The sequence below is a fragment of the Tsuneonella litorea genome, assembly GCF_025154015.1.
GTDB lineage: Bacteria > Pseudomonadota > Alphaproteobacteria > Sphingomonadales > Sphingomonadaceae > Tsuneonella > Tsuneonella litorea.
Genome location: NZ_JAOAMV010000004.1, coordinates 1 through 55,561, shown reverse-complemented (window position 1 = coordinate 55,561; position 55,561 = coordinate 1). Strand labels below are relative to the sequence as shown.

Genomic DNA, 55,561 nt, shown 5'->3' with positions numbered 1-55,561 from the left:
GCCGTAACCCACCCGCAGCAACCGGCTCACCTGAAGGCCGAGGTGTTCGAGCACCCGGCGGACCTCGCGGTTCTTGCCCTCGGTAAGCGTGAGCAGGATCCACTGGTTGCGGCCCTTACCGCCGTCGAGGTCGGCCTCTATCCGGCCATAGCGGATGCCGTCGATCTCCACCCCCTCGATCAGCTCGTCGAGCCGTGCCTGGCTGACCTCGCCGAACGCGCGGGCACGGTACGTGCGCGGGACATTGGAGGACGGCAGTTCGAGCGCGCGCTTCAGTTCGCCGTCGTTGGTCAGCAGCAGCAGCCCTTCGGTGTTCATGTCGAGCCGGCCGACCGGCATCACCCGCGGGGCATTCTTCGGCAGCGCGTTGCGCAGCGCGGTGTAGATCGTCGGGCGGCCCTTCGGGTCGCGCTCGGCGGTGATCAGGCCGGACGGCTTGTGGAACGCGAACACGCGCGCCTGGTCGGCCTGGCCGACCGGCTTTCCGTCGACCGTCACGCCCTTGAGGTTCGGGATGATCGTGGCCGGAGTGTCGAGTACCTTGCCCGCGATCGCCACCCGGCCGTCCGCGATCATCCGCTCGACCTCGCGGCGCGACGCGACGCCCGCGCGCGCGAGCAGCTTGGCGATCCGTTCGCCCTGCGGTCTGTCAGTCGGTGGCATGGCGCGCAACTAGGCGCTCAGTTCGCCGCGCGCAACGCCTCGCTCACGGTCTCGTGGAAACGGCGGATCCCGCCTTCGAGGGTGCCGAGAGTCAGTTCGGGGACCGCCCCGGTCGAGAGGCCCTGCTGCCCGAGCTCGGCCGCGCGGAAGTCCTCGCTGGCGAACACGCCCCCGTCGAGCAAGGCCCACGAACGCTCCCAGTGATCGCGCGCCTTGTCGGTGGCGGGCGGTTCCGGGATCAGCATGAAGTCCTCGACCAGCGTGTGATCCACCGACTGGGGCCACAGCGCCATGACGTTGATGTAGTCCGGGCTTGGAATGATGATCGTTGCCGGCAGCAGCTGGTAGGCGAACGTCACCCGCCGCCGCAGCGCCGCCATATCGGTGAGGTCGATCCCGTCGAGCTCGTCCACCCGCCCCACTGCGCTGCGCGCGTGAGGCCCGATCATGTCGCCGCTGGTCACCCCGTCCTTGAAGAACGGCCCGATCGTCTTCGCATGGAGCCTGGTGACGTGGTAACTTTCGAGGAAGGCATCCATGATCAGCTTCCAGTTGCCCCGGACGCTGTGGGTCTTGCGGCGGAACAGGTGGTGATCGGGCGCACCGAAAGCCGCCATGTCCTCCCCGATCGCGTCCGCGAATGGGAATTCGCCCTCTTGGCGCGGGCTGTACCAGATCAGCCCGCCCGCCTCGTGGCTGGGCAGCTCGCGCAGGTGATAGTCGTCCTTGTCGAGGCCGGGAAAGCTGTCGGGCCGCGGCAGCGCGAGGAGCGCGCCGTCAAGCCGGTAGGTCCACGCATGGTAGGGGCACACCAGCCGCGCGGTGCACGCCGCATCGCTGCCTTCGACGAGGCGGGTGCCGCGGTGCCGGCAGACGTTGAGGAACACGTGTACCCGGCCCCCCTTGTCGCGGGTGACGAGAAGCGGCCTGCCGGTGAGGTCGTGCGGCACCGCCATTCCGGGGTCAGGAATAAGCGCGCTGGGCATGAGAACCTGCGGCAGCCGGTCGAACAGCGCGGCCTTCTCGCGCGCGAAATGGCCGGGATCGGTATAGACTTCGGCCGGGACGCTTCCGACCCCGCTGTCGGGCCGCGTTTCGCCCCGCGCCAGTGCCTTCGCCAGCGCAAGCTGGCCTCCGGTGGGCCGTTTTCCCCCGAGCGTTGCGGTCTCGTTCATGGCGACGCTTTCCTAATCCTCTCGCTGCGGTAAGTGTCGCACGGATTGGGTTGCACGGAAAGGACGCTAGGGCATGGCTGAAGCTGTTGTCGAGGAACGCCGGTCGCTCTGGGAATCGATCCGGCCCTACCTCGAGAAGGAATCGCTGGCGGCGTTCTTCCTCGGCGTCTCGTCGGGTTTTCCCTTCGCCCTGCTGGCCGCAACGCTGACCACGCGGCTGGCGCAGGACGGCATCGAGAAATCGACCATCACCGCGTTCACCCTGGCGTTCTTCGTCTACAACCTGAAGCCCCTGTGGGCATGGATCATCGACGGGGTGCGGCTGCCCCTGATCGGCCGGCTTGGCCAGCGCGTGTCGTGGATGCTCGTCATAGGCGTGCTGGTGATGCTTGCGGTGGTCAATCTCGCGCTCGCCGAGCCCAAGGTCGACATCTACTGGACCGCGACCAGCGCGGTGCTGCTGGGGATCGCGGGCGCAAGCTTCGACATCGTGATCGACGCCTATCGCATCGAGCTGCTCAAGCCGTACCAGCTTGGCACCGGCTCGGGGATGAGCCAGTATGGCTGGCGGATCGGCGCCGCCGCGGCGGGCGCGCTGGCGCTGGTGATCGCCGCGCGCGGCGGGTGGTCGGTCGCCTACATGGCCTGCGCGGTGTTCGCGCTGCCCGCGATGCTGACCGCGCTGATCATCGGCGAGCCCCCGCGGCGCAAGGTCGTCATCGAGCGGCGCGGTGTGGCAGAGATCTGGCAATCGATCGCCGGGCCGTTCGTCGAGTTCTTCCAGCGCACGGGCGCGTGGCTCGTGCTGCTGTTCATCCTCGTCCACAAGATCGGCGACACGCTGGCGAACCTGACGTTCCGCCTGCTGTTCGACGACCTCGGCTTCACCAACGACGAGATCGCGATCTACGACATCGGGGTGGGCTTCTGGGCGCTCATCATCGGGGTGTTCGTGGGCGGAATCCTTTACGCCAGGCTCGGCCTCAAGCGTTCGGTGCTGATCGCGCTGGTACTGATGGCGATCAGCAATCTCAGCTTCGCCGCCCTCGCGGCCGCCGGGCATAGCAACATCGGCATGGCTGCCGCGATCGGTTTCGAGAACTTCGCCAGCGGCTATGGCGGGGTCGTGGTGGTCGCCTACTTCTCGGCGCTGTGCGACTTGCGGTTTACCGCGGCGCAATACGCGCTGATCAGCGCCGGCGCGTCGATCGTCGGCCGTTTCCTGACCGGCACGACCGCGGGCGGGCTGATCGAGACGTACGGTTACGTCGATTTCTACCTTCTCACCACGGTGATCGCGCTGCCGGGAATCGTGCTGTTCTGGTGGATGATGCGCACGGGCCTGGTGGACGCCGCGATGGGCACCGCGGGAGAGGTCGGCGAGGGCGACGCGCGCAGCGATCCACCCGTCTGACCGGGCGCTTTCAGGTCTTGTTAGGGTTACCGCTTAATCGGACCGGCACCGCGTGTATGCCATGGTCTGCCCATGTCCGATGAACCGGAGGATCAGTCCGGCGACGAGAGCAGTCGCCAGTTTGCCCGCCTCGAGGTGGGTATCAGCGCGCGGCTGGACACCCTTTCAGGGCGGCAATCGGTGCGCCTGGTCAACCTGTCGCAGGGCGGAGCGCAGCTTATCCTGAGCGTGCCCGACGAGGCGGGTGAGGGGATGCTGACCTGGCTCGACTTCGAGATGTTCGGCGAGCTGGCGTGGCAGAAGGGCGACCGGGTGGGGCTGACCTTCGATGAGCCGCTGGCGCCGCTGTGCCTGGCCGAAACGCGCCGCCGGGCGCCGTCCGTGGTGCTGGACGAGGCCATGGGCGCCTCGTTCACCAAGGCGTGGGTTTCCGGCGAAATCGGCGACGACTGACGTCAGTCGGGGATCTGCCCGTTGGCGCGCAGGACTTCGCCAGCGAGATAAAGGGATCCTGCCACCAGGATCGGGAGATCGTCTGCCGGCACCGCGGCCAGTGCCTCGGCGACGCCATCGAACGGCCGGGCGCGATGTCCGAAGGCCTGTGGGCCGTGGCTTTCGCTGCCCGGCACCGGAACGACCGAAAGCGATGCGAGCCTTGTTTCGAGCGGGCCGACGATCGCTTCGGGATTCTTGTTCGCCAGCATCCCGACGACGAGGTGAAGCCGGCCGCCGAAGTGGCGGGCGATCGCCGCGCCGGCATCCGGGTTGTGTCCTCCGTCAAGCCAGACCTCCCGGCCAGGCACGTGCGCGGTGAGCGGTCCCGCCGCAAGCCGCTGGAGCCGCGCGGGCCAGATCGCACCGCGCACGCCCTCCGCCATGGCCTCGGCGCTCACGGAGACGAAGTCCTGGTGCCGCAGCATCGCGACGGCGAGCGCGGCGTTGTCCGCCTGATGCGCACCGGGGAGCGCCGGCATCGGCAGGGTCAGCCTGCCATGGCGATCGGCGTACTCGATCGCCTCGCCCGCGCTGGCGGACCAGTCTTGCCCGCGGACGTGCAGCGGCGCGCCGGCTGCCATCGCCACGCGCTCGATCTCCAACGCGGCCCCTTCGGGATAGGCTTGCGTCACCAGCGGGCGGCCGGGGCGGACGATGCCCGCTTTCTCGAACGCGATGCGGGCGATTGGTTCGTCGGGCGTGCCCTCTTCGGGGACCAGCAGGAACGCCTCGTGATCGATCCCGAGGCTGGCGATGCCGCACGCGGCGGGCCGTTCGATCACGTTGGTCGCATCGAATCGCCCGCCGAGGCCGACCTCGATCACGCAGGCGTCGGCGGGGCTTTCCGCGAAGGCGAGCAAGGTAGCGGCGGTCGTGACCTCGAAGAAACTGGGGCCGAGGTCCTCGCCCGCGTCGAGCACCGTCCGCAGCCGTTCGGCCAGCTCGGCGTCCGAGATCAGCGCGCCGGCGATGCGGATGCGTTCGTTGTAGCGCACGAGGTGCGGCTTGGTCGCGGTGTGGACGCGCTTGCCGTCCGTCTCGAGGATCGCGCGCAGGTAGGCGCAGGTCGATCCCTTGCCGTTGGTCCCGGCGACGTGGAACACCGGCGGCAGGCGTTTCTGCGGATCGCCGAGCCGGGCGAGCAGCGCGCGGATCGTGTCGAGGCCGAAGCGCCCCTGCGGCAGCGACAGGCGCGCGAGCCGGTCGAGCTGCGCCTGGACCGCCGGATCGTCCGACCGCGCGAAGTCCTTCAAGGCGCCGCCTCTAGGCCGCCTTCTTCGGCGCGAGGTAGTCGATCAGCGTCGCCAGCGTGGCCTTCAGGTCCTTCCGTTCGACAACCATGTCGACCATGCCGTGCCTGTGCAGGTACTCGGCGCGCTGGAAGCCGTCGGGCAGCTGTTCGCGGATCGTGTCCTGGATCACGCGCTGGCCGGCAAAGCCGATCAGTGCGCCCGGTTCGGCGATGTGGACGTCACCCAGCATGGCATAGCTCGCCGTGACGCCGCCGGTCGTGGGGTCGGTGAGGACGACGATGTAGGGCAGGCCCGCGGCCTTGAGGCGGCGGGTCATGACGGTTGCCTTGGGCATCTGCATGAGGGAGAGTATGCCCTCCTGCATCCGCGCCCCGCCCGCGGCGGTGACCACGACGTATGGGCACTTCCGGCTGAGCGCCCGTTCGGCCCCGGCGCAGAACGCGGTGCCCACCGCCATGCCCATAGACCCACCCATGAAGGTGAAATCCTGGACGCCAACGACCGCCGGGTGCCCGTCGATCGTGCCAGAGCCGACGCTGAAGGCGTCGGTATGCGCATTGGCCGCGCGCGCCTTTTTCAAGCGGTCGGTGTACTTCGCGGTGTCGCGGAACTTGAGCGGGTCTTCCTTGACGGTCGGCTGGGGGAGCAGCTCGAAGCCGGGATCGAGAATCAGCGAAAGACGCTTGTCGCCGTTGATGCGGCCGTGGTGGTTGCAGCGCGGGCAGACGTGGAGGTTTTCGCCGTACTCCTTGACGAAAAGCATCTCCTGGCAGCTCGGACACTTGACCCACAGGTTGTCGGGCGTGTCGCGCTTGGCGACGAATGGAAGGCGGTTGCGGACGCGGCTCAGCCAGCTCATGCGGGTTCTCTCTTTGCGGCGTGGACGGCTTCGCTGATCGAAGCGGCCAACGCGCGGATGTGTTCCGGGGCGTGCGCGCCATGCCTGTCGCACAGTTCGACCAGCGCCGAGCCGACGACGACCCCGTCGGCGACCCGGGCGATGGCGGCGGCCTGGTCGGGCGTGCGGACGCCAAAGCCGACCGCGATTGGCAGGTCGGTCGCAGCCTTCAGCCGGGCGACGGCGCTGGCGATCGAATCGGTCGCCGCCTGTTGCAGCCCGGTGATGCCAGCGACCGAGACGTAGTATACGAAGCCGCTCGATCCCTCCAGCACGGCGGGTAGCCGCGCGGCATCGGTCGTCGGCGTGGCGAGGCGGATGAGGTCGATCCCCTCGGCGCGCAAGGCAGGGCCGAGCGCGTCGTCTTCCTCGGGCGGAATGTCGACGCAGATCACCCCGTCGATGCCGCAACCCTTGGCCTCGGCGGCGAACCACTCGGGCCCGCGGCGGATCATCGGATTGGCGTAGCCCATCAGCACCAGCGGCACGTCGGGGTGACGCTCGCGGAATTCGTTCGCAATCATGAGCACGTCGCGCGTGGTCGTGCCCGCGCCAAGGCTGCGCAGGTTCGCCGCCTGGATCGCCGGGCCGTCGGCCATCGGGTCGGTGAACGGCATCCCCAGCTCGATCACGTCCGCGCCGCCATCGACCAGCGCGTCGAGATTGGCCGCGGTGTCGCCGTCGCCCGCGGTGATGAACGCGACGAAAGCCGGGCGACCCTTGGCGAATGCGGCCGAAAGCCGGTTCACATCTCCACTCCCAGCGCGTCGGCCACAGTGAAAATGTCCTTGTCGCCGCGGCCACACAAGTTTGCGAGGATGACGGCGTCGCGGTCCATCTCCTTCGCGCGCTTGGCGACGGCGGCGATGGCGTGGCTCGGCTCGAGCGCGGGGATGATGCCTTCCGTGCGGCAGAGGAGCTGGAAGGCGTCCAATGCCTCGTCGTCTGTCACCGCGGTATATTCGACCCGGCCGATATCCTTGAGCCACGCGTGTTCGGGGCCGATGCCGGGATAGTCGAGGCCCGCGCTGATCGAGTGCGCTTCGGTGATCTGGCCGTCCTCGTCCTGCAGCAGGTAGGTCTTGTTGCCGTGGAGCACGCCCGGCGCGCCGCCGGCGAGGCTGGCGGCGTGCTCCCTGTCGAGGCCGCGGCCCGCCGCCTCGACGCCGAGCATTTTCACGTCAGCGTCGTCGAGGAACGGATGGAACAGCCCGATCGCGTTGCTGCCGCCCCCCATCGCGGCGACGAGCAGGTCGGGAAGGCGGCCCGTTCGGCTGAGCATCTGTTCGCGCGCCTCGCGTCCGATCACGCTCTGGAAGTCGCGCACGAGCTCGGGGTAGGGGTGCGGGCCGGCGGCGGTGCCGATGATGTAGAATGTGTCCTCGACGTTGGCGACCCAGTGGCGCAGCGCCTCGTTCATCGCGTCCTTCAGCGTCGCCGCGCCGCTGGTGACCGGGATCACCTCCGCTCCGAGAAGCTTCATCCGGAACACGTTGGGCTGCTGGCGGGAAACGTCGGTCGCACCCATGAAGATCGTGCAGGGCAAGCCGAAGCGCGCGCAGACGGTGGCCGTGGCGACCCCGTGCTGGCCCGCACCGGTTTCGGCGATGATTTTCGTCTTGCCCATGCGGATCGCGAGCAGGATCTGGCCGATGCAGTTGTTGATCTTGTGGGCGCCGGTGTGATTGAGCTCGTCACGCTTGAACCAGACCTGCGCGCCGCCCAGTGCCTCGGTCAGCCGCTCCGCGAAATAGAGCGGGCTGGGGCGGCCGACGTAATGTTCGAGCAGGTCGTCAAACTGCGCCTGGAACGCCGGATCGGCCTTGGCCGCGCGGTAGGCGGTTTCCAGCTCGAGGATCAGGGGCATCAGCGTCTCGGCGACGTAGCGGCCGCCATAGTCGCCGAAATGCCCGCGTTCGTCCGGCTGGTTGCGGAATGAGTTGGGTGTCGATTCCATCGCCGGTCCCTTGCCGGTCAAGTTTCGGGAAGTCGAGACAGGAATAGTTGCTGGCGGCCTTTCTCAGGCGTTGCGGGCGGCCTCGACGAACGCGCGTATCCTTCCCGGGTCCTTGACCCCCGGCGAGGATTCCAGCCCGCTCGATGCGTCGACCAGTTCGGTGCCGGACACCCTGATCGCCTCGGCCACGTTTTCCGGCGTCAGCCCCCCGGCGAGTCCCCAGGGGAGCTGGTGGCGAAAATCGCGCAGCAGGGTCCAGTCGATCGCCACGCCGTTGCCGCCGGGCAGCACGCCCGGCGCGGCGTCGTAGAGCAGCCGGTCGACCGCGCCCTTGAAGCGCAGCGCGCTGTCGAGCGAATCCGCGCTGCGCACCCCGATCGCCTTCCACAGCGCTTGCGTGACGTTCTGCTTGAGCAGCCCGAGCCATTCTGCGGTCTCGCCGCCGTGAAACTGGACGACGTCCGGCCTGATCGCGTCGACCGCCATCGCGGTCGGGACGGGCTGCTGATTGACCAGCAGAAGGACCACTTTCGTCTCGGGCGGGATGCGGGCTCGCAGGCGCTTCGCGTCGTCGAGCGTGACATGGCGCGGCGAGGGTTCGAAATGCACGAGCCCGATGTAGTCGGCGCCCGCGTCGACCGCCGCGTCGACCGCCTCGGGGGTGTTGCACCCGCAAACTTTCACCAGCGTTCGCGTCATGGCGCTAGAGCGTCGCCTCGATCGCACGGGCGGCAAGGACCGGGTCTTCCGCGCGGGTGACCGGTCGGCCGACGACAAGCACGCTCGCCCCGTCGTCGCGCGCCGCGCGCGGGGTCACCACGCGCTTCTGGTCGCCCACTGAATTGTCCTTCATGCGGATTCCGGGAACCACGAAGAAGCCGGACTTCCACTGCTTGCGGACCGCGGCGACTTCGTGCCCCGAGCAGACGATCCCGTCGAGGCCGGCGGTCTCGGCCAGTTCGGCGAGCCGCATGACCTGATCGTGCGCCGATCCGGCGACACCGGTGCGCGCGAGATCCCGCTCGTCGAGGCTGGTGAGCATCGTCACCCCGACCACCTTGCAATGCTCGCTCGCAGCGGCCTTGGCATCTTCCATCATGGCGCGTCCGCCGGACGCGTGCACGGTGACGATCGCCGGTTCGAGGACGTGGATCGACTGCATGGCCCCGGCCACGGTGTTGGGAATGTCGTGGAACTTGAGGTCGAGAAAGATCGGCAGGCCCACGTGTGCGATCTCGTGCACCCCGTGGTGGCCGTGCGCGCAGAAGAACTCGAGGCCGAGCTTGAAGCCGCCGACGTGGCTCTTGACCCGCGTGGCCAGGCCCTTGGCGTCCTCGAGCCTGGGGAGGTCGAGCGCGACGAAAACCGGGTTGGTCACGGCAGGCGCGGGCCGCGCGCGGACGTGCCTTCGTCGCGACCCAGCGCGTCGTCGCCCGGCTCGGGATCGGGGCGCGGTGCCTGCACCGTGGCGTTGGGGGCGGACGCCGAAGACGAGGGGGTCATTGCCACGTTGCGCGCGGCGGTTTCCAGTCCCGCGATGCGGCGCTGGAGCCGCCATTTGACGCCGCGGTGGATCAGCCACATCGGTACCAGGCCGAGCAGGAACGAGACGACGACCAGCGCGGGGACCTTGGTCTCGAGCACGAGATTGTCCCAGATCTGCACCTCGACCGGCTTCCAGTTGAAGAAGCTGAAGGTGAGCAACACCACCAGCAACGCAAACCAGGCGATGGTGCGGACGATCTGCATCTTGCTCTTGGCTCCCCTGTCTGGTCGTTGCCGCGGGCTTAACCGCGATGGGTGGCGTTGGAAAGGGCGGGCCTACTCACCGAACACCCGCGCGAAGATCGTGTCGACGTGCTTGAAATGGTAATCAAGGTCGAACTTCTCTTCGAGCTGGTCTGGCGTGAGCGCGGAGGTAACCTCCGGGTCGTCCTTGAGCAGGTCGAGCAGGCTCAGCGCGCCGTCCGATTCCCACACCTTCATCGCGTTGCGCTGGACCAGCCGGTAGGCGTCTTCGCGGCTGACTCCGGCCTGGGTCAGCGCCAGCAGCACGCGCTGCGAGTGGACGAGGCCGCCCATCCGGTCGAGGTTCTTCTGCATCCGCTCGGGATAGACCAGCAGCTTGTCGACCACCCCGGTCAGCCGCGCGAGCGCGAAGTCGAGCGTGATCGTCGCGTCCGGCCCGATGAACCGCTCGACCGAGGAATGGCTGATGTCACGTTCGTGCCACAGCGCCACGTTCTCGAGCGCGGGAAGGGCATAGGCGCGGATCATGCGCGCCTGGCCGGTCAGGTTCTCGGTCAGGATCGGGTTGCGCTTGTGCGGCATCGCCGACGAGCCCTTCTGGCCGGGGGAGAAGTATTCCTCGGCCTCGAGCACCTCGGTGCGCTGGAGGTGGCGGATCTCGACCGCGAGCCGCTCGATGCTGCCAGCGATCACCGCGAGCGTGGCGAAGTACATCGCGTGCCGGTCGCGCGGGATGACCTGGGTCGATACCGGTTCGATCGCGAGGCCGAGGCGTTCGGCGACGTGTTCTTCCACCTCCGGCGAAACGTTGGCAAACGTCCCCACCGCGCCGCTGATCGCGCAGGTCGCGATCTCGCGGCGGGCGTTGACCAGCCGCTCGCGGCAGCGGGCGAACTCGGCGTGGGCCTGCGCCAGCTTGAGGCCGAAGGTGACCGGCTCGGCGTGGATGCCGTGGCTGCGGCCGATGGTGGGCGTGTACTTGTGCTCGCGTGCCCGCCGCTCGATCGCGGCAAGCAGCAGGTCGAGATCCTCGAGAAGGATGTCGCTCGCCTTGGCGAGCTGCACGCTGAGCGTCGTGTCGAGCACGTCGGAGCTGGTCATGCCCTGGTGCATGAAGCGCGCCTCGTCACCCACCTGCTCGGCGACCCAGGTGAGGAACGCGATCACGTCGTGCTTGGTCACCGCTTCGATCGCGTCGATCGCCTCGACGTCGATCCTGGGGTCGGTTTTCCACCAGTCCCACAGCGCCCTTGCCGCGCTTTCGGGAACGACGCCGAGCTCGCCGAGCTTTTCGGTCGCGTGCGCCTCGATCTCGAACCAGATGCGGTAGCGCGCCTCCGGCTCCCAGATCGCGGACATGGCAGGGCGGGCGTAGCGGGGGACCATCATCGACTCCGGTTGAAACGTGCCGAGCGGCTAGGGACGGACGAAGGTCAGATCAACCCTTTCGCCTTCAGGCTGGCATGGCCCTGGCGGCCGACGATCACGTGATCGTGGACGACGATGCCGAGCAGCCGCCCGGCCTCGGCGATGCGGCGGGTGATCTCGATGTCGGCGCGGCTGGGCTCGGGATTGCCGCTCGGGTGGTTGTGGACGAGGATCATCGCGGTCGCGCCCACGTCCAGCGCCTTGCGGACGACCTCGCGCGGGTGGATCGCCGCCTCGTCGATCGACCCGTCGCCGACGTGGTGATCCATGATCAGCCGGTTGCGGGTATCGAGGTAGAGTACCCGCACGCGCTCCACCGTCAGGTGCGCCATGTCGATCGTCAGGTAGTCGAGCAGCGCCTGCCAGCTGCCCAGCACCGGTTTGTCCTGCACTGGCCCGCGCGCCATCCGCCGGGCCGCGAGCGCGACCGCCTTCAGCGCGGCCACGCCGCCTTCGCCCATGCCCTTGACCTGCTGCAGCGCGCCCGGCTCGGCGTTGAGCACCGCGCTGAGCGTGCCGAACCGGGTGAGCAGCGCCTTTGCCAGCGGCTTGGTGTCGCCGCGAGGGTTCGCGGCGAAAAGAAGGAACTCGAGCACCTCGTAATCCGCCAGCGCCTCCGCCCCGCCGGTGAGCAGCCGCCGGCGCAGGCGCGCGCGATGCCCCGCGTGGCCCTCAGCAGCCGGTCTGCCTTCAGCTTGCGGCAACCTTTCCCCCGTCATCGCGTTACCTGCCAGCGCATTGCCTTCGGGCGCGCGGACACGCAAGTAGGGGTCGATGGCCGAGGCCGACAGCGAGCTTGAATCAGAAGCCTCGGTCGGGCGCTCCCGCCGCTGGCCGCGCGTGCTGGGGGGCCTCGCGCTCGTGTTTCTCGGGGCGCTGGCGGCGCTGTGGTTTTCCCGCGAGCGGATCGCCGGCAACGTCATCGAGGGCGAACTTCGGCGTTACGACATCCCGGCAACATACGAGATCGAGCGAATCGGGCCCGACAGGCAGGTCCTGAGCAATATCGTGATCGGCGATCCTGGCGCACCGGACATGACGATCGAGCGCGCCGAGGTCGCGATCCGGTACCGCCTCGGAACCCCGGCGCTGGGGCGCGTGACGCTCGTGAAGCCGCGGCTCTACGGGACCTTGCGTGGGGGGACCCTGAGTTTCGGGACGCTCGACAAGATCTTGTTCCGCGATACCGGAGAGCCGCCCGGGCTGCCGAAAATGGACTTGCGGCTGGTCGACGGGCGCGCGCTGGTCGAAAGCGATTACGGCCCGATCGGCGTCAAGGCACAAGGCAGCGGCCGGCTCGACGACGGTTTCTCCGGCATTCTCGCTGCGGTGGCGCCCACCCTGGACGGGGCGGGTTGCGCGGCGCGGAGCGTCTCCCTCTACGGCGCCTTGTCGACTTCTGCGGGCAAGCCGACGCTCGAAGGGCCGTTGCGGCTGGCCTCGCTCGAATGCGCGAACGGTGTTCGGCTCGCCGATGCCGCGATCGCGCTCGACGTGACACTCGACGACGATCTCGCCGGGGTGGAGGGGGACGGGCGCATCGCGACTGGCGCGCTGGCGGTCGGGGGGACAAGCGCGAACGGCCTCAATGGCGCCGTGCGCGCAACATGGCGCAACGACGCGCTGGTGGCGCGCTATTCGCTCGCCGCCCGCGGGCTCGCCCACCCGCAGGCCCGCGCCGCGCTCCTGACCGCTAAGGGGAGCCTGCGCGGAACGGCCGGCCTTTCCTCGTTCGAAGCGCAGGGCGACGTCGAGGGCAACGGCGTGCGCATGGGCGATGGGCTCGATCGCCTGCTCGCCGGCGCCGTGCGCTCGGTCGACGGCACGCTGCTTGCGCCCCTGCTCTCCCAGGTGCGCGCCGCGCTCGCGCGCGAAGGCCGCGCCAGCAGCCTGCAGGCGGCGCTGTCCGCGCGCGGGTCGGATGCGGGTTACAGCCTGCAGGTGCCCCGGGCGTCGCTGCGCGGCGGCAGCGGGGCCACGTTGCTGGCGCTGAGCCGGGTGGAGGTGAACGCCACCGGCGGGCGCCTGCCGCGCATCGCGGGCAATCTCGCGACCGGCGGCCGCGGGCTCCCGCGCATCGTCGGCCGCATGGAGCGCGCAGCCGGCGGCGAGGCCGTGCTGCGCCTGCGGATGGCCGAATATTCGGCCGGCGGCAGCTCGCTCGCGATTCCCGCGCTCGTGCTGGCCCAGGCGCCCTCTGGCGCGCTGGGTTTCTCAGGGCGTGCGGTGGCCAGCGGACCGCTTCCCGGTGGCAGCGCACGCGGGCTTGCGCTGCCGCTTCAGGGGAACTGGACCGCTGACCGCCTCGCGCTCTGGAATCGCTGCATTGACGTTCGCTTCGATCGGCTGGCGGTGGCTTCGCTGGCGCTGGACCGACGCGGTCTGACGCTGTGCCCCAGCCGGGGGCAGCCGATCGTGCGGTACGGGCCGGAGGGGCTGCGCATCGCCGCGGGCGCGCCCTCGCTCGACCTGTCGGGCCGGCTTGCCGACACTCCGATCCGCCTGCGCAGCGGACCTGTCGGCATCGCCTATCCGGGCACGATGAGCGCGCGCGCGGTCGATGTCGCCCTCGGCCCCGCCGATACCGCAAGCAGCTTCCGCGTCTCCAATCTCACCGCGACTTTCGGAAAGGAGATCGGCGGGCGCTTCGAGGATGCCGACGTCAGGCTGTTCGCCGTGCCGATGAACCTCGAGAACACTGGGGGCGACTGGCGTTACGCGGACGGGACGCTGCGGATCGACAACGCGGCTTTCCGGTTGGTCGACCGGCAGGCTCCGCCGCGGTTCCGCCCGCTGGAGGCCGAAGGCGGCACCCTGACCTTGCGGGATAACGTCATCCGCGCCGAGGCCACCTTGCGCGAGCCCGCGTCGCGGCGGGCTGTGACCGATGTCGCCATCGTCCACGATCTCGCGAGCGGCACCGGCCACGCAGACCTGGCGGTCAACGACCTGCTGTTCGACCGGCAACTGCAACCCGACACATTGAGCTGCCTTGCGCTGGGCGTGATCGCCAACGCGCGCGGCACGGTCAGCGGCCGCGGGCGGATCGACTGGACCGACCGCGGGGTCACGAGCAGCGGACGCTTCAGTACCGATGACCTCGATTTCGCCGCCGCGTTCGGCCCGGTGACGGGCGCGAGCGGGACGGTCGAGTTCACCGACCTGCTCAATCTCACCACCGCACCGAACCAGCGCCTGCGCATTGGTTCGGTCAATCCCGGTATCCTCGTCGAGGACGGCGAACTCGTATTCTCGATGCGCGGGGGAGAGATCCTCGCGCTCGAGGGGGCGACCTGGCCCTTCATGGGAGGCACGCTGACGCTGCGGTCGACCAGCCTGAAGTTCGGTGCGAGCGAGGAACGCCGCTACGTCTTCGAGATCGAGGGTCTGGAGGCGGCGCAGTTCGTCCAGCGCATGGAGCTGTCGAACATCGCCGCGACCGGCACTTTCGACGGAACCGTCCCGATCGTGTTCGACAGCAACGGCAACGGCCGCATCGAGGGCGGCCTGCTGGTCGCCCGCCCGCCGGGAGGCAACATCTCCTATGTCGGGGCGCTCAGCCGCGAGAACCTCGGCACGATGGCGAACTTCGCATTCGACGCGCTGAAATCGCTCGACTATCGGCAGATGTCGATCGCGATGGACGGCAACCTGACCGGCGAGATCGTGACCCGGGTGCGGTTCGACGGGGTCAAGCAGGGCGCCGGGGCAAAGCGCAATTTCATCACCCGGCGTCTGCAGAACCTCCCCATCCGGTTCAATGTGAACGTCAGGGCTCCGTTCTATCAGCTGATCACCTCGATCAAGGCGATGTACGACCCGGCATCGGTGCGCGACCCGCGCGAGCTCGGCCTGCTCACGGATGACGGCCGGGTGTTGCAGCGCGCCGTAGCGCCGCCCGAGCCCGAGGTGGCGCCGCAGGACCTTATTCCCGACCAACCCCCCATTCAGACCCCCGAAAGCGAGAACAGGCTATGATCGGATCCGAATTGACCCCGCCCGCGGGGCTTGCGACAACCCACGCAATGACGTGGGCGAGGCGAGGGCTGCGATGGGCGGGGACGCTGCCGGGGGCCGCGATGGGCCTGCTCGCGCTCGGCGGGTGCGTTCAGGTGACCGCGCCCGACAAGCCGATCGTGATCGAGCTCAACGTGAACATCCGGCAGGAAGTCATCTATCGGTTGGCCGCTGACGCGGAGAACACGATCGATCAAAACGAGGATATCTTCTGATGTACAGTATCCGCACGACCATTGCCGCCTCGATGGCCGCCGCCGGCCTGCTGGTATCGGTACCGGCCCAGGCCCAGCGCGATCCCGCCTACGACGCCGCGCGTTCCGCCGGTCTCGTGGGCGAGAAGATGGACGGCTATCTCGGCATCGTCGGGGCCAGCACTTCAGAGCTTCAGCGGATCGTCAATGACATCAACATAAGGCGGCGCGCGGTCTATGCCGAAAAGGCGCGCGCGGCCAACGCCACGCTCGAGGAATATGCACTCACTGCCGGCTGCCTTGCGATCGCCCGGACGGTCCCGGGCGAAAAGTACCAGGCGCCCGACGGAAGCTGGCAGACCCGCACCAGTGCGCCGCCCATGCGCGACAGCCGCTGCCCGGCCTGATCGTTGCCCGTGGGGGACGTCCATCGGAAGAGGGGACGCTTCCGGGGCAGCAGAGTGCGCGATAGCGGCGCCCTCAAGTCGGGGAAGGCGAAGATTCTGTAACGACGAAGGGTATCGACTGCGTTGCAGTAGATGTCGGTGCAATAATAGTAGGTATCGACTGGTTTGTCAGTTGCATCCGTTCTTTTGAATTGTTAACGGCCCCGCAAGGCAATTCGGGGGTCGCACTTGCCGGTAACATTCGGGACGCCGGGCGAATGGCTCGTGCTTGTCGAGCACGAACTGCTGCTCTTCGCTGGCGTTTTCTTTCTGATCGGAGCCCTCGACGAGTTCGCGGTGGACCTGATCTGGCTGGCGCAGCGGGCCTCGGGCCGGGCGCGCACCATGCGCCTGTCAGACGCCGATACCGCGCCATCGCCTCTCGCGGGCGAAGCGGCGGTTTTCATTGCCGCCTGGCGCGAAGCCAGCGTGATCGGAGCGACCGTCCGCCATGCGCTCGCCGCCTGGCCCCACGCGGACGTGCGGCTGTATGTCGGGACCTATCGCAACGACCCGCTGACCGCAGAGGCGGTGATTGCCGCGGCCGACCATGATCCTCGCCTGCGGCTGGTCATCCACGACTGCGACGGGCCCAGCACCAAGGCCGATTGCCTCAATCGCCTCTACCGGGCGCTCGAGGCGGACGAGAAACGCACCGGCCGTCGTGCGCGCATGGTCGTGATGCACGATGCCGAAGACATGGTCGATCCCGCGGCTCTCGGCCTGCTCGACCAGGCGATCGGCTCGGTCGACCTCGCCCAGATTCCGGTCCTGCCCGAGCCGCTGCCCCAGTCCCGCTGGGTCGCCTCGCATTATTGCGAGGAGTTCGCGGAGGCGCACGGCAAGGCGATGGTGGTGCGAGACGCGCTGGGGGCGGGGATCCCGACCGCCGGGGTCGGTTGCGCGATTGCCCGCGGTATCCTGTTGGAACTGGCTGCGCGCCGCGGGCGCGACGGGCCGTTCGCGGCGGAGTGCCTGACCGAGGACTACGAACTGGGCCTCGGCGTGGCGGCGCTGGGCGGGCGTTCGAAGTTCCTGCGGTTCCGCCATCCCGACGGCCGGCTGGTCGCGACCCGGGCGTGCTTTCCCGCCGACATCGGCAGCGCGGTACGGCAGAAGACCCGCTGGATCCACGGCATCGCCCTGCAGTCCTGGGACCGCCTTGGTTGGAGCAGCCAGCCAGCCGACCTTTGGATGCGCCTGCGCGATCGCCGCGGACCCCTGACTGCTTTGGTTCTCGCGGTAGCCTACTTCCTGATACTCATCGCTTCGGTCGGCTGGCTCGCGCATTACGCCGGGTACGCGCCGTCGTTGCCGGTCACGCCGGCCATCACCGCCCTGATCGCCGCGAACACGCTGAGCTTCGTCTGGCGCGGTGCGTGGCGGTTTGCCTTTACCGCGCGCGAGTATGGCTGGGTCGAAGGGGTGCGGGCCGTGATCCGCATCCCGCTGGCGAACGCCATCACTATTCTTGCGGGGCGTCGGGCATTCGTCGACTACCTCAGGACGCTGCGCGGCGACGCACCGCGATGGGACAAGACCCGTCACATGGTCCATCCTGCCCTGGGGGAAAGGCATGGCGCGCGCACATGACCGCTGCCGCCGCCCTCTCTCGCCGCCGGGGGCAGCCCCTGGTCGTCCTGGCGGCGATCGCGGCGGGCTGGATCGGGCTGCGGGCGGCAACCTGGCAGCAGCCTTTCGCCGCCCCGCCTTCTGAGCCGGCCTCTCCGGTCGCACTGCCGGCCGAGAGCCCGGCGGCGCGTCTGGTTCCTCCGCGCCACGACGCGGCGCGAACCGCGGGCGGATCGGCCGCATCCGGGGACCAGCCGGCCCGTGTCGGCGCGCCTCGACCTGCTCCCCTCGAGGCCGGCTCGCATCCCCGGAGCGGCCGCGACGTAGCACCTTCCGGGCTCGGCGCGGGGGCTTCCGGGTTCGGTGCGACGTCATCAGCGACCGACGACGACAAGGGTGCCGGTGCCGCCCGGGACCGCGGCGGCCTCAGCCACGAGCCGAGCGGTGCGCACGGGACGCCTGCGAACCTTTCAGCCGAAGCGGGTCGCCGGCGAAAACGGTGGCACTTCGACGGCTGGTACGCCTGGCGCAACGGGAGCGGGCAGCCCCGCGTGGCCTTGGGCGGGCCACGCCCGCCAGCCTACGGCGGCACGCAGGGCGGATTCGTCTTGCGTTACGATCTCGGCGGCGGAGCCACGCGGCCGCAACTGTACTTTCGGGCGACCCACGCGCCTTCGCGCCCGGCGCAAGCCGATGCCGCAGCCGGGGTAGGTCTGCGGCCGCTGGCGCGGGTCCCGATCCGTCTCCAGGGAGAGGCCCGCCTCACCCGCACCGAGGGATGGACCGAGGTCAGGCCAGCGGTAGCCGCGATCACCGAAGTCCCTCCCGCGCGGCTTGCGCTGGGTCTTCGCGGAGAGGCCTATGCCCAGGCGGGGTTTGTCGGCGGGCGCGAGGCGACCGGCTTTGTCGACGGGCAGGTCCGGGTCGATCGCGAACTCGCCTCGCTCGCAGGCGGGGACCTGCGGCTGGGCTTCGGGGCTTGGGGCGGAGCGCAGAAGTACGCCGCCCGGCTCGACGTCGGGCCAGGCTTGACGCTCGACCTGCGCGAAGCGGGTCTGCCCGCGCGGCTCTCGCTCGATTACCGCGTGCGGATCGCGGGCGGGGCGCGGCCGAGCAACGGGCCGGCGGTCACGCTTTCGACCGGATTTTAGCGCGGGGACGCCTTTCGCTGCCAGCGCCTCTCGCGTAAGCGGACGGCGATGGACGTGTACCTCCCGATTGCGAACCTTTCGGTCAACGGGCTGGTCATTGTCGCGCTTGGCGCACTGACCGGCGTCTTGTCGGGCCTGTTCGGCGTCGGGGGCGGGTTTCTCACCACCCCGCTGCTGATCTTCTACGGGATTCCCCCGACCGTCGCCGCCGCTTCGGCTTCGACACAGGTGACGGGCGCGAGCGTTTCCGGCGTCCTCGCCCACAACCGTCGTGGCGGTGTCGATTACAAGCTCGGCGCGGTCACGGTCGTCGGAGGCGCCATCGGCAGCGTGATCGGCGCGCTCCTGTTCCGCTTCTTCAAGTCGATCGGGCAGATCGATACGGTGATCTCGATCCTCTACGTGGTGATGCTCGGGACGATCGGGACGCTGATGGCGCGCGAGGCCTGGACGGCGATCCGCGCAAGCACGACCGGCGAGCGGTTGCCCGCCGCAAAGCGCCGCCACCATCCGCTCGTGGCGGCATTGCCGCTGCGCTGGCGGTTCTACCGTTCCGGCCTCTACATCTCGCCGCTGGCGCCGCTGATCCTCGGGGTTGGAGTCGGTATCCTGACGATGCTGATGGGCGTGGGCGGTGGGTTCATCCTCGTCCCCGCGATGCTCTACATCCTCGGGATGAGCGCCGGGGTGGTGGTCGGCACCAGCCTGTTCAACATCCTGTTCGTGACGATGGTCACCACGATGATGCACGCGCTCACCACCAAGGCGGTGGACATCGTTCTTGCCGCGCTCCTGCTGCTCGGATCGGTTTCAGGCGCGCAGATCGGCACCCAGTTCGCGCAGAAGGTCAAACCCGAGATGCTGCGCCTTGTGCTGGCGGCGATCGTGCTGCTGGTCGCGCTGCGGATGCTCTACGGGCTGGGCGTGACGCCGGACGAAATCTATACGGTGAACCCGCTGTGAGGCGCCTGCTGCTCCTCCTGGCGCTGTGCGCGATCGTCCCGCTGCAGGGCGCCCGGGCCGAACGCGATCCGATCCTCGTGCCCGAGGTCAGCCAGCACGAGGTCAGGGTGCGCCAGGGCTTCACCGGGACCGAACTGCTCCTGTTCGGCGCGATCCTCGATCCGGCGGGTACCCGCGCGGCGCGCGGATACGACGTCGTCGTCGTGCTGAAGGGACCGTCCGAGCCGATCCGCCTGCGCGAGAAGGCGAAGGTCGGCGGCGTTTGGCTCAACGCGGCGAGCACCGATTTCCGCTCGGCGCCTTCCTACTTCGCCGTCGCCTCCTCGCGCCCGGTCGCCGAGATCGTCGATGAAAAGACGGCGGCGATCTACGAGTTCGGAACCCGCTTCATCCAGCTCTCGCCCACCGGGGAGATCGACCCTGCGGAGCAGGCGCGGTTTTCTGCCGGGCTGGTCGACCTGAAGCAGCGGCAGGGCCTGTACAAGGAGGACATGAACGGGGTCTCCATCAGCGAAGGCGTGCTGTACCAGGCGCGTTTCGAACTGCCCTCGAGGGTGACCACCGGCACTTACACCGCCGAAACCTTCGCCGTGACCGACGGCCGCGTGGTGTCCTCCGCGGTCGCCGAGGTCGAGGTCAGGAAGGTCGGATTCGAACGTTTCGTCGAGTTGTTCGCGCTGTCCCAATCGTTTCTCTATGGCCTGCTCGCGGTCGGACTGTCAGTCGGCATGGGGTGGATCGCGGGACGCCTCTTCGCGCTGGTCTAGGTCCGCCGGGCGATTTCGTTGACCCGATATTAACCGCGCCCCGGCAATGTCCGCGCGGGTTCACTATCGGGGTCATCGCGCAATGGGCGACATGGACAAGCAGGGTTTCGAGGGAGCACAGCCCGTCGGCGGGACGCCGCAAGGCGCGGTCGGCGACAACGCCAGCCAGCCGATCGGCGTGATCCTCGAGATCGCAGGCTCCGGATCGCAGATCGCGCTCGACCTCGAACGGCTCACGGAATGCATGGAGGACGAGGACCCTTCGGTCGCGCTCGCCGGGCAGGTCGGCAGCCAGGTCAAGATCCGTGTCGGCAATTCGTGGCTGCTCGCCAGCGTGCGCAATCAGAAGCAGGACCGGCGCGGCGGGGGCGTGCTCGCCAACATCGACTTCCTCGGCGAAGGCAACGAGGAAAAGCTCACCGGCCGCATCAACAGCTTCCGCCGCGGTGTCACGCGCTATCCGATCCCCGGCGCGCTGATCTATCCGGCGACCACCGCCGACCTCAGGCAGATCTACGCCAGCGACGGCCGCTCGAACATCCAGATCGGCACCGTCTACCCGACGAAGGACATCCGCGCCGGGCTCTACGTCGACGCCATGCTCGGCAAGCACTTCGCGCTGCTGGGGTCGACCGGTACCGGCAAGTCGACCAGCGCCGCGCTGATCCTCCACCGGATCTGCGATGCCGCGCCCGACGGGCACATCGTGATGATCGATCCGCACGGGGAATATTCGGCCGCGTTCCGCAACACCGGCCTGATCCTCGACGTCAGCAACCTCCAGATGCCGTACTGGCTGATGAACTTCGAGGAGCACTGCGAGGTGCTGCTCACCACCAATGGCAACGACCGCCAGATCGATGCCGACATTCTGGCCAAGTGCCTGCTCAAGGCGCGGATGAAGAACCGCCTGGCCGAGCAGATGGGCAAGCTGACCGTCGATTCGCCGGTTCCCTACCTCCTCTCGGACCTCTCGAACGAGATCCAGAACGAGATGGGCAAGCTCGACAAGGCAACCAACACCGCGCCCTACCAGCGGATCAAGACCAAGCTGGAGGAACTGAAGAGCGATCCCCGCTACCAGTTCATGTTCTCCGGGATGCTCGTCGGCGATACGATGGCCGATTTCCTCGGCAAGATCTTCCGGATGCCGTCGAACGGCAAGCCGATCGCGATCATCGACGTGTCGGGGGTGCCGTCCGACATCACCAGCACCGTCGTCGCGGTGCTGAGCCGCCTCGTGTTCGACTTCGCGATCTGGGGGCGCGAGGAAAAGACCCGTCCCGTCCTGCTCGTCTGCGAGGAAGCGCACCGCTACGTCCCCAACGAGAAGAACGCCGACGGCTCGTCGGTCGGCAAGATCCTCAGCCGCATCGCCAAGGAAGGGCGCAAGTACGGCATCAGCCTGGGCCTCATCACGCAGCGACCGTCGGACCTTGCCGAGGGCGTGCTGTCGCAGTGCGGCACGATCATCTCGATGCGCCTCAACAACGACCGCGACCAGGCGTTCGTGAAGGCCGCGATGCCCGAAGGCGCGCGCAGCTTCCTCGATTCGATCCCGGCGCTGCGCAATCGCGAGTGCATCATCTGCGGCGAGGGCGTCGCGATCCCGATCCGGGTGTCATTCGACAACCTAGAGGAGCAGAAGCGCCCGGCGTCCGAGGACCCGAGCTTCGTCGACCTGTGGCGCCAGTCGGGCGGCGAGGAGGAGCGGGTCCACCGCATCGTCCAGCGCTGGCGCAGCCAGGGGAAATAATCCCCGGCGCGATCGGGCGACCGGCTAGAGGTCGGTCGCCTTCAGCCGGCTGATCTTCAGCGCCGCCGCGCCGCCTTCGAGCAGCGGGTCGAGCATCTCGCCCAGGCCCGTCTCCATGCGCCAGGCGATGTACCTGTCGTAGTGGTCGAAGCTGTCCCACTTCTCGATCAGCACGAAGGTATCGCGCTCGGCGTCATGGAACACCTTGATATCGCGGCAGCCGTCGAACGCGCGGGTGTCGGGCAGCGCTGCGCGGAAGGCGGCCTCCATGTCGGCGCGCTTGCCGGCCTTGACGGGAAACTCGGCGATGACTCTGTCGCGCATGGCGGTGCACTCCCACTCGATGGGCGGCCCGCTCGTGATGATCTAGCACATTTTCACGTGCCGCGCGTGTCGCCGTAGAGGTGGATGTGCAGCCGGTCGGACAGGCGGAACCCGTGCTCGATGCACAGCGGGGCGAGCCACTGCTCGCGCTCGCGCAAGACCGCGCTGCTCGTGCCCTCCGGCATGAGGAACACGCGTTCGGGCGCGATGCCGAAGCCGGCCTGGAGCGCGAGCACCTGAGTCACGTCGCCCGGCGCGGCGATCACGAACTTGAACACCGCGCGCGGTTCGGCGGCCCAGGCGGCCAACCGTTCCGGGAGAAGCGCGAGCGTGGCCGGGTTGCCGCTGTGCGCGAGCTTGGGGCTGACCGTGTACTGGTCGACGAAGGCATCGAAGCGGGGCGCGGGCTCGATGGTGCCGTTGGTCTCCACCTCGATGGCGTGCTCGGGCAGCAACGAGGCCATTTCACCCAGCGCGGCCGCCTGGAGCAGCGGTTCGCCGCCGGTGACGACGAGGCGGCGCGGCGCCAGCCGGTCGATCGCGCGCGCGGCTTCGAGCGGGCTCAGCGCGACTTGGTTCGCCTTGCGGTCGAAGGTGCGGCGGTCACGGTGCGGCCGCTCGTCTCCCGAAAAGTGCCAGGTGTAGGCGGTATCGCACCACACGCAGGCGAGGTTGCACCGCGACAGGCGGATGAACGCGCAAGGCTTGCCCGCCGACGGCCCTTCGCCCTGCAGCGAGGCGAAGATTTCGGGGCCGCCCGTATCGTCGGTGGCGAGAGTCAGGTTCATCGCTCTGCCTTGCCACATTCCCGCAGGGTGGAAAACGCGGCGCTGCGGCTCACCCGTAGATGGTCACCTCGACCCGCATCCCGTCCGGGTCGCGGAAGAAGGTGGCGGTCATGTCGCCGAACCGCTGCTTGTCCGGAACCTCGAAGCCTGCCGCCTCCATGCCGCCGCGCACCGCGTCGAGCGCGGCCTCGTCGGGCGCGGTGAAGCCGAGGTGGTTGAGGCCAGGAAAATGGCGCCCGTAGCGCGCGTCCCGGTCGGGCGCCTCCATCAGGTCGATGTAGACCCCGTCCTCGTTGCCCCACACGTGGTCGCGGGTCTTGGTGAACCCGATCAGGCCCAGGAGAGCTTCGTACCATGGCAGGCTCGCCTCGAGCGAGTGCACCATGATTACCATGTGGTCGAGTTTCATGCGGGGTCAGCCGAGCCTTTCGAGCGCCGACCGCAGCCGCTGGGCTTCGGCAGCGTGATGCGCGTGATCGGCGCGGGCCTTGGCGACCGCCTCGGGCTTCGCGCGCTCGACGAAGGCGGCGTTCGACAGCCGCCCGGCGAGCGCGCCCGCTTCCTTCTCGGATGCAGCGAGCGCCCTGGTCAACCGCGCCTTTTCGGCCTCGATGTCGATCAGTCCCTCGAGCGGGATCACCAGCGCGTCCGAGCCCGCGCCCACCTGCATCGCCGCACCTCCGGGGGCGGGGGAGGTGTGGACCGCGGTCAGCCGCGCCACGCGCTCGAGCGCGGCGGGATTGCCCGACAGGACCTTGCTCGCGATGTCCGACGGGGTCGCGAGCCACGCCTCGAGCTTTGCGCCCTGCGCGAGGCCGAGCTCGTTCTTGGCGGTGCGCAGCGAGCGGGTGAGGTCGATCAGCCACTCGACTTCCGCCTTCGCCGCGGGGTCGGCGGCCGCGTTGGGCTCGGGCCACTTGGCGACGATCAGCTCGTAGGGCCTGTCACCCCCCTGGTAGTTGGCCTGCGCGTGCCACAGTTCCTCGGTGATGAACGGCATGAACGGGTGCAGCATGACGAGGATCTGGTCGAGCACCCAGCCCGCGATGGCCCTGGTCTCGTGGTCGATCTGGCCCTTGATGAGCTCGAGATACCAGTCGCAAAACGTGTCCCAGGCAAAGTGGTAGATCGCGTTGGCGGCGGCGTCGAAGCGCAGGTCGGCCATCGCCTTGTCGATCTGCGCCAGCGTCTCGACGACCTCGCCCACGATCCACTTGTTGACCGCGTGGGTGGCGTCGGGCGCGTGGAGCGTTTCGCTCGCGCCGATGCCGTTGGACTGGCAGAAGCGGGTCGCGTTCCACAGCTTGGTGGCGAAGTTGCGGTATCCCTCGACCCGGCCCTCGTCCATCTTCACGTCGCGGCCCTGGCTTTCCATCGCGCACATGAAGAAGCGCAGCGCGTCGGCGCCGTACTTGTCGATCAGGATCAGCGGGTCGACCACGTTGCCCTTGGACTTGGACATCTTGGCCCCGTCGCCTGCGCGCACCAGCCCGTGGAGATAGAGCCGCTTCCACGGCACTTCCTTCATGAAGTGCATTCCCTGCATCGCCATCCGCGCGTCCCAGAAGAACAGGATGTCGAAGCCGGAAATCAGCAGGTCGTTGGGGTAGTGGCGTTCGAGCAGCTTGGTCCGTTCGGGCCAACCGAGCGTGGCGAAGGGCCACAGCGCGGAGGAGAACCAGGTGTCGAGCACGTCCTCGTCGCGGGTCAGTGCCACGCCTTCGCCGGCCTGCGCTTGCGCGGCTTCCTCGGTCTCGGCGACGTAGACCTTGCCGGCCGCGTCGTACCACGCGGGGATCCGGTGGCCCCACCACAGCTGGCGGCTGACGCACCACGGCTGGATGTTCTCCATCCAGTTGAAGAAGGTCTTTTCCCAGGTCTTGGGGACGATCTCGATCCGGCCGTCCTTCACCGCCTCGATCGGGCCTTGCGCAAGCGTTTTGGCGTCGACGTACCACTGGTCGGTCAGCATCGGCTCGATCACCACGCCGCCGCGGTCGCCGAACGGCTGCATGATCGCCTTGTCCTCGACGCCGATCATCAGGCCCTCGGCGTCGATGTCGGCGACGACGCGCTTGCGCGCCTCGTACCGGTCGAGCCCGCGGTATTCGTCGGGCACGAGGTTGAGCGTGTCGACTTCCTTGGCGTCGAACGGCGCCCCTTGCGCGATTTCGCGCGCGCGGGCCGCGGCTTGCGGGTAAGGCGCGCCGTCGCTGCGCATCGCGGCGACCTCGTCCATCAGCCGGTACATCGGGATGCCGTTCCGCTGCGCAACGCCGTAGTCGTTCTCGTCGTGCGCGCCGGTGATCTTGACCGCGCCCGAGCCGAAGGCGGGATCGGGATAGTCGTCGGTGATGATCGGGATCAGGCGGCGGTGCTCCTTCGGGCCCACCGGGATCTCGCACAGCTTGCCCACGATCGGCGCATAGCGCGCGTCCGACGGGTGGATGGCCACCGCGCCGTCGCCCAGCATCGTCTCGGGCCGGGTGGTGGCGATCGCGATGTAGTCGCGCTCCTCCTCGAGCGTGACGTTCCCCTCCGCGTCGCGTTCGACGTAGGTGTAGGTCTCGCCGCCTGCGAGCGGGTACTTGAAGTGCCACATGTGGCCCTGCACCTCGCGGGCCTCGACCTCGAGGTCGGAGATCGCGGTCTTCAATGCGGGGTCCCAGTTCACCAGCCGCTTGTCGCGATAGAGCAGGCCCTGTTCGTAGAGGTCGACGAACACCTTCACCACGGCGCGGGTGAAGTGCGGGTCCATCGTGAACTGCTCGCGGCTCCAGTCCATCGAACAGCCGAGGCGGCGGAGCTGGCGGGTGATCGTGCCGCCTGACTGCCCCTTCCACTCCCACACGTGGTCGACGAACGCCTCGCGCGGCATATCGGTGCGCTTCACGCCCTGGCTCGCGAGGTTGCGTTCGACGACCATCTGCGTGGCGATGCCGGCGTGGTCGGTGCCGACGACCCAAAGCGCGTCCTTGCCCCGCATCCGCTCGTACCGCACGACGACGTCCTGCAGCGTGTTGTCGAGCGCGTGGCCGATGTGCAAGGACCCGGTTACGTTCGGCGGCGGGTTGACGATCGTGAACGGCGTGGCGTCGGGCCGCTCGGGCCGGAACAGCCCGTTCGTTTCCCAATGATCGTACCAGCGCGCTTCGATGGCTGCGGGGTCGAACGTCTTGTCGAGTTCCTGGGTCATTTCGGGAAGGCGCCATGCCAGCGCACCTTCGCAGGTGCAACACCGGTTGATGCATCCGCTTGTCGCCAGACGCTTTTCACCGCATAGGCACGGGGCATGAGCGAAGGGGCACACTACGCGTTCGAGGACGGCGGGGGCGGCGAGGAAGGCCGGCGCCGCCTGGTACTGTCCGGCGAATACCTCATCTCGACGATCGGCCCGGTCGACCAGGACCTGCGCGCCATCGACGAGCCGCTCGGCGAGATCGACCTGTCGCAAGTCAGCGAGATCGACACCGTCGGCGCCTGGGTCGCGCTCGGTCTCAAGCGTTCCACGGGCGGCGCGATCGTGGGGGCCAGCGACCGGGCGGCCCGCCTGATCGACGCGCTCGATCGCACGGTCAAGGGGGGCGAGGTCTCCGCCGAGCGCCTGCCGCTGTTCACGCGCGTGTTCGAGGCCACGGGCCAGCGGGTCGCCGCCGCGCAACGGGGGACGACGGGCGCAGTCGCTTTCGTCGGGCAGTTCATTCTCGCCGCGGGAACGCTCATCCGCCACCCCCGGCGGTTCCGGGTGAAGGCGTTCGTTCGCCAGATGGAACTCGTCGGGGTGTCGGCGCTCGGAATCATCGGGCTGATGAGTTTCCTCATCGGCATCGTCATCGCCCAGCAGGGGGCGGTCCAGCTCGCGCAGTTCGGCGCCGAGACATTGACCGTGAACCTCGTCGGCCGGATCACCCTGCGCGAACTCGGCGTGCTGATGACCGCGATCATGGTCGCGGGCCGATCGGGCAGCGCCTTTGCCGCGCAGATCGGCACGATGAAGCTCACCGAGGAGGTCGACGCCATGCGGACGATCGGCATCTCGCCGATGGAAGCGCTGGTGATCCCGCGCGTGCTCGCGGTCACCTTCATGATGATCCTGCTCGGGTTCTATTCGGCGGTGGTGGCGATCATCGGCGGCGCGGTCATCGGGGACCTGCAGCTAGGCATCCCGTTCTTCTCGTTCCTCAGCCGGATCAAGGACGTGGTGCCTATTTACGACCTGTGGGTAGGGCTGGTGAAGGCGCCGGTGTTCGGGCTGATCGTCGGGATGACCGGGTGCTACCAGGGCATGAAGGTGCAGGGCAATTCGGAGCAGGTCGGCCTCAAGACCACCAACGCGGTCGTGTTCGCGATCTTCACGGTCATCGTGCTCGACGCCTTCTTCGCAGTCTTCTTCACCAACGTGGGATGGGCATGATGGCCGAGGGCGAGGATCCGGTCATCGACGACCCGCAAGTCGCCGCGGCGGTCGAAGAGTACGGCAATGCCGACGTCAACCGCCCGCACGAGCGGTTCCGGGGGCAGTATCCGATCGTCGTCGAGGGCCTCAAGAACAGCTTCGGCGAGCACGTGATTCACGAGGGCCTGTCACTCAAGGTCCGGCGCGGCGAGATCCTCGGCGTGGTCGGTGGATCGGGAACCGGCAAGTCGGTCCTCATGCGGTCGATCATCGGCCTGCAGACTCCCGACGAGGGCCACATCGAGGTCTTCGGGCGGTCGATCACCGATGGGGACCCCGAAGAGGTCATCGGCGTGCGCAACCGCTGGGGCGTGCTGTTCCAGGGCGGCGCGCTGTTCTCCACCCTGACGGTGGGCGAGAACGTCGAGATTCCGCTCAAGCAGTTCTACCCCGACATCGAACCGGGACTGATGCACGAGATCGCCCGCTACAAGGTGCTGCTGTCCGGCCTGCCCGAAGACGCGGTCGCCAAGTATCCGAGCGAGTTGTCGGGCGGCATGAAGAAGCGTGCCGGCCTCGCCCGCGCGCTCGCGCTCGATCCCGAGCTGCTCTTCCTCGACGAGCCGACCGCGGGGCTCGACCCGATCGGAGCGGCCGCCTTCGACAGCCTGACCAAGGAACTGCAGGCGACGCTGGGTCTGACGGTATTCCTGATCACGCACGATCTCGATACTTTGCACGAGATCTGCGACCGGGTGGCGGTCATCGCGGACAGGAAGGTGATCGCGGTCGACACCGTGCCCAACCTGATGAAGCTCGACCACCCGTGGATCCAGGAATACTTCAACGGGCCGCGCGGACGGGCCGCGCTTACCGCGCAGGCGCTCGACGAGCTGCGGCGCCACATGGACAAGCCCGTGGCACTCAACGCGATCAAAGCGTTGGACAAGTCCGGCGACAAGAAGGCATAGCGCACGCGCATGGAAACCAGGGCCAATCATGTCTGGGTGGGGGCGGTCACGCTTGTCCTGCTCGCGCTCATTGCCGGGGCGGTGGTCTGGCTGGCCGGGCTGAACAAGGGCGCGCAGAACGAATACGACATTTTCTTCAAGCAGTCGGTATCGGGTCTTGCCAAGGGTTCGGAAGTCAGCTTCTCGGGCGTTCCATCGGGCCAGGTGACCGAGATACAGCTGTGGGACAAGGATCCCGAATTCGTCCGGGTGCGGGTCAAGGTGGATGAAGGCACCCCGATCCTCGTGGGCACCACGGCGACCATCCAGGGGTCCTTCACCGGGGTTTCGACCATCATGCTCGACGGCGCGCGCCGCGGTGCGCCGCCGCTGACCTGCGCGGGCGATGGCGTCGGCAAGACCGCCTGCCCCGAGGGCGTACCGGTGATCCCGACCAAGCCTGGCGGGCTCGGCGAACTGCTTGCCAACGCCCCGCTCCTGCTCGAGCGGCTGGCGACCTTGACCGAGCGCCTGACCCAGATGCTGTCGGACAAGAACCAGGCCTCGATCGAGGGGATCCTCGCGAATACCAACCGGATGACTGCCGACCTTGCCCAGGCGACCCCGCAGGTCCAGCGCACGCTTACCGAACTGCAGGTGACGCTGGGCGAGGCGAGCCAGGCGCTCGACAGCTTCGAGAAGGTCATGGGTTCGGCCGACAACCTGCTCAACAGCGAGGGGCAGAGCCTGGCCGCGCAGATGCGCACGACGCTCAAGTCCGCCGACAGCGCCGCCAAGTCCCTCTCGGCCACGCTCGAGGACGCCCGGCCCGCCGCGCGGGAGCTGTCCGAAAGCACGCTGCCCGCCGCCGAGGCCACCATCCGCGACCTGCGCGAGACGAGCCGGGCATTGCGCGAGGTGACCGAGAAGATCAGCAGCCAGGGCGCGGGCGGCCTGATCGGCGGCCAGAAGCTGCCCGATTACAAACCCAAGTGACTGAGACCGAAATGAGACCGCCGATGAAGACCACCCGCGTCGCCCTGGCCTCGGCCCTCGTCCTGCTGCTCGCCGGCTGCATCAGCCTGGGCGGCAAGGCGCCGGAAAACCTGCTGGGGCTGACCCCGACCGCCAGCGTCGCGGCCGGGACCACCATCAGCGGCGATATCGCGCAGGCGATCCAGGTCAACGAGCCCGAAGCGCCCGCGCGCCTCGCGGTCACCCGGGTTCCCGTCCAGATCGACGACACCCGCATCGCCTATCTCAAGGACGCGGTCTGGGCCGACCGGCCCACGCGTCTATTCCGCAAGCTGCTGGGCGAGACGATCCGCGCGAAGACCGGCCGCCTGGTGATCGACTACGACGATCCTGCACTCACGCCGAAGAACCAGCTTCGCGGCACGCTGATCGACTTCGGCTACGACGCGCGCACCTCGAGCGTGGTGGTCACCTTCGACGCGGTGCGCGACGTCAATGGAACGCAGGTCATGACCAGGCGCTTTTCGGCCACCGTCCCCGGCGTGGCCCCGGAAGCGGCCCCGGTCGGCACCGCGCTCAACCAGGCCGCGAACGAAGTCGCCGGCCAGGTCGCCGACTGGATCGGTTAGACCGGTCCGGACCGTCCGCTGGCGCCTTTTTCGGGGGAAATCGATTTCGGGCGTCCGGATTTGCACCCAGATCGGCCCGTGACGGCCCTCTTGCGCACATCAGCGGAATGAATATCACCTCCGTGTTCTAGGAAGCGATGCCAATCGGCCGCCTTTGGTTTGTTGCGGCTGGAATGTGGACGGATGGCCAGCGCAGTCTCTGGCGGGCTAACTCCACCCGCTAATAGAGGCCCAAATACATGAGCGTAAGACTGTAGGTGTTGACGGTCATGTGAGTCACTATCGGCACGAGCAAACGTCGCTTGTTCCAAAGGTACAACAAACCGAATATCAGTCCCAGTAATCCGGTCGTTATGACGCCCGGCAGGCTCTGGTACAGGTGGCTCAATCCGAACACCCCGGCTGACAAGGCGACGAGCCAGACGCCGGCACCGTCCCCGAATACCCGCGATCCCCAGCCCACTACGAAGCCCCGGAATATCAGCTCCTCGATTATTCCGCCGAAAAGAACGCCCAAGGCGAGAAGGACAAGGAAGCTGGGCAGATTGCCTTCGATATCCCCCAGATCCCCTAGATCGATCGTCTTCCCAGTCCATTGTTCGACGATCGGTTCGATCAGCAGGTGTGATGCGAGCGCCACGATTACCCCGAAACCCAATCCCTGCAGAATCTCCCGAACCGGGTAGCCTCCGCTCAGGGAAAGCGTCGGAGCTCGTGCCTGGGCTACGAAGACAAGCGTGAAGACGACGACCGCCAAGCTCCCCAAAACCCCAAGCCCTGGAAGAAGCAGCGCCGGGACGAGCGGAAGAAGGCAGAGCCCGCGAAAACCCCAGTTTTTCAGGCCCATTCACCCGTTTCCCGAGAACCAAGAGCAAGTCTGGTTTGTTTGCCACAATAATCCTGTTCGAGGGTAGGAAGATTTCGCCTGCAAATCCGGCGTACGCTCACCGGCGCTTAGGACATGCATTCGTTCGAAGCGTATTCCAAACCTAAGCGGACGCTGTTGTGCTTCGATCAGCTTCCGTGATCGACCGGGCGAACTCAGCCGCGCGCAGGAAGTCGGCCCGGCGCTTGTCGCGCCGCTGCTGCGCCAGGTCGTCGCTGCCCCACAGCTCGACCTGCCAGGCTTCCTCCAGCTCGGCCGCGTCCCACAGCGCCTGCGCGTCGGCAGCCGGGTCGAGCGCCGACAGGCCCACGCAGAGCGAGGCCGACAGCGAGGTCATCACTTCGAGCGCCGCGAGCATGATGGGATCGAACCGTTCGAGGCGCGCGCGCAGCGCGGCCAGCGTCTCGTCCGGCTGGGGCCGGTGGACGATCCCGCTGACCCGTTCCAATTTGACGCCTTCGCGCGCCTCGAACGCGGTGACGAGTGGCTCCCAGACCGACCACTGCCGCTTGTGCAGCGGTTCGTCCGGGTCGGCGCGATAGCACAGCGTGTCAGTCTCGGCGTAGCGCAGCAGGGTGTCGATCGTCGCGCCAGGGGCCGCTGCCACGCTGTCGATCGCGTAATCGACGAGGTCGCGCAGCACGAAAGCCTCCGGGACGATGTCCTCTCCCTGTGTTTCCCATTCCCGCGCGAGAAGGACTGCCGCGGCGCGTGTCGGCACCACCTGCGGCGCGCCGCCGGCCTGTGTGCGGATCGGGCGGCCGTCGAGCAGGACCCGCCAGCCTCCCTCGCTTTGGTCGACCGAAGCGATTTTCCAGAACCGTTTCATTCGGGCGGCGTCCGCCATTTGCGCGCGAGAAGCTGCGGGACGACGAACACGTCGAGCAGGCCCACGCCGAGGAACACCCAGCCGACGACGGCGGGCAGGCCGATCGCCCCGTTGAGGACGAGCAGCGCGACGAGGACGAGCGCGGCGCCGCTCAGGCGCACGACGTTGAGCACGAGAAACCGCCCGCGCTCCCGGTCGGTCGGCGGGGTGGCACGCATCCGGTCGTCAGGGGGGCGGCTAGCCATTGAGAATATCCTTCAGTTCGCTCGCATGGCGGGCGACCGCGTGGGCGCCGGCTTCGTGCAGTTCGCGGGCCGCGTGGTAGCCCCAGCAGACGCCGATCGCCCGGACCCCGGCGGCCCGCGCCATCGCCATGTCGAAACTGGTGTCGCCGATCATCATCGCTTCGCCCGCCGAAGCCCCGGCCTCGAACAGCGCGGCCTCGAGCATCGCGGGGTGCGGTTTGGACGGGTGCCTGTCGGCGGTCTGGAGCGACACGAACAGGTCGGCGATGCCGTGGCCCGCGAGGCACGCGGCGAGGCCGCGGTCGGATTTTCCGGTCGCCACCGCGAGCGTCCACCCTTCGGCGTGCAGGCCGCGCAGGAGATCCTCGATCCCGTCGAACAGCGGCTCTTCCAGCCGCCCGGCCTCGCGCGTGGCACGAAAGGCGCGCTTGTAGGCCTCGACCGCCGCCGCCTGGCGCTCGGCCGGGGCGTCGGGGGCGAGGCGGCGCACCGCTTGCGGCAGGCTGAGACCGACGATCCGGCGGACGGCGTGGCGATCGGGCGCCGCGAGTCCGGCCGCGGCGAAGGCCTCCTCCATCGCGTCGCACACGGGCGCCTGCCCGTCGACGAGGGTGCCGTCGCAGTCGAACACGGCAAGCCTCACGCGCCGAGCGTCCGCATGAGCTGGGCGAGGGCGGGGGACCCGGCCGCGTCGAGACCGGCGGCGATCGATTCGCGCTCGGCGGCGGGCTTGTTCTGCGACAGCTTGAGCGTCGGCCGCCAGGCGAGGACCTCCATCTCGAAGCCGACGATCCCGCCAAGCAGCTTGCGCCACATGTCGGGCGGGGTTTCGTTTGCCGACCACTGATCGCCGGCAAGCCGCCCCTCGTTGCGCGCGATCAGCGCGTGCAGCTGGTCTTCGAGCCCGTCGGCGTCCATCCGCCGCACGCGGCCTTCCAGCTCGAGCGCGACATAGTTCCAGGTCGGCACCGTCGCGCGGTCGGCGTACCAGCGCGGGCTGACGTAGGCGTCGGGCCCGTTGACGACGACGAGCGCGGTTTCCCCGCCCAGCCACCTGGTCAGCGCGTTGCCGCGCGCGAGATGGAACTGGATCGCCCCGTCTCCGGTCGGGACGAGCGGCACGTGGGCCACGCGCGGTCCGTCCGGGGTGGCGGCGAAGACCATGCCGAACCCGACTTCGTCGACCAGCGCCTCCAGCAGCGCGCGATCCTCGCTGCGGAACAGCGGATTGGGATGCATCAGCGCCTGCCCTTCTTCGGGGGCCTCGCGCCAGGTCCGGCCCCGGCGCGGCCGCGGCGGGTGGGCTTGCTCTTGCGCACCTGCTTGGCGTGCTGGCGCGCGGCCTGCTTTTTCTCCTCCTTGGTGCGCTCGGGCGGGCCTTCGGTGGGTGAGGCGTCGCTCAGGCTCACGTCGAAGCCGAGCTGCTCCATCGTCGCGGCGAAGTGTTCGGGCAGCTCGGCGGTGACGTCGATCTTTGCACCCTTGGGGCTGTCGATGATCAGCCGCCGCGCGTGGAGGTGCATCTTGCGGCTGATGCTGCCGGTCAGGAAGGCGTCCTGCCCGCCGTACTTGCCGTCACCCACGATCGGGTGGCCGATCGCCGCCATGTGCGCGCGCAACTGGTGCGTGCGCCCGGTGAGCGGCTCCAATTCGACCCACGCGGCGCGGTTCCCGGCGCGGTCGACCACGCGGTAGCGGGTCTTCGCGGGCTGGCCGTTCTCTTCGTCGACGTGCATCTTCTCGCCGCCGGTGCCCGGCTGCTTGGCGAGCGGCGCCTCGATCAGGCCGTGCGATACCTCGGGCCGGCCGGCGACGAGCGCCCAGTAGACCTTCTTCGCGCTGCGACCCGAGAACCGCTTCGAAAAGAACGCCGCGCTGCCCGGGGTGCGCGCGACCAGCAGCACGCCCGAGGTGTCCTTGTCGAGCCGGTGGACGAGCCGCGGGCGCGGCTCGCCCTCGTCAACGAAGGCATCGAGCAGGCCGTCGACGTGCTGCGTCGTCTTGGTTCCGCCCTGCGTGGCGAGGCCGGGGGGCTTGTTGAGCACGATCGCCGCGGGGGTTTCCTCGATCACCATCGCGCGCGCGGCGGCGATCTCGTCGGCGGACAGCGCGCGGCGTTTCGGCGCAGGCCTGGCCCCCTTTCCCGCCTGCGGCTGGTCGCCGCCGGGCGGGACCCGCAGGACCTGCCCCGTGGCGAGTCGATCCTCGGGCCGGGCGCGCTTGCCGTCGACCCGGATCTGGCCCGTGCGGGCCCAGCGGCTGACCGTGGCGAACCCCACCTGCGGCAGGTTGCGCTTGAACCAGCGGTCGAGCCGCACGCCGTCGTCGTCGGCGGCAACGGTGAACTGGCGAACCTCGTCCGCCATCACGCCAACCGCATCGCGATGAGGCCGACGTAAAGGCCGGTAAGGCCCGCGAGCACCGAGATCGCGGCATAGGAGAGGGCGCTGCCGGCCTGGCCCCGCTCGATCAGCAGCATCAGCTCGAGGCTGAATGCGGAAAACGTCGTGAAGCCGCCCAGCAGGCCGACCCCGATCAGCAGGCGCCAGTGCTCGCCGCCGGTGCCGAACCGCGCGAGGTAACCGGCGAGCAAGCCCATCGCGAGGCTGCCCGTGACGTTCGCCGCCAACGTCGCCCAGGGAAACGCCGTGACCACGTTGGGGCCGAGCCAGTGAGTCATCGTCCGGCCGAGCTGGTAGCGCAGCACGGCGCCGGCGCCGCCTCCGGCGAAGACCATTGCGCTGGCGGCGAGCGGAGAAGGTATGGGGGAGGGGAAAGCCATCGGGCCGCCCTTAGCCGCAGGCGTTGGCTCGCGAAACCCTCGCCAGTGCTTGCAGAATCGCAAGCGTCGCGCTAAGGGCGCCCCGGTTCGGTGGCTGCCGGGAACGGAAGCCCCGCTTTTTTCGTATGTTTGTATAGTTTTGCTCTTTGGGGCGATATCCCGCCAGACGATGCGGGCTCTGGTCTCAACGATTTCGAGGTGTTGGACTTTTTATGCAGATCATCGTTCGCGATAACAATGTCGACCAGGCCCTGCGCGCGCTCAAGAAGAAGCTGCAGCGCGAGGGCGTCTATCGCGAAATGAAGCTGCGTCGCCACTACGAGAAGCCGAGCGAGAAGCGCGCCCGCGAAAAGGCTGCCGCCGTTCGCCGCGCCCGCAAGCTCGAGCGCAAGCGCGCGGAGCGCGACGGCGCGAAGTAAGCGCCACTTGCACCAGACACAGCACTGAGGCATCGGGGCGCGGAGCAATCCGCGCCCCTTGTCGTTCCGGAGCGTCATCCGGCGCCCCTTCATTCAGGACCTGCCGCATGACCGAGATCACCCGTGTCCCCCTTCAGCCGATCGCGAAGGGCTCGCTGACCAAGCTGTGGCTCGGCGTCGCCGCGGCGATCGTGCTGGGTGCCGGCATCGCCTGGGCCAGCGTGCCCGCGGGCGTCGAGGTCGAAACCCTGACCGAGGGCACCGGACCCAGCCCGGGCGCGAGCGACGTCGTCTTTATCAAGTACGTCGGCAAGCTTGCCGACGGGACCGAGTTCGACCGTTCGCGCGAATTGCCGTTCCCGACCAACGGGATCATTCCCGATGGGATGCCGATGCAGGTCTCGGGCGTGGTTCCCGGTTTCGCCGAGGGCCTTCAGCAGATGCAGAAGGGCGGCAAGTACGTGCTGCACATTCCGGCCGACAAGGGCTATGGCGCCAGCCCGCCCCAGGGCGCGCCGATCCCGCCCAACGCCGATCTCGTGTTCGAGGTCGAGCTGGTCGATTTCATGAGCGAGGAAGACGCGCAGCGCCGTTTCCAGGTGCTCCAGCAGATGATGCAGCAGGCGCAGCAGGGCCAGCCGGGCCAGCAGCCCGACGCGCCGCAATAGCGCGCTTTTCAGCAAGGCCTCACGCGTTTCTCATGCCTTGAGGGCCCGCTTGGGGTACTCGCGTTCCGGTAACACCGAGGAGCGCGCATGACCGAAGCCGACACCCAATCCCGCGACTGGTCGCAACTGCCCTGGCTGCTTGCCGCCACCGGGCTCGTCGCCGGACTCCTGATCGACCTCGTCGGCGGGGGCGAGGGACCGGGCACGAAAGTCGGCTGGCAGGCGGCCGCGAGCGCCCTGTTCTTCTTCGCGCCCGTGGCCTTCGGGTTCACGGTGGAACGCGACCGGTGGAAGGAACCGCTGGCATTCGCGGCCATCGTCGGCCTGGTCATGGCGGGCCTCGCCTGGCGCGCGGTGGGGGCAGGCGACGCGATCGCCGATCCCGAGTACGGCTTTCTTGCGGGCCTCATCGCCACCGGGCTCGCGCTGCCGCTGTTCCAGTGTGATTTTCACCGCACCCGCTGGGCAACGCCTTACGAGCGGGTGCACCGCAACGTATGGAACGATGCGATCTGCGGCGCGGGCAGCCTCGCTTTCCTCGGCGCCTCGTGGCTCCTGCTATTGCTCCTGTCCGAACTGTTTCAACTCCTGAAGGTCGACTTCCTGGAAGAACTGCTGCGGGAGGGCTGGTTCGGCTGGAGCTTCTCCGGCGCGGCATTCGGCGCGGCGCTGGGGACGCTGCGGAACGAAATCGGGATCATCGGCACGCTGAGGAACGTGGTCATGGTAGTGCTGTCGATCCTCGCCGTTCCGCTCGCGGCGGGGCTGGCGGTGTTTCTCGTCGCCATGATCGTGTCCGGCCCCGACGTGTTGTGGGAGGCGACCCGCCGCGCGACGCCGATCCTGCTGCTCTGCGCGGCGGGCGCCTGGGTGCTCGCCAACGCGATCCTGCGCGAAGGTGATGCGGCGATGTCGGGCAACCGGGTGCTGCGCGTCGCGGGACAGGCGCTTGCGCTGTCGATCCTGCCGCTGACGGTCTTTGCCGCAATCTCGATGGGCACCCGCATCGCGCAGCACGGGCTAAGTCCCGAGCGGCTGTGGGGCCTCGTCGCGATCGCGGTGGCGACGGCCTATGGCCTCGCGTGGTTCGTCGCCGTCATGCGCGGCTGGAGAGGCGACTGGCAGGGCAACCTGCGCCGCGCGAATCTGCACCTCGCGGTCCTTATCAGCGGGGTCGCGCTGCTGCTCGCGCTGCCGATCCTCGACTTTGGCGCGATAGCCGCGCGCCAGCAGCTCGCCCGCCTCGACAGCGGGGCGGTTGCCGTCGACAAGTTCGATTTCGACGCGCTGCAGACGCGGTTCGGCGCCGCGGGGCGCAAGGCAGTGGCGAAGCTCGCGAAGTCGAGCAACCCGGCCATCGAGAAACGGGCACGGCTTGCGATCAGGGACGCAAAGCTGATCGAGGAGCATCGCGCGCGCGCGCGCATCGATCCGGACGCCCCGGTCGAGGTCGACTTCCGGTTCGACGATCCCGAACTGCGGGCGAAAGTGAACGAACAGGTCGGGCGGCAGCGGTGGTTCTGCCGCGGAGGCTGCGTCGCGCTCGACCTCGGGAGCGACGGCGCCACCCGCCAGGTGGCCCTTGTGGCGGGCGACGGGGTGCACCGGCTCGCCCTGGACCCGTCGGGCAAGGAACTGACCCCGCCGCCGCCGCTTCCCCCCGCACAGATCCGGGACATTTCCTCCGCGAAGGTAGAGGTGCGCGAACGGACCCTGCGGCAGATCTACGTCGACGGCGCCCCGGTGGGCGAGCCGTTCGAATAGCATCGCTCGCCGCTTGAAGCGCCGCGCCCTCGCGGCTAGGGCGCGGCCATGTCCGTAGACCGCGAAACAGTGGCCAAGATCGCCAGCCTCGCGCGCATCCAGATGGATGACGCGAGCCTCGACCGATTGGTGCCCGAATTCAACAACATCCTCGCCTGGGTCGAACAGCTCGGCGAGGTCGACACCAGCGGCGTCGAGCCGATGACCGCGGTGATCGAAAACCACCAGCGCCTGCGCGACGACGTGGTCGACGCCGACCCGCTGACCGGCGGCGGGGTGCGCGACAAGGTGCTCGCGAATGCGCCCGCGGCCGAGCACGGGTTCTTCGGCGTGCCCAAGGTGATCGAATAGTGACCGATCTTACAGAACTCGGCGTCAAGGCGATCCGCGACGGGGTCGCATCGGGCGACTTCACCGCGCGCGAGGTGGCGGAAAGCTTCAACGCCAACGTCGCGGCCGCGCAGGACGCATTGAACGCCTTCATCGTGGCGACGCCCGAAAAGGCGCTCGAGGCGGCCGACGCGGTCGACGCTGCGCGGGCGAGGGGAGACACCCTCGGCAAGCTCGCGGGCGTGCCCATCGGGATGAAGGACCTGTTCGCCACGAAAGGCGTGCAGACAACCGCGGCGAGCCACATCCTCGAGGGTTTCGTGCCTGAATACGAGAGCACCGTATCGGCCAACCTCTGGCGCGCGGGCGCGGGGATGCTCGGCAAGCTCAACCTCGACCAGTTCGCGATGGGGTCGTCGAACGAAACCAGTTATTTCGGCAACGTGATCTCGCCGTGGCGCAAGGAGGGCAGCAACGCCGGCCTCGCCCCCGGCGGCTCGTCGGGCGGCAGCTCGGCGGCGGTCGCGGCGCGGCTGTGCCCCGCGGCGACCGGCACCGACACCGGCGGTTCGATCCGCCAGCCCGCCGCGTTCACCGGCATCAGTGGCATCAAGCCGACCTACGGGCGCTGCAGCCGCTGGGGCATCGTCGCCTTCGCCAGCAGCCTCGACCAGGCCGGCCCGATGGTGCGCGACGTGACCGACTGCGCGATCATGCTCGAAGCGATGGCGGGGTTCGACCCGAAGGATTCGACCAGCCTCGACCTGCCGGTGCCCGAATGGGAAGCGGGCCTCGATCCCGACCTGCGCGGCAAGAAGGTCGGCATCCCCCGCGAATACCGGATGGACGGCACCGACGCCGCGATCCTCAAGAGCTGGGACGACGGGATCGCCTGGCTGAGGGATGCCGGGGCCGAGATCGTCGATGTCAGCCTGCCGCACACCAAGTATGCGCTGCCCGCCTACTACATCGTCGCGCCGGCCGAGGCGTCGAGCAACCTCGCCCGCTACGACGGCGTGCGCTACGGCCTGCGCGAGCTGCCGCAGGGCGCGAACCTGCAGGAGATGTACGCGGCGACCCGCGCCGCCGGCTTCGGCGACGAGGTCAAGCGCCGGATCATGATCGGCACCTACGTGCTCTCCGCGGGGTTCTACGACGCCTACTACAACCAGGCGCAGCGCGTCCGCACGCTGATTTCGAACGACTTCAAGGCCGCGTTCGAGCAGTGCGACGTGATCCTCGCCCCCACGACTCCGACCGCCAGCTTCCCGCTCGGCGACAAGGTCGACGACCCGCTGGCGATGTACCTCAACGACGTCTTCGCCGTCCCCGCGAGCCTCGCCGGCCTGCCCGCGATGAGCGTGCCCGCTGGCCTCAACGCCGACGGACTGCCGCTGGGCCTCCAGATCATCGGCCGGGCCTTCGACGAGCAGGGCGTGCTCAACGCCGGCCTCGCGATCGAGAGCCGCGCGGGCTTCGACGCCAGGCCGAAGCGGTGGTGGTGATCATCCGTGGGACGAAGAGGGCGGCCGCTCTCCACCGCTGCGATAGGCGCCCGAGCTGATCGTGGCGGTGGGCCTGCACAATATAGCGCGGCCCGCGCTCCAAGGTGATCCCGTGTCGGCGTGCTGCACCTGTCCGGGCAAGTGGGCATGACGCACAACTCGCGGCGTTGCCGCATCTGCGGCGGTCCTCGGCTTGGCGAAACCGTTGCCGTGCGGGAGATGATGTTCGGCACGCGCGAACGCTTCGCGTATTTCTTCTGCGGCGATTGCGGGACGTTCCAGATCGCGGACTTTCCCGATGACATGGCACGGTTCTACAGCGGCGGATCGTATTACTCGTTCAACAACCGCACACGTTCGCCGGCATGGAAGCGGCTGCTCACCCGGCTCGCCGCCGCCGGCATGGTCGGCCGGCCCGAGCGATATCCCGCCGGGACCTCGATCATCGACCGGATACGGCGGGGAGCCGAACCCTGGATCGCGCAAGTTCCAGGGTTGCGGCGCGATTCCCGGGTACTCGATGTCGGGTGCGGCGAAGGTGCCCGGCTCGACCGGCTCGGCGAACTGGGGTTCACGCGGCTCACCGGGGTCGACCCCTACCTCCCGGCGGACAAGGCCGGAACCAACGCCGAGGGCATCACGCTCGTGCGCGGCGAACTCGCTGACGTCGCGGGGCGCTTCGATCTCATCACCATGCACCACTCGCTGGAGCATTTTCCGGACCCGCTGGCGATGCTTTCGACCGCGCGCGAAATGCTTGCCCCCGGTGGGCGGATTTTCGTGCGCATCCCGCTGATGCAACGCGCGGTGTGGGACCGCTACGGCGCCGACTGGTCGCAGATCGACGCCCCGCGCCACTTCTATCTGTTCACCCCGCGCGCGTTTCGCGGGCTGGCCGAGCGCGCGGGACTGAGCACCCAGTCGGCCGGCTGCGATGGGCTCGGCTGGTCGCAAGCGTGGAGCCTGGGCTATGCCCGCGACGTGCCCATGCACCTGCCTGACGGTTCCGCCAACCGACCGCCCCTGTCGGCCGCGGAAATCGCCGATTGCGACCGGCTTGCCGCCGAGCTCAACGCAGTGGGTGACGGCGACCAGGGCTGGTTCGTCCTGCGGCCGGCCGCCTGACGCGACTCGCCTCTTCTCACCGGGCACCTGAACCGGTATCGGGCCCGGCATGACGACATCGAACTACCGCATCCACGGCGCTACTGGCGAATGGGAGGTCGTGATCGGCCTCGAGGTCCACGCGCAGGTCACCTCCAACGCCAAGCTGTTCAGCGGGGCGGCGACGGCATTCGGCGCGGAGCCCAACAGCCAGGTTTCCCTGGTCGATGCAGCGATGCCGGGGATGCTGCCGGTGCCCAATCGCGAATGCATCCGCCAGGCCGTGCGCACCGGCATGGCGATCGACGCCGAGATCAACGCGTGGAGCCGGTTCGACCGCAAGAACTACTTCTACGCCGACCTGCCGCAGGGCTATCAGATCAGCCAGCTCTACCACCCGATCGTGGGTGAGGGATCGCTCACGATCGAGGCGGACGAGAAGGCCGGGATTCCCGCCGACAAGGTCATCGGCATCGAGCGCATCCATGTCGAACAGGACGCGGGCAAGCTGATGCACGACCAGCACCCGTCGATGTCCTACGTCGACCTCAACCGCAGCGGTGTCGCGCTGATGGAGATCGTCAGCCGACCCGACATGCGCTCACCCGCCGAGGCCGGGGCCTATGTCCGCAAGCTGCGCGCCATCCTGCGCTACGTCGGCAGCTGCGACGGGAACATGGAGGAAGGTTCGATGCGTGCCGACGTGAACGTCTCGGTGCGCCGGCCGGGCGAGGCGTTCGGCACCCGGACCGAGACGAAGAACGTGAACTCCGTCCGCTTCGTCATGCAGACGATCGAGCACGAGGCGCGCCGCCAGGTCGACCTGATCGAGGACGGCGGCGTCGTGGTGCAGGAAACCCGGCTGTTCGATCCCAACACCGGCACGACGCGCTCGATGCGGTCGAAGGAAGACGCGCACGACTATCGCTACTTTCCCGATCCCGACCTGCTGCCGCTCGAACTCGACGCGGATTTCCTTGCCGAGTGCCGCGCCTCGCTCCCCGAGCTGCCCGACGCCAAACGGCGCCGCTATGTCGAGGCGCTGGGCCTCACCGAATACAACGCGCGCGAACTGACCGCCGAGGTCGAGACCTACGCGCGGTTCGAGCAGTTGCTCGCCGAAACCGCGGCCAAGCTCGGCAAGAGCGAAAAGGACGCCGCGACACAGGTCGCCAACTGGTCGCTGTCGGTCGCGCCTGGCGTGATCAACGCGCTTGGCGCCGAGGCGAACCCGGCGAACGCCACAGCGGCCGCGCAGGCGGAAATCCTCGCGATGCAGGCTGCCGGCGAGATTTCGGGCGGACAGGCGAAGGAAATCTTCGAGATCGTCCTCAGGACCGGCCGCGAACCCGCGGAAATCGCCGAGGCCGAGGGCCTCAAGCAGGTCAGCGATACCGGCGCGATCGAGGCCGCGATCGACCAGATCATCGCCGGCAACGCCGACAAGGTTGCCGAATACCGCGGCGGCAAGGACAAGCTGTTCGGGTTCTTCGTCGGCCAGACGATGAAGGCGATGCAGGGCAAGGCCAACCCCGCGGTGGTCAACCAGCTGCTCAAGGAAAAGCTCGACGGCTGATCGGCCCTAGTGCCAGCGGCGCGCGCGCTCGACCCGGTTGCGGCCGCGCGACTTCGCGGAAAGCAGCGCGAGTTCCGCCTCGCGCAGCGTCGAATCGGCGGAGACGGCAAACCGCGCGACGCCCGCGCTGGCGGTCAACCGGTGGCGTCCCGCTCCCTCGTTGAGCTCGGCCATCGCCGCGACCACCCTGGCGCAGGCGCTGTGGGCTGTCGCCGCGTCGACCTCGGGCAGGAGGACGCCGAAGGTGCCGCCGCCGACCCGGCTGACGATGTCGTCGGCGCGCAGCAGGCTGCGCAGGAGGCGCGCGAAGGCCACCAGCACCTTGTCCCCGCCGCTGTGGCCGTGGCGCAGGTTGATCGTGCGGAAGTGGTCGAGGTCGAACAGCGCGACGTGGCCCGACGCATTGCTCTCGACCAGGTGGCCGAGCATCCGCACGAAGGCCTCGCGGTTGGTCAGGCGGGTGAGCGGGTCGGTCATCGCGGCGACGAACAGCCGGTCCTCGAGCGCGCGGCGCTCGTCGATCGAGCGCAGCAGGCCGAGCGCGCCGCACCGTTCGGGCAGGCCGCCGAGCTTCATCTCCATCCATCGCTGCGATCCGTCCTGCGCCAGGACGAGAACCTCGATCCAGCCACTGCCGTCCTGCCCGCGCACTGCGGCGGCGTGCTCGGCAAGCACGGCCTCGCTGCACGAGGGATGGAGCAGTTCGAGCAGATGCCGTCCCACCGGGTCGCCGGCGAAGGCGAGGCCGAGGCCGCCCGTTGCGGCGGTCGCATGGACGATGCGGCCCATCCTGTCGGTCTTCAGCACGAGATCGGTCGGGCTTTGCGCTACCAGCCGATAGAGTGCCGAGGCTTCCCCCGGCGAAATTGCGCCCCACATCCTGTTCACGCCCCCGTTCGACGCCTTCCCGAATCGGCATTCTCCGACCCGGTAAACTAACGTTGCCCCCGGTTGCGCCAGATCCCGCTAACGCAACCATCGTAAAAGAGTATCGCTACCCTCGGTTCCGTTGAACAATCGCGTTAGTTTGACGGTTATGTTTAACTAACGATTTGTAGAATCAGAAGAAAACGCGATTTGTTAACCACGTTTTCTTTTTCGAATTGTGGAAAACTTGCAAGCTCTTTCTGGGGTTCGCTTGACTTAAAGCTCTATCATGATGCGCACCCGCGCCGGTTCTACGCCATAGGCCTCGGCGATCTGGCGCCGGCCGGCTTCGACCGCCTCGACAGGGCCGGAGGCCGCCGGTTCGAGACCGCCGGTCGTGACCCCGAGGGCTTCGGCGAGGGCAGCCAGGCGGCGCTCGACCGGGCGCGCCTTGCCGTGTTCCCATGCCCAGACCGTTGGCTTGCTGACGCCGAGGCGATCGGCGATGTCGGCAAGCGACAGGCCGCGTTCGGTCCGCAGGCGGCGGAGGCGGACACCGAAATCCTCGCTGACTGTGCGGTCTCCGCGATCCCCGTCCCGGACCGCACCGCGCAACTGCGCCGCGCTGAGCGCGGCGGGGGTAAGTGGGTCGTCGAAACGGCAGCCGTGCATCGGGGCGTCGGCCCACACGACCCGCGCATGGCGCTCGCCGGCCTCCGGCAGATCGACGACGATCGTCTCGCCTTCCGCCAGCGCCGCCGCGGTCTCGATGAGCAGGCCGGTCGCGGAGATGTTGTGAACGGTGACGGCGCCCTTGCTGCCCGACGCGAAGCGGCCGCTGACCCCGAGGTGGAGCGTGCGGCGGCCGGCGCCGCGCGGATCGGTGCTATCTTCGGTGTCGAAACGGGCTTCGATGGACAAGTGGCTCTACTCCGCGGGGGTTGCGGAGAAAGGGTGGTCCAACGGGGTTAAGACCGGGTTAGCTTGCCGCGAATTCTATCGCGCGCGCGGCTCGACCCGGCGAATCATGCCTTCCTGCGCGACGCTGGCGACCAGTCGCCCGTCCTGGAAGATCTGTCCCCGGTTGAACCCGCGGCTGCCGCCCGACCACGGGCTGTCGCACGAATAGAGCAGCCATTCGTCGGCCCGGAACGGTGCGTGGAACCAGATCGCATGGTCGAGGCTGGCGCTCTTCACCTCGCCCCGCATCCACGACAGGCCGTGCGGCATGATGCTCGTGCCCAGAAGCTGCATATCGCTGAGGTAGGCGAGCACCGCGCGGTGGATTCGCGGGTCGTCGGGCAGGGGCGCGCGGGCGCGGAACCACGAGTGCTGGACCGGCTCCTGCGGCCCCTCGGTCAGCCAGTGACGACCCGTGGCGGCGCGAATCTCGATCGGGCGCGGCTCGTTGAAGAATCGCTGGACCCGTTCGGGCAGCGTGGGCGCGATTTCCGCGCGCAGTTCCTCGTCGGAGCGCAGGTCCTCCGGCGGCGGCACCGCGGGCAGGACTACGCGCTCGTGCTCGAGGCCCGGCTGGTGCTTCTGAAAACTTGCCGCGAGGTTGAGGATCGGCTGCATCCCGCCTTCGGGATCGCCATCGCCCCTGGGCTGGCTGGCGACGACGCGGCGGTTGGAAAAGCTGCCCCCGTCGAGCTGGCGGTCGACGTCGAGCGTGATCGGATATTCCTCGTTCCCGCCGCGCAGGAAATAGGCGTGGAGCGAATGCGCCGCGCGGTCCTCGTCGACCGTTCGCTCGGCCGCGATCAGCGCCTGGGCGATGACCTGGCCGCCGAACACGCGGCCGACGCCGCCCTTCTTGCGGGCGCCCTCGAAGCGGTCGTCGCCCAGCGGCGCGGGATCGAGCAGGGCGACGAGGTCGGCGACGAGTGCTGCGTCGGTGGGTTTGTCGGTCATGGTCAGCGCGCCTTGCGGCAGGCTTACGCGCGCGTCAACTCGTGCCGGTAATCCGCCGCCATGCGCGCCAGGCATAGGCCTTGCCCCGGTTCGCGGCCGGCCAGCGGCGGGGCGCGCGCGGCGCGAGGCCGGCCTTGCGCAGCAGCGCGTTCCAGCAGCGCGCGTCGGCCTCCGCGAAGGACCAGTCGCTGCGCCAGGTGATCGACAGCGAGACCGAGCTTGCGGGCCCGTTGCGCACGAAGTGCGGCGCCATCACTGGCACCGTCAGCGCTTCGCCCGGACCGAGCGCAAATGCCTTTCCGCCTTCCGCCAGCTCGTCGCTCCACCGCAACTCGCGCGGGCCGCCCATATGGTAGCTCTCGTGCGTGGTATCGGGGGCATAGCGCTCGTCGCCGGCGGGAAACTGGGTCATGACCTTGCTGCCTGCCAGTTGGAGCAGGATGTTGTGCTCGGGGTCGAAGTGATAGGGCGTCACCGCGTCGGGGCTCGAGATGAACACGAAGCCCTGTGGTCGCAGCATCCGGCCCGTCTTGGCCTCGATCACCGGCCGCAATTCGTCGAGCAGGGCTAGCAGCAGTGTCTCGTATTCCGGGTCCTGTTCGATGTTCTTGAGCACGGCCCAGCTGTTGCTCGTGGCGATGTGGAGGATCGTGTCCTCGATTCCGATCCCGGTGCCGCCGGGCTTGCCGTCGACGCCGATCGGCAGGTCTCCGCGATTGTATTCGATCGACGCTTCGGGAAGCCGCCCGGCAAGGGCAGCGAGGGAATCGAGCGCGAGCAGCGGGTGGTCGCGCAGCCGGTGCTCGATCACTCGCGGTGTCTCGGGATAGGCGGCGGCGAATGCGCAGCGCGCCGCGGGGCCGAAGACGGCGGTGTCGAGCGCGGTGAAGCCGGTGCGGGCATCCATGGGGCTAGAGTCCTTCGAGCGGTGCGCCGGTTTCGGCGCGGAAGAGGAGAGCGGCGGCGGCCCGGCGGGCAGGCCCGCCGATCGCGATGCTGACGCGGGCGATCTCGCGCCGTTCGCGCCAGATTCGTTCGATCATCGGGTGGTCGGGGGCAGCGCAGCTGTCGGCCCACGCGATGTCGTCGCGCGCGAGGAGGGCAAGGTTCTCGCGCTGGAGCAGCACGCCGGGCGAAAATCGGGCCAGACCCTCGTCGTAAGTAGTCTTGAAGCTGAAGGCGCCCGGCGGGACGATCAGGTTCGCCAGCATGGCGACGGGCCGTCCGTCGAGCGTCAGCGCCAGCCGTTCGAGCCGGCCGTGGGTCGCCGCACGCCGCAGGACGGTCCGAAAGAACCGGTCCGTGGCCGGATTGCAGGCAAGCGCCGAGCCTTCTGCACCCTTCCAGCCGGCCCGTTCGAGCGCGAGGAAGGTATCGCACCAGGGCTCGATGCCTTCCGCGTCGTCGCGGCGCTCGAAGGAGAGCGCGCCGAGTTCCGACAGGCGAGCGAACTGGCGGCGCAGTTCCTTGCGCTTCTTGCCGCTCATCGCGGCTTCGAAATAGGCTTCCGGAGCAAGGTCGGATTGGAGCGCCGCCCGCTCATGGCGGTGGACGACCGCGGCGGGACGCGCGTCGACCAGGCATACGTCGCGCAGTGCCGCGAACAGCGGCTCGCCGGTGGGCAGCAGGTCGAGATGGAGGAAGAGGGCGATGCCCGCGTGCGCATCGGCCCAGCCGAGCAGGGCGCGCCAGAACGCGTGCTCGTGCCCCGCGGCGACCAGCGGCGTGCCGAGAAAGGCATTCGCGTGGCGCCAGTTCGCGATGTGAGGCAGGGGATAGCCTTCGTAGGCCAGGCTGCGCGCGAGCGGAATGAGCCCGGCCAGTTTGCCGCCCGATTCGAAGGCCGCGATCAGTGGCTGCTCGCCGCGCCCGATGGCTTCCAGTCCAGCCTGCACGAACCAGCGCTCGGCAAACGGGTTGGGCTCGGCCGCCCTGTCGGCAAGCGCATCCCACCCCGAATCGTCACCGAACGCGCGCCACGGGCGTACTGCGAGCGCACCGGCATCCGTTTCGCCCGAGGTAGCCAGGCCGACTGCGTGTTCCATCGCAGGCGCCATACCCGCGGGCGCTGGAGGAAGATTTAACGCGGGCAAACAAAACCCCGCCCCGTATCGAAACGAGGCGGGGTCCTGCGTATTTCTTAACGGAGCGGTGTGTGCTTCAGCCCGCGCCGCCCGCCGCGAGCGCCGCGAGCAGAAGCAGCGCGACGATGTTGGTGATCTTGATCATCGGGTTCACGGCTGGCCCCGCGGTGTCCTTGTAGGGATCGCCCACGGTATCGCCGGTCACCGCGGCCTTGTGGGCTTCGGAGCCCTTGCCGCCGTGGTTGCCGTCCTCGATGTACTTCTTCGCGTTGTCCCACGCGCCGCCGCCGGCGGTCATCGACAGCGCGACGAACAGCCCGCCGACGATCACGCCGAGGAGCAGTGCGCCCAATGCCGCGAAGCCGTTGGCCTGCCCGGCGATCGCGGTGATCGCGAAGTAGACCACGATCGGCGCCAGCACCGGCAGCATCGAGGGGATGATCATCTCCTTGATGGCGGCCTTGGTGACGAGGTCGACCGTGCGCGCGTAGTTGGGCTTCGACTCGTGGGTCATGATGCCCGGGTTGTTCGCGAACTGGTCGCGCACGTCGATCACCACGTCTCCTGCCGCGCGGCCGACGGCGGTCATGCCCATCGAGCCGAACAGGTAGGGCAGCAGCGCGCCGAGCAGCAGCCCGACGATCACGTACGGGTTTTCGAGGCTGAAATCGACGTCGGTGTTCGGGAAGAACTCGCCGAGGTCGGTGGTGTAGGCGGCGAACAGCACCAGCGCGGCAAGGCCGGCCGATCCGATCGCATAGCCCTTGGTCACCGCCTTGGTGGTGTTACCCACCGCATCGAGCAGGTCGGTCTTCTCGCGCACGCTGTCGTCGAGGCCCGCCATCTCGGCGATGCCGCCGGCGTTGTCGGTGACCGGGCCATAGGCGTCGAGCGCCACGACCATGCCGGCCAGCGCCAGCATCGCAGTCGCCGCATAGGCGATCCCGATCAGGCCAGCGAGCTGGTAGGCGATCACGATGCCCGCAACGATCACCAGCGTCGGCAGCGCGGTCGCTTCCATGCTGATGGCGAGGCCCTGGATCACGTTGGTGCCGTGGCCGGTTTCCGAAGACTTGGCGATCGAGCGTACCGGGCGATAGTTTGTACCGGTGTAGTATTCGGTGATCCAGATGATCAGCCCGGTGATGACGAGGCCGAGCAGCGAACACCAGAACAGGTCCCAGCCGGTGAAGCTGACCACCTGTTCGGCCAGGCCTTCCTCGGCGATCGGCTGCCCGGCGCTGACATCCGCCAGGCTGCGGGTGATCTCGGTGTCGATGCCGATGGCGGCATCGATGGCGACCCAGATCAGCGGGACCGACAGGACAGCGGTGACGAGGAAGCCCTTGTACATCGCGCCCATCACGTTCTTTCCTCCGCCGAGGCGGACGAAATAGGTGCCGATGATCGAGGTCAGGATGCACGCCCCGCCGATCAGCAGCGGCAGGCTCATCATCGGCATCAGCAGGTCGCCAAGGCCCTTCATGAGCAGCGCGGTGAGCACCATGGTGGCGCCCACGGTGACGACGTAGGTCTCGAACAGGTCCGCGGCCATGCCGGCGCAGTCGCCGACGTTGTCGCCCACGTTGTCGGCGATCACTGCGGGGTTGCGCGGATCGTCTTCGGGAATGCCTGCCTCGACCTTGCCGACGAGGTCGGCGCCGACGTCGGCGGCCTTGGTGAAGATGCCGCCGCCAAGCCGCGCGAAGATCGAGATCAGCGAGGCGCCGAACGCCAGCGCGACGAGCGCGTCGACCACGATGCGGTCATTCGCGGCATAGCCCATCGAACTGGTCAGCACCCAGAAGAACACCGCGATCGCGAGGAGGGCAAGGCCCGCCACCAGCATGCCGGTGATCGCGCCCGCGCGGAAGGCCATCGTCAGGCCCTGCTGCAGTCCGGTCGAGGCAGCCTGCGCGGTGCGGACGTTCGAGCGGACCGAAATGTTCATCCCGATGAAGCCGGCCACGCCCGAGAGGATCGCGCCGAGCACGAACCCGCTGGCGGAAATGGCGCCGAGGAACACGAAGACGAGAACGGCGACGACGACGCCGACCATCGCGATCGTGGTGTACTGGCGCTTCAGATAGGCTTGCGCACCTTCCTGGATGGCCGCGGCGATTTCCTGCATCTTGTCGCTGCCGGCGCTCGCCCCGAGCACCTGGCGGCTGGTGACGAAGCCGTACACGACGGCCAGCAACCCGAGTATTATGGATATCAAGACAAAGTCCACGGAAAGTCCCCTCCTGCTTGACGTGGATGATCGCCGCCTCTCCCGGGCAGCGTAAGAGGCCGCGAGGTATAAGGCCGCGACTCGGGCGCGCAAGTGAGAAACGGCTGCATCGCGCGGGTATTCCCCCGGTCGCTCGCCGGCGGTGTCAGCGGCCGTGCAGGTAACCGAGCGGGCGTTCTGGCGGAACCGCCGTTCCGTCGAGCAGCAGGGGCTCAGCGCCACGCGGCAAGACGTTGCCGATCCGGCTCGCGGGAACGGGCAGAGGCGTCCCGGGGGGCAGGGTGAACAGAAGGGCGTAATCGTCGCCCCAGCGCAGCGCATCGGCGCGCCGGTCTTGCGGCGCGGCAAGGGGAACATTCATCGGTGCGAGGTCGACCGTGACTGCGCTCGCTTCCGCGATCCTGGCCGCGTCGAGAAGGAGGCCGTCGGAAACGTCGAGCATCGCGGTTACCCGCGGCGCGAGCGCGCGCCCTTCGGCGAGGAGGGGGCGCGGGCGGCGGTACGCCTCGCTATCGGCGCCGGTCGCGTCGCGCAGCGCCTCGAACCCCGTCATCGCTCCGCCGATCGTGCCGGCAAGCCATACCTCGTCGCCCGGTCGCGCTCCGCTGCGAGCCGGCACGGGGCGAAAGGTCGCACGGCCGAGCGCGGTGAGGCCGAGCGCGAGCGGCGGCCCCCCTGCCACGGTATCGCCGCCCAGCAGCGGCACCCCATATTCGCCGAGCACATCCGCGAGGCCCTCGAGGAACCGCGCCTCGTCGCCGCCGAGCATATGGCCCAAGAGCACGCCCAAGGGCTCGGCCCCCTTCGCGGCAAGGTCGGACAGGTTCACGGCGACCAGTTTCCAGGCGACGTCGGCCATGTCCTGACCCGGGAGCCAGTGCACGCCCTCGACCATGGCGTCGTGCGTGAGGACGAGCGTTTCGCCCCCGATGTCGAGGACCGCGGCATCGTCCGCCAGCCCGCGGGCGGCAGGGTGCGTCGCGATGCGGCGCAGGGCGTCGATGAAGGCGGCCTCGCCGCTCAGGCGCGCACGTCCCTGGCGACCGCGTCGAGGACGCCGTTGACGAACTTGGCCTCGCGGTCGTCGAAGAACGCCTTGGCGACGTCGACCCATTCGCTGATCGCGGCAGCGACCGGTACGTCGGCGCGGGCGAGCAGTTCGTAGGTGCCGCCGCGAAGGATCTGGAGCATCGTCTTGTCGAGCCGGGCAAGCGTCCAGCCGGCGGCGAGCTTGCCGGCGACCAGTTCGTCGATCTCGTCCGTCCGGGCGAGGGCGCCCTTCACCAGGTCGTCGAAGAAATCGACCTCGGCATCGGCATACTCCTCCTCGTCGACGGTCATGCCCAGCCGGTGCTGGTGGAATTCGTCGAGCAGCCGCGCTTCGCCGGTGCCTTCCATCTGGTGCTGGTAGAGCGCCTGGACGGCGGCGAGGCGGGCGGCCGAGCGGGCCTGCGATCGCGGATTGTGGGGGGAATTGTTGTTCATTTCAGTCTCAGTTCGATCGAGCGGGCGTGCGCCTCGAGGCCCTCGGCGTGGGCGAGGGCGGCGGCGGCCGGCCCGATGGCCGCAAGCGCCGGGGCGTCGACCTCGATGAAGCTCGTGCGCTTCATGAAGTCGAGCACCGACAGCCCGCTCGAGAACCGCGCGCGGCGGCCGGTGGGAAGGACGTGGTTCGGCCCGGCGACGTAATCGCCGACCGCTTCGGGGGCCATGCGGCCGATGAACAGGCTGCCGACATGGCGGATGCCCTCGACGAACGGCTCCGGGTCGGCGACGGCAAGCTCGACGTGCTCGGCAGCGAGCGCGTTGGCGAGCGGGATCGCCTGCTCGAGGTTGTCGACCACAATCATCACCCCGTGATCGTCCCAGCTCGCCCGCGCGACCTTGTGCGTCTTGAGCATCGCGCACTGGACGTCCACCCGGTCCTCGACCTGCTCGGCGAAGTCGGCGTCGTCGGTGATGAGGATCGACTGCGCGTCGGGATCGTGCTCGGCCTGGCTGAGCAGGTCGGCGGCGATCCAGTCGGGATCGTTGTGCCGGTCGGCGATGACGAGAATCTCGCTCGGGCCGGCGACCATGTCGATGCCGACCACGCCGAACAGCTGGCGCTTGGCCTCGGCGACCCAGGCGTTGCCGGGACCGGTGATGACGTCGACCCGCCGGATGCGCTCCGTGCCATAGGCGAGCGCGGCGATCGCCTGCGCGCCGCCAATCCGCCAGACCTCGTCGACGCCCGCGACGTGCGCGGCGGCGAGCACCAGCGGGTTGGTCTTCCCGCCCGGGGTGGGCGTGACGACGGCGAGCCGCTCGACGCCCGCGACCTTGGCGGGAATCGCGTTCATCAGCAGCGAGGAGGGGTAGGCGGCGCGCCCGCCGGGCACATAGAGGCCCGCGGCATCGACCGGCCGCCAGCGCGCGCCGAGCCGCACGCCGCTCGCGTCGGTTTCGTCGCGGTCGGCAGGGAGCTGCTTTTCGTGATAGGCGCGGATGCGGTCGGCAGCGAGGGTCAGCGCGTCGCGCAAGGCCCCGTCGAGCCCGTCGAACGCCGCCTTGCAGTCCGCCAGATCGATCCGCCAGTCGGCGTCTTCGGTCAGTTGGTGGTCGTCGAACCGGTGGGTGTATTCGCTGAGCGCCGCGTCGCCCCTTGCCTTTACCCGCGCGAGGATGTCGGCGACGTCCCCGGCGACGTTCTCGTCGCTCTCGCGGCGGTCGTCGACGATGCGGCGAAACGCCATGTCGAAGCCCGGATCGGAGCTGCGGAGGCGCTTCACGACGCGATCTCCCGGAATCGCTCGACCAGCGCGGCGACGCGCGGATCGGTCTTGAGCGCGGCGCGGTTGACGATCAGCCGTGCGGTGATTTCCATGATCGTGGACGTCTCGACCAGGCCGTTGTCCTTCAGCGTCTGCCCACTCGAGACGAGGTCGACGATCCGCCCTGCCAGTCCCAGCTCGGGGGCGATTTCCATCGCCCCGTTCAGCTTAACGCACTCGGCCTGCACGCCTTTCGCCTCGAAGTGACGGCGGGTGAGGTTGGGATACTTGGTCGCCACGCGCACGTGCGTGCTGCCGTCGATCGAGGCGGCGCCGGCGGCGGGTTCGGCCACCGACAGGCGGCAGTACCCGATGCCGAGGTCGACCGGGGCATAGAGGTCCGAGTAGTCGAACTCCTCGATCACGTCCGCGCCGACGATCCCGGCCTGCGCGGCGCCGTGCGCGACGAAGGTGGCGACGTCGAAGGCGCGCACCCGGATCACGCGGTAGTCCGCGCCCTCGCAGGCGAAGGCGAGGCGCCGGTCGCCCTTGTCGTGAAAGCCGGCTTCGGGCACGACGCCCGCGCGCGCCATCAGCGGCAGCGCCTCGTCGAGGATGCGACCCTTGGGGACGGCGAAGGTGAGCGGAAGGCTGGAGGTTTCTGGCACGGCGCGGCGCACTTAGGGTGCGGGCGGAAAAAGGGCAACTTGCGAAAGGTGGGCAAGATGGCTGACGGCAGGGCGAAGTACGAGCTGGTCGACATCGACCTGACCGGCGAGGGAGCCGTGGCGCGCGCGTTCGAGAACCAGGTCGCCTATTGCCGGGCGGCGAATGCACCGATCACCGCGCGGATCGTCGCCGCGGTCGCCGAACTGCTCGACAGCGACGAACCAGGCGCGCTGCTCGACCGCATCCGCAAGTGGCAGGGCGCCCCGCTCGCCGACGCGCTGCCGTTGCGCATCGCGGGCGGGATCCACTCGCTGTGGCTCTCGGGCGCGCAGCCCGAACTTGGCGCGATCTACCGCGATCCCAACCCGACCCGCGAGGCGCACGACGACGTGGGCCTCGTCCGCGATGCGATCGCTGCGCACGAGGCGCCGCTGATGGCGTGGCTCGCCGGCCCGCCGCAGACCAACGAGGCCGGACGCTCGGTCAACTTCATGGCGGCGATGCTGTGGCTGGCAGACAAGGGATTGCCCCCGCGCTTCGAATGCCTGGAAATCGGCTCGTCGGCGGGAATCAATCTGATGATGGACCGCTGTGCCTACGATCTGGGCGGCACGCGCGCGGGGGCCGACCGCCCGGTGATGACCTTCGCGCCCGAGTGGAAGGGCGCCCCGCCGCCACAGGTCGATATCGAGATCGCCAGCCTGAAGGGCTGCGACGTCGCCCCGGTGGACCTTACCGACCCGGCGCAGGCGCTGCGGCTAAAGGCCTATATCTGGCCCGAGCACACGGTGCGCTTCGACCGGATGGAGGCCGCGATCGCCGCCGCGAAGGACCAGGCGCCCGACATCGTTCGGATGAACGCGGCCGATTTCGTCGAGGCGGAACTGGCGAAGCCGCAGGCAGAGGGCACGACGCGCGTCCTGATGCACTCGATCGTCTGGCAATACGTGCCCAAGGATCAGCAGGCCCGCGTGACCTCCGCAATGGAAGCGGCGGGCGAGCGGGCGACCGAGGACAAGGCGCTCGCGTGGGTTTCGGTCGAGGCCGACCGGACCGTCCACCGCCACGCGCTCAAGGTCCGCTACTGGCCCGGCGGCGATGACGAGACGCTGCTCGCCTGGTCGCACCCGCACGGCGCGGACATCGAGTGGCTGGAGTGAGATTGGCTGGTCAGGCGCGCTGCATTGCCAAGACCGGACTATCGGCAGACGACCCCTTTGCGGACATTTGCCTTATTGATTCGCCGAGAGATGGCCTTCATTGGCGAATTATTGCGTCCGATCTCTGGGAGGGATCTCATGTTGTTAAGGCGTTTCATTTTCAGGGTGCTGGCTTGCGCGTCGGCAAGCTGTGCTGTGCAAACGCTCGCGCAGGAGACGGCAAACCCGTGGCGTCTGCTCGCTGAAAGCGACGCGCGAGCTGCGCTGGAGTTGGTTGAGCGCAACCATCCCGGTGCCGAACCCTCGCTCAATGACACGGTCTTCATGACGCGGCTCGAAGATGCGCGAGCCAATGTCGAGAGCCGACTTCCTAAGGTCGATAGCTATCCCGCCTACAACGCCCTGATGTCCGGCCTAGCTGCGGAGTTCCGGGATCGTCACATCTGGTCAAATTCACTTGTCGAGTACCCGCACCGGGCATGGGCGGGGATAATCCTCTCGCGGCGCGGGGGAAGCTGGGTGGTGGGCGCGCAGGAGCGCGGCACGAACGACTCCGCGCTCTTGGGGTATAGGCTAACTTCCTGCGACGGGATCGAGGCGGAAAGTTGGGCCAAGCAGCGGATCGGCTCGTTCAAGGGCAATCCCGAGATCGAGGCCCAGCTCGCGGCCAACGCCGCGTGGCTGCTGGTCCGCGACGGCAACCCGTTCCTGAGCAGGCCAGAAAGCTGTGTCTTCCAGTCAATCGCCGGCGAACGAGTTGAAGCGAGGCTCGAATGGAGGCAGATCACGGTTCCCGAGATATTCCCGTTCATCGAGCGCGCCGAAGGAAAGCGGCCCGCTGCCGGCATGGGAGTGAAGCCCTTCGAAGGAGGTTACTGGATCCACCTGCAAACGCTGGAATCGAGCGCGGCTGAAGTGGTGGACGAAGTCGAGAGGCTCCAGAAAGAGCTGCGAGCTGCGCCGATGGTCGTGCTCGACTTGCGCGGGAACGGCGGCGGGGACTCCTCTCATGCCTCGGCGATCGCTAAACTGTTGGTGGGAGAAGGAGCGGCAAACGGACAAGCGCAGCCGGTCGCGACATGTCGCGGTGCTTTCTGGCGCGTTTCTAAAGGAAACCTGATGGCCGTGCAGGACTGGCGCGATCGGCTCAAAGGTGGCGACCCGCAGTCTTTCGCATATGTTTCGGCACTTGTGGAAGACATGGAAGCGGCCCTCGCAGAGGAGCGAGCGTTTGCGCCGGCGCTCCCAGATTGCGCCAGCCAGCAAACAGCGGATACCGATTCCGAGAGCGAGAAATTGCCGGATCCTGCGATGGCCGGGCAAATAGTGCTGGTCACGGACCGGGCGTGTTTCAGCTCGTGCCTGCTCGCAACCGACATATTCCGGCGGCTTGGTGCACTCCATGTCGGCGAAGCAACGGATGTCAGCACGCGGTACATGGAGGTCCGCGAGGAGCTTCTCCCGTCAGGCATTCGCACCTTCTCAACCCTCCAGAAGGTCGCGATAGGCTCAGGCGAATATGGGCCGTACGAACCGGCTATCGTCTATTCCGGTGACCTCGCTCAGACGGATGAACTCAAGAAGTGGGTGGCCGAACTCCCAACCCGCTTCATCCACCCGCAGACGTGACTGCCAGCCCGCCCCGCCCCATTTTCTGGGAAGAGGAGAGTTCGGCTAGGCGACAAAATGATAGAGAGACGCAAATTAGCTCTTCCTGTCCGAATGTCCGCTCTCCACCCCTATTCTGTTGAAGAAGTCGGGTTCTGCGTTGCTGGCAGGCTGACGCGGATCGGGGGCGAGCAGCTTTCCTCGC

General features: G+C 68.3%; 55 protein-coding genes (1 of these 55 cut by a window edge). 23 read left to right on the top strand and 32 right to left on the bottom strand.

The window, feature by feature from the left end:
• A protein-coding gene (locus N0B51_RS08605) for a pseudouridine synthase (protein ID WP_259961911.1) crosses the window boundary here: on the bottom strand, positions 1–663 show its 5' portion. Its footprint begins 90 nt before the window's first position; the window shows 663 of its 753 coding nt (coding positions 1–663); it begins with the start codon at positions 661–663; its stop codon lies beyond the left edge, outside the window.
• A gap of 17 nt (positions 664–680) precedes the next feature.
• The gene (locus N0B51_RS08600) at positions 681–1,838 is read right to left on the bottom strand and encodes an aromatic ring-hydroxylating oxygenase subunit alpha (RefSeq protein WP_259961910.1); all 1,158 of its coding nucleotides are present in this window, start codon (positions 1,836–1,838) and stop codon (positions 681–683) included.
• 73 nt (positions 1,839–1,911) lie between these two features.
• On the opposite strand from N0B51_RS08600, the gene N0B51_RS08595 reads away from it, so the two are divergent.
• Together N0B51_RS08595 and N0B51_RS08590 are read left to right on the top strand one after the other, a co-directional pair.
• The gene (locus N0B51_RS08595; RefSeq protein ID WP_259961909.1) at positions 1,912–3,252 is read left to right on the top strand and encodes an AmpG family muropeptide MFS transporter; all 1,341 of its coding nucleotides are present in this window, start codon (positions 1,912–1,914) and stop codon (positions 3,250–3,252) included.
• Positions 3,253–3,324: 72 nt separating this feature from the next.
• Complete coding sequence (locus N0B51_RS08590) at positions 3,325–3,705, top strand: PilZ domain-containing protein (RefSeq protein ID WP_259961908.1); 381 nt, start codon at positions 3,325–3,327, stop codon at positions 3,703–3,705.
• Positions 3,706–3,707: 2 nt separating this feature from the next.
• Here the strand turns inward: N0B51_RS08590 and N0B51_RS08585 are convergent, their stop codons facing one another.
• From N0B51_RS08585 to radC, 9 genes are all read right to left on the bottom strand, one after another.
• On the bottom strand, positions 3,708–5,000 hold the full coding sequence (locus tag N0B51_RS08585) for a bifunctional folylpolyglutamate synthase/dihydrofolate synthase (RefSeq protein ID WP_259961907.1): 1,293 nt from the start codon (positions 4,998–5,000) through the stop codon (positions 3,708–3,710).
• A 10-nt stretch (positions 5,001–5,010) separates the two neighbouring features.
• Positions 5,011–5,859: an acetyl-CoA carboxylase, carboxyltransferase subunit beta gene (accD, locus tag N0B51_RS08580; protein ID WP_259961906.1), complete on the bottom strand. Its 849-nt coding sequence runs from the start codon at positions 5,857–5,859 to the stop codon at positions 5,011–5,013.
• Complete coding sequence (trpA, locus tag N0B51_RS08575) at positions 5,856–6,647, bottom strand: tryptophan synthase subunit alpha (RefSeq protein WP_259961905.1); 792 nt, start codon at positions 6,645–6,647, stop codon at positions 5,856–5,858. Before trpA ends, accD begins: the two co-directional genes overlap by 4 nt.
• On the bottom strand, positions 6,644–7,855 hold the full coding sequence (gene trpB / locus N0B51_RS08570; RefSeq protein ID WP_259961904.1) for a tryptophan synthase subunit beta: 1,212 nt from the start codon (positions 7,853–7,855) through the stop codon (positions 6,644–6,646). The genes trpA and trpB overlap by 4 nt, the downstream gene beginning before the upstream one ends.
• Positions 7,856–7,918: 63 nt before the next feature.
• On the bottom strand, positions 7,919–8,554 hold the full coding sequence (locus N0B51_RS08565) for a phosphoribosylanthranilate isomerase (RefSeq protein WP_259961903.1): 636 nt from the start codon (positions 8,552–8,554) through the stop codon (positions 7,919–7,921).
• A gap of 4 nt (positions 8,555–8,558) precedes the next feature.
• Entirely contained in the window at positions 8,559–9,233 is a 675-nt protein-coding gene (pyrF, locus tag N0B51_RS08560) for an orotidine-5'-phosphate decarboxylase (RefSeq protein WP_259961902.1), read from the bottom strand.
• A complete protein-coding gene (locus tag N0B51_RS08555; protein WP_259961901.1) occupies positions 9,230–9,604 on the bottom strand; it encodes a DUF1049 domain-containing protein in 375 nt (124 codons plus the stop codon). Before N0B51_RS08555 ends, pyrF begins: the two co-directional genes overlap by 4 nt.
• Positions 9,605–9,676: 72 nt before the next feature.
• Complete coding sequence (gene purB, locus N0B51_RS08550) at positions 9,677–10,990, bottom strand: adenylosuccinate lyase (RefSeq protein ID WP_259962234.1); 1,314 nt, start codon at positions 10,988–10,990, stop codon at positions 9,677–9,679.
• 47 nt (positions 10,991–11,037) lie between these two features.
• Entirely contained in the window at positions 11,038–11,751 is a 714-nt protein-coding gene (gene radC, locus N0B51_RS08545; RefSeq protein WP_259962233.1) for a RadC family protein, read from the bottom strand.
• A gap of 55 nt (positions 11,752–11,806) precedes the next feature.
• Between radC and N0B51_RS08540 the strand changes: the two genes are divergently transcribed.
• From N0B51_RS08540 to N0B51_RS08505, 8 genes are all read left to right on the top strand, one after another.
• The gene (locus tag N0B51_RS08540; RefSeq protein ID WP_259961900.1) at positions 11,807–15,010 is read left to right on the top strand and encodes an intermembrane phospholipid transport YdbH family protein; all 3,204 of its coding nucleotides are present in this window, start codon (positions 11,807–11,809) and stop codon (positions 15,008–15,010) included.
• 47 nt (positions 15,011–15,057) lie between these two features.
• Positions 15,058–15,264, top strand: a complete 207-nt coding sequence (locus N0B51_RS08535; RefSeq protein ID WP_311201832.1) for a YnbE family lipoprotein — start codon at positions 15,058–15,060, stop codon at positions 15,262–15,264.
• Positions 15,264–15,650, top strand: a complete 387-nt coding sequence (locus tag N0B51_RS08530) for a YdbL family probable chaperone protein (protein ID WP_259961899.1) — start codon at positions 15,264–15,266, stop codon at positions 15,648–15,650. The genes N0B51_RS08535 and N0B51_RS08530 overlap by 1 nt, the downstream gene beginning before the upstream one ends.
• Before the next feature lie 228 nt (positions 15,651–15,878).
• Positions 15,879–17,282, top strand: a complete 1,404-nt coding sequence (locus N0B51_RS08525) for a glycosyl transferase family protein (RefSeq protein WP_259961898.1) — start codon at positions 15,879–15,881, stop codon at positions 17,280–17,282.
• A complete protein-coding gene (locus N0B51_RS08520; protein WP_259961897.1) occupies positions 17,279–18,412 on the top strand; it encodes a YML083C domain-containing protein in 1,134 nt (377 codons plus the stop codon). Before N0B51_RS08525 ends, N0B51_RS08520 begins: the two co-directional genes overlap by 4 nt.
• 48 nt (positions 18,413–18,460) lie before the next feature.
• Complete coding sequence (locus tag N0B51_RS08515; RefSeq protein ID WP_259961896.1) at positions 18,461–19,375, top strand: sulfite exporter TauE/SafE family protein; 915 nt, start codon at positions 18,461–18,463, stop codon at positions 19,373–19,375.
• 5 nt (positions 19,376–19,380) lie between these two features.
• Positions 19,381–20,142: a TIGR02186 family protein gene (locus N0B51_RS08510; RefSeq protein ID WP_259962231.1), complete on the top strand. Its 762-nt coding sequence runs from the start codon at positions 19,381–19,383 to the stop codon at positions 20,140–20,142.
• Between the two features lie 82 nt (positions 20,143–20,224).
• Positions 20,225–21,898, top strand: a complete 1,674-nt coding sequence (locus tag N0B51_RS08505; protein WP_375545944.1) for an ATP-binding protein — start codon at positions 20,225–20,227, stop codon at positions 21,896–21,898.
• Between the two features lie 24 nt (positions 21,899–21,922).
• Here the strand turns inward: N0B51_RS08505 and N0B51_RS08500 are convergent, their stop codons facing one another.
• The 4 genes from N0B51_RS08500 to N0B51_RS08485 are packed head-to-tail and all read right to left on the bottom strand — an operon-like array spanning position 21,923 to position 26,206.
• Entirely contained in the window at positions 21,923–22,222 is a 300-nt protein-coding gene (locus tag N0B51_RS08500) for a putative quinol monooxygenase (RefSeq protein WP_259961895.1), read from the bottom strand.
• Positions 22,223–22,275: 53 nt separating this feature from the next.
• Positions 22,276–23,010, bottom strand: coding sequence for a 7-carboxy-7-deazaguanine synthase QueE (locus N0B51_RS08495; RefSeq protein ID WP_259961894.1), 735 nt, complete (start codon positions 23,008–23,010; stop codon positions 22,276–22,278).
• A 49-nt stretch (positions 23,011–23,059) separates the two neighbouring features.
• A complete protein-coding gene (locus N0B51_RS08490; RefSeq protein ID WP_259961893.1) occupies positions 23,060–23,419 on the bottom strand; it encodes a VOC family protein in 360 nt (119 codons plus the stop codon).
• A 6-nt stretch (positions 23,420–23,425) separates the two neighbouring features.
• Positions 23,426–26,206 (bottom strand): valine--tRNA ligase, encoded by a 2,781-nt coding sequence (locus tag N0B51_RS08485; RefSeq protein ID WP_259961892.1) that lies wholly within the window; start codon positions 26,204–26,206, stop codon positions 23,426–23,428.
• Positions 26,207–26,302: 96 nt separating this feature from the next.
• Here N0B51_RS08485 and N0B51_RS08480 point away from each other — a divergent pair, with 96 nt between their 5' ends.
• From N0B51_RS08480 to N0B51_RS08465, 4 genes are read left to right on the top strand one after another with little or no spacing between them, the layout of a single operon-like run.
• Positions 26,303–27,424: an ABC transporter permease gene (locus tag N0B51_RS08480; protein WP_259961891.1), complete on the top strand. Its 1,122-nt coding sequence runs from the start codon at positions 26,303–26,305 to the stop codon at positions 27,422–27,424.
• On the top strand, positions 27,424–28,377 hold the full coding sequence (locus tag N0B51_RS08475) for an ABC transporter ATP-binding protein (protein ID WP_375545952.1): 954 nt from the start codon (positions 27,424–27,426) through the stop codon (positions 28,375–28,377). The genes N0B51_RS08480 and N0B51_RS08475 overlap by 1 nt, the downstream gene beginning before the upstream one ends.
• 9 nt (positions 28,378–28,386) lie before the next feature.
• Complete coding sequence (locus N0B51_RS08470) at positions 28,387–29,352, top strand: MlaD family protein (RefSeq protein WP_259961888.1); 966 nt, start codon at positions 28,387–28,389, stop codon at positions 29,350–29,352.
• A gap of 23 nt (positions 29,353–29,375) precedes the next feature.
• Entirely contained in the window at positions 29,376–29,960 is a 585-nt protein-coding gene (locus tag N0B51_RS08465; RefSeq protein ID WP_259961887.1) for an ABC-type transport auxiliary lipoprotein family protein, read from the top strand.
• A 220-nt stretch (positions 29,961–30,180) separates the two neighbouring features.
• Here the strand turns inward: N0B51_RS08465 and N0B51_RS08460 are convergent, their stop codons facing one another.
• From N0B51_RS08460 to crcB, 7 genes are all read right to left on the bottom strand, one after another.
• On the bottom strand, positions 30,181–30,807 hold the full coding sequence (locus tag N0B51_RS08460; RefSeq protein WP_259961886.1) for a CPBP family intramembrane glutamic endopeptidase: 627 nt from the start codon (positions 30,805–30,807) through the stop codon (positions 30,181–30,183).
• Between the two features lie 142 nt (positions 30,808–30,949).
• On the bottom strand, positions 30,950–31,675 hold the full coding sequence (locus N0B51_RS08455; RefSeq protein ID WP_259961885.1) for an ATP12 family chaperone protein: 726 nt from the start codon (positions 31,673–31,675) through the stop codon (positions 30,950–30,952).
• Positions 31,672–31,920 (bottom strand): hypothetical protein, encoded by a 249-nt coding sequence (locus N0B51_RS08450; RefSeq protein ID WP_259961884.1) that lies wholly within the window; start codon positions 31,918–31,920, stop codon positions 31,672–31,674. The genes N0B51_RS08455 and N0B51_RS08450 overlap by 4 nt, the downstream gene beginning before the upstream one ends.
• The gene (locus tag N0B51_RS08445; RefSeq protein ID WP_259961883.1) at positions 31,913–32,563 is read right to left on the bottom strand and encodes an HAD-IA family hydrolase; all 651 of its coding nucleotides are present in this window, start codon (positions 32,561–32,563) and stop codon (positions 31,913–31,915) included. Before N0B51_RS08445 ends, N0B51_RS08450 begins: the two co-directional genes overlap by 8 nt.
• On the bottom strand, positions 32,560–33,159 hold the full coding sequence (locus tag N0B51_RS08440; protein ID WP_259961882.1) for an FMN-binding negative transcriptional regulator: 600 nt from the start codon (positions 33,157–33,159) through the stop codon (positions 32,560–32,562). The genes N0B51_RS08445 and N0B51_RS08440 overlap by 4 nt, the downstream gene beginning before the upstream one ends.
• A complete protein-coding gene (locus tag N0B51_RS08435) occupies positions 33,159–34,286 on the bottom strand; it encodes an RluA family pseudouridine synthase (RefSeq protein ID WP_259961881.1) in 1,128 nt (375 codons plus the stop codon). Before N0B51_RS08435 ends, N0B51_RS08440 begins: the two co-directional genes overlap by 1 nt.
• On the bottom strand, positions 34,286–34,702 hold the full coding sequence (gene crcB, locus N0B51_RS08430) for a fluoride efflux transporter CrcB (protein ID WP_259961880.1): 417 nt from the start codon (positions 34,700–34,702) through the stop codon (positions 34,286–34,288). Before crcB ends, N0B51_RS08435 begins: the two co-directional genes overlap by 1 nt.
• Before the next feature lie 212 nt (positions 34,703–34,914).
• Between crcB and rpsU the strand changes: the two genes are divergently transcribed.
• The 7 genes from rpsU (at position 34,915) to gatB (ending at position 42,068) form a co-directional block, all read left to right on the top strand.
• On the top strand, positions 34,915–35,121 hold the full coding sequence (gene rpsU, locus N0B51_RS08425) for a 30S ribosomal protein S21 (RefSeq protein WP_047807610.1): 207 nt from the start codon (positions 34,915–34,917) through the stop codon (positions 35,119–35,121).
• A 107-nt stretch (positions 35,122–35,228) separates the two neighbouring features.
• Entirely contained in the window at positions 35,229–35,789 is a 561-nt protein-coding gene (locus N0B51_RS08420; RefSeq protein WP_259961879.1) for an FKBP-type peptidyl-prolyl cis-trans isomerase, read from the top strand.
• 87 nt (positions 35,790–35,876) lie between these two features.
• Positions 35,877–37,553 carry a DUF4153 domain-containing protein gene (locus N0B51_RS08415; RefSeq protein ID WP_259961878.1) on the top strand — a complete coding sequence of 559 codons (1,677 nt, stop codon included), beginning with the start codon at positions 35,877–35,879 and terminating at the stop codon, positions 37,551–37,553.
• A gap of 48 nt (positions 37,554–37,601) precedes the next feature.
• Positions 37,602–37,904, top strand: a complete 303-nt coding sequence (gene gatC, locus N0B51_RS08410; protein ID WP_259961877.1) for an Asp-tRNA(Asn)/Glu-tRNA(Gln) amidotransferase subunit GatC — start codon at positions 37,602–37,604, stop codon at positions 37,902–37,904.
• On the top strand, positions 37,904–39,388 hold the full coding sequence (gene gatA / locus N0B51_RS08405; protein ID WP_259961876.1) for an Asp-tRNA(Asn)/Glu-tRNA(Gln) amidotransferase subunit GatA: 1,485 nt from the start codon (positions 37,904–37,906) through the stop codon (positions 39,386–39,388). The genes gatC and gatA overlap by 1 nt, the downstream gene beginning before the upstream one ends.
• A 219-nt stretch (positions 39,389–39,607) precedes the next feature.
• Positions 39,608–40,513 (top strand): class I SAM-dependent methyltransferase, encoded by a 906-nt coding sequence (locus N0B51_RS08400; RefSeq protein ID WP_259961875.1) that lies wholly within the window; start codon positions 39,608–39,610, stop codon positions 40,511–40,513.
• Positions 40,514–40,562: 49 nt separating this feature from the next.
• Positions 40,563–42,068 (top strand): Asp-tRNA(Asn)/Glu-tRNA(Gln) amidotransferase subunit GatB, encoded by a 1,506-nt coding sequence (gatB, locus tag N0B51_RS08395; RefSeq protein ID WP_259961874.1) that lies wholly within the window; start codon positions 40,563–40,565, stop codon positions 42,066–42,068.
• A gap of 6 nt (positions 42,069–42,074) precedes the next feature.
• Here gatB and N0B51_RS08390 read toward each other — a convergent pair whose 3' ends face one another.
• From N0B51_RS08390 to hisG, 10 genes are all read right to left on the bottom strand, one after another.
• Entirely contained in the window at positions 42,075–42,947 is an 873-nt protein-coding gene (locus N0B51_RS08390) for a sensor domain-containing diguanylate cyclase (protein WP_259962229.1), read from the bottom strand.
• Between the two features lie 264 nt (positions 42,948–43,211).
• Positions 43,212–43,856: a helix-turn-helix domain-containing protein gene (locus tag N0B51_RS08385; protein WP_259961873.1), complete on the bottom strand. Its 645-nt coding sequence runs from the start codon at positions 43,854–43,856 to the stop codon at positions 43,212–43,214.
• A 75-nt stretch (positions 43,857–43,931) separates the two neighbouring features.
• Positions 43,932–44,849, bottom strand: coding sequence for an acyl-CoA thioesterase (locus tag N0B51_RS08380; RefSeq protein ID WP_259961872.1), 918 nt, complete (start codon positions 44,847–44,849; stop codon positions 43,932–43,934).
• Between the two features lie 34 nt (positions 44,850–44,883).
• Positions 44,884–45,756 carry a cupin-like domain-containing protein gene (locus N0B51_RS08375; RefSeq protein WP_259961871.1) on the bottom strand — a complete coding sequence of 291 codons (873 nt, stop codon included), beginning with the start codon at positions 45,754–45,756 and terminating at the stop codon, positions 44,884–44,886.
• A 4-nt stretch (positions 45,757–45,760) separates the two neighbouring features.
• Positions 45,761–46,894 (bottom strand): GNAT family N-acetyltransferase, encoded by a 1,134-nt coding sequence (locus tag N0B51_RS08370; RefSeq protein WP_259961870.1) that lies wholly within the window; start codon positions 46,892–46,894, stop codon positions 45,761–45,763.
• Between the two features lie 115 nt (positions 46,895–47,009).
• Positions 47,010–49,166: a sodium-translocating pyrophosphatase gene (locus N0B51_RS08365; protein ID WP_259961869.1), complete on the bottom strand. Its 2,157-nt coding sequence runs from the start codon at positions 49,164–49,166 to the stop codon at positions 47,010–47,012.
• 145 nt (positions 49,167–49,311) lie between these two features.
• Entirely contained in the window at positions 49,312–50,190 is an 879-nt protein-coding gene (gene thiL, locus N0B51_RS08360) for a thiamine-phosphate kinase (RefSeq protein WP_259962228.1), read from the bottom strand.
• Positions 50,187–50,651, bottom strand: coding sequence for a transcription antitermination factor NusB (nusB, locus tag N0B51_RS08355; protein ID WP_259961868.1), 465 nt, complete (start codon positions 50,649–50,651; stop codon positions 50,187–50,189). Before nusB ends, thiL begins: the two co-directional genes overlap by 4 nt.
• Positions 50,648–51,937, bottom strand: a complete 1,290-nt coding sequence (gene hisD / locus N0B51_RS08350) for a histidinol dehydrogenase (protein WP_259961867.1) — start codon at positions 51,935–51,937, stop codon at positions 50,648–50,650. Before hisD ends, nusB begins: the two co-directional genes overlap by 4 nt.
• Complete coding sequence (gene hisG / locus N0B51_RS08345) at positions 51,934–52,587, bottom strand: ATP phosphoribosyltransferase (protein WP_259961866.1); 654 nt, start codon at positions 52,585–52,587, stop codon at positions 51,934–51,936. The genes hisD and hisG overlap by 4 nt, the downstream gene beginning before the upstream one ends.
• A 57-nt stretch (positions 52,588–52,644) precedes the next feature.
• On the opposite strand from hisG, the gene N0B51_RS08340 reads away from it, so the two are divergent.
• A complete protein-coding gene (locus N0B51_RS08340) occupies positions 52,645–53,748 on the top strand; it encodes a DUF2332 domain-containing protein (protein WP_259961865.1) in 1,104 nt (367 codons plus the stop codon).
• 90 nt (positions 53,749–53,838) lie between these two features.
• Complete coding sequence (locus tag N0B51_RS08335; RefSeq protein ID WP_259961864.1) at positions 53,839–55,377, top strand: S41 family peptidase; 1,539 nt, start codon at positions 53,839–53,841, stop codon at positions 55,375–55,377.
• Positions 55,378–55,561: the final 184 nt, after the last annotated feature.

Excerpts from the sequence above, each read along its gene's own strand:
- N0B51_RS08340 (WP_259961865.1), top strand. The coding sequence starts at position 52,645 with ATGGCTGACGGCAGGGCGAAGTACGAGCTGGTCGACATCGACCTGACC.
- N0B51_RS08390 (WP_259962229.1), bottom strand. The coding sequence starts at position 42,947 with ATGTGGGGCGCAATTTCGCCGGGGGAAGCCTCGGCACTCTATCGGCTG.
- N0B51_RS08540 (WP_259961900.1), top strand. The coding sequence starts at position 11,807 with ATGGCCGAGGCCGACAGCGAGCTTGAATCAGAAGCCTCGGTCGGGCGC.
- gatC (WP_259961877.1), top strand. The coding sequence starts at position 37,602 with ATGTCCGTAGACCGCGAAACAGTGGCCAAGATCGCCAGCCTCGCGCGC.
- N0B51_RS08565 (WP_259961903.1), bottom strand. The coding sequence starts at position 8,554 with ATGACGCGAACGCTGGTGAAAGTTTGCGGGTGCAACACCCCCGAGGCG.
- N0B51_RS08455 (WP_259961885.1), bottom strand. The coding sequence starts at position 31,675 with ATGAAACGGTTCTGGAAAATCGCTTCGGTCGACCAAAGCGAGGGAGGC.
- N0B51_RS08530 (WP_259961899.1), top strand. The coding sequence starts at position 15,264 with ATGTACAGTATCCGCACGACCATTGCCGCCTCGATGGCCGCCGCCGGC.
- N0B51_RS08460 (WP_259961886.1), bottom strand. The coding sequence starts at position 30,807 with ATGGGCCTGAAAAACTGGGGTTTTCGCGGGCTCTGCCTTCTTCCGCTC.
- N0B51_RS08600 (WP_259961910.1), bottom strand. The coding sequence starts at position 1,838 with ATGAACGAGACCGCAACGCTCGGGGGAAAACGGCCCACCGGAGGCCAG.
- rpsU (WP_047807610.1), top strand. The coding sequence starts at position 34,915 with ATGCAGATCATCGTTCGCGATAACAATGTCGACCAGGCCCTGCGCGCG.
- N0B51_RS08500 (WP_259961895.1), bottom strand. The coding sequence starts at position 22,222 with ATGCGCGACAGAGTCATCGCCGAGTTTCCCGTCAAGGCCGGCAAGCGC.
- N0B51_RS08370 (WP_259961870.1), bottom strand. The coding sequence starts at position 46,894 with ATGGAACACGCAGTCGGCCTGGCTACCTCGGGCGAAACGGATGCCGGT.
- N0B51_RS08380 (WP_259961872.1), bottom strand. The coding sequence starts at position 44,849 with ATGACCGACAAACCCACCGACGCAGCACTCGTCGCCGACCTCGTCGCC.
- N0B51_RS08335 (WP_259961864.1), top strand. The coding sequence starts at position 53,839 with ATGGCCTTCATTGGCGAATTATTGCGTCCGATCTCTGGGAGGGATCTC.
- N0B51_RS08415 (WP_259961878.1), top strand. The coding sequence starts at position 35,877 with ATGACCGAAGCCGACACCCAATCCCGCGACTGGTCGCAACTGCCCTGG.
- N0B51_RS08470 (WP_259961888.1), top strand. The coding sequence starts at position 28,387 with ATGGAAACCAGGGCCAATCATGTCTGGGTGGGGGCGGTCACGCTTGTC.
- N0B51_RS08485 (WP_259961892.1), bottom strand. The coding sequence starts at position 26,206 with ATGACCCAGGAACTCGACAAGACGTTCGACCCCGCAGCCATCGAAGCG.
- accD (WP_259961906.1), bottom strand. The coding sequence starts at position 5,859 with ATGAGCTGGCTGAGCCGCGTCCGCAACCGCCTTCCATTCGTCGCCAAG.
- radC (WP_259962233.1), bottom strand. The coding sequence starts at position 11,751 with ATGACGGGGGAAAGGTTGCCGCAAGCTGAAGGCAGACCGGCTGCTGAG.
- N0B51_RS08535 (WP_311201832.1), top strand. The coding sequence starts at position 15,058 with ATGACGTGGGCGAGGCGAGGGCTGCGATGGGCGGGGACGCTGCCGGGG.
- nusB (WP_259961868.1), bottom strand. The coding sequence starts at position 50,651 with ATGAACAACAATTCCCCCCACAATCCGCGATCGCAGGCCCGCTCGGCC.
- N0B51_RS08505 (WP_375545944.1), top strand. The coding sequence starts at position 20,225 with ATGGGCGACATGGACAAGCAGGGTTTCGAGGGAGCACAGCCCGTCGGC.
- purB (WP_259962234.1), bottom strand. The coding sequence starts at position 10,990 with ATGGTCCCCCGCTACGCCCGCCCTGCCATGTCCGCGATCTGGGAGCCG.
- N0B51_RS08450 (WP_259961884.1), bottom strand. The coding sequence starts at position 31,920 with ATGGCTAGCCGCCCCCCTGACGACCGGATGCGTGCCACCCCGCCGACC.
- N0B51_RS08440 (WP_259961882.1), bottom strand. The coding sequence starts at position 33,159 with ATGCATCCCAATCCGCTGTTCCGCAGCGAGGATCGCGCGCTGCTGGAG.
- N0B51_RS08490 (WP_259961893.1), bottom strand. The coding sequence starts at position 23,419 with ATGAAACTCGACCACATGGTAATCATGGTGCACTCGCTCGAGGCGAGC.
- N0B51_RS08375 (WP_259961871.1), bottom strand. The coding sequence starts at position 45,756 with ATGGATGCCCGCACCGGCTTCACCGCGCTCGACACCGCCGTCTTCGGC.
- N0B51_RS08590 (WP_259961908.1), top strand. The coding sequence starts at position 3,325 with ATGTCCGATGAACCGGAGGATCAGTCCGGCGACGAGAGCAGTCGCCAG.
- N0B51_RS08495 (WP_259961894.1), bottom strand. The coding sequence starts at position 23,010 with ATGAACCTGACTCTCGCCACCGACGATACGGGCGGCCCCGAAATCTTC.
- N0B51_RS08595 (WP_259961909.1), top strand. The coding sequence starts at position 1,912 with ATGGCTGAAGCTGTTGTCGAGGAACGCCGGTCGCTCTGGGAATCGATC.
- gatB (WP_259961874.1), top strand. The coding sequence starts at position 40,563 with ATGACGACATCGAACTACCGCATCCACGGCGCTACTGGCGAATGGGAG.
- crcB (WP_259961880.1), bottom strand. The coding sequence starts at position 34,702 with ATGGCTTTCCCCTCCCCCATACCTTCTCCGCTCGCCGCCAGCGCAATG.
- N0B51_RS08480 (WP_259961891.1), top strand. The coding sequence starts at position 26,303 with ATGAGCGAAGGGGCACACTACGCGTTCGAGGACGGCGGGGGCGGCGAG.
- N0B51_RS08465 (WP_259961887.1), top strand. The coding sequence starts at position 29,376 with ATGAAGACCACCCGCGTCGCCCTGGCCTCGGCCCTCGTCCTGCTGCTC.
- N0B51_RS08400 (WP_259961875.1), top strand. The coding sequence starts at position 39,608 with ATGATGTTCGGCACGCGCGAACGCTTCGCGTATTTCTTCTGCGGCGAT.
- N0B51_RS08475 (WP_375545952.1), top strand. The coding sequence starts at position 27,424 with ATGGCCGAGGGCGAGGATCCGGTCATCGACGACCCGCAAGTCGCCGCG.
- N0B51_RS08520 (WP_259961897.1), top strand. The coding sequence starts at position 17,279 with ATGACCGCTGCCGCCGCCCTCTCTCGCCGCCGGGGGCAGCCCCTGGTC.
- N0B51_RS08420 (WP_259961879.1), top strand. The coding sequence starts at position 35,229 with ATGACCGAGATCACCCGTGTCCCCCTTCAGCCGATCGCGAAGGGCTCG.
- trpB (WP_259961904.1), bottom strand. The coding sequence starts at position 7,855 with ATGGAATCGACACCCAACTCATTCCGCAACCAGCCGGACGAACGCGGG.
- N0B51_RS08515 (WP_259961896.1), top strand. The coding sequence starts at position 18,461 with ATGGACGTGTACCTCCCGATTGCGAACCTTTCGGTCAACGGGCTGGTC.
- N0B51_RS08435 (WP_259961881.1), bottom strand. The coding sequence starts at position 34,286 with ATGGCGGACGAGGTTCGCCAGTTCACCGTTGCCGCCGACGACGACGGC.
- N0B51_RS08555 (WP_259961901.1), bottom strand. The coding sequence starts at position 9,604 with ATGCAGATCGTCCGCACCATCGCCTGGTTTGCGTTGCTGGTGGTGTTG.